This is a genomic window from Microbulbifer marinus, assembly GCF_900107725.1.
GTDB classification, from domain to species: Bacteria; Pseudomonadota; Gammaproteobacteria; order Pseudomonadales; family Cellvibrionaceae; genus Microbulbifer; species Microbulbifer marinus.
On the sequence record NZ_FNQO01000001.1, the window covers coordinates 674,458 to 732,128 of the forward strand.

The 57,671-nt window shown below is 59.3% G+C and carries 43 protein-coding genes and 1 pseudogene (1 of these 44 running past the window's edge); 31 read left to right on the top strand and 13 right to left on the bottom strand.

Annotation, left to right across the window (positions count from 1 at the left end; translation table 11 throughout):
* Positions 1-504: 504 nt before the first annotated feature.
* Entirely contained in the window at positions 505-2,571 is a 2,067-nt protein-coding gene (gene betT / locus BLW36_RS03005; protein ID WP_091386909.1) for a choline BCCT transporter BetT, read from the top strand.
* 9 nt (positions 2,572-2,580) lie between these two features.
* On the top strand, positions 2,581-4,296 hold the full coding sequence (betA, locus tag BLW36_RS03010; protein WP_091384998.1) for a choline dehydrogenase: 1,716 nt from the start codon (positions 2,581-2,583) through the stop codon (positions 4,294-4,296).
* 36 nt (positions 4,297-4,332) lie between these two features.
* Here betA and betB read toward each other — a convergent pair whose 3' ends face one another.
* Both betB and BLW36_RS03020 read right to left on the bottom strand, forming a co-directional pair.
* Entirely contained in the window at positions 4,333-5,796 is a 1,464-nt protein-coding gene (gene betB / locus BLW36_RS03015) for a betaine-aldehyde dehydrogenase (protein WP_091385000.1), read from the bottom strand.
* Between the two features lie 173 nt (positions 5,797-5,969).
* The gene (locus BLW36_RS03020; protein WP_091385003.1) at positions 5,970-6,722 is read right to left on the bottom strand and encodes a TorF family putative porin; all 753 of its coding nucleotides are present in this window, start codon (positions 6,720-6,722) and stop codon (positions 5,970-5,972) included.
* 534 nt (positions 6,723-7,256) lie between these two features.
* On the opposite strand from BLW36_RS03020, the gene BLW36_RS03030 reads away from it, so the two are divergent.
* Together BLW36_RS03030 and BLW36_RS03035 are read left to right on the top strand one after the other, a co-directional pair.
* Positions 7,257-7,490 carry a TFIIB-type zinc ribbon-containing protein gene (locus BLW36_RS03030; RefSeq protein WP_091385007.1) on the top strand — a complete coding sequence of 78 codons (234 nt, stop codon included), beginning with the start codon at positions 7,257-7,259 and terminating at the stop codon, positions 7,488-7,490.
* Positions 7,491-7,561: 71 nt separating this feature from the next.
* Complete coding sequence (locus tag BLW36_RS03035; protein WP_091385008.1) at positions 7,562-7,876, top strand: hypothetical protein; 315 nt, start codon at positions 7,562-7,564, stop codon at positions 7,874-7,876.
* Between the two features lie 855 nt (positions 7,877-8,731).
* Here the strand turns inward: BLW36_RS03035 and BLW36_RS17075 are convergent.
* Positions 8,732-8,962 carry a hypothetical protein gene (locus tag BLW36_RS17075; protein WP_139304800.1) on the bottom strand — a complete coding sequence of 77 codons (231 nt, stop codon included), beginning with the start codon at positions 8,960-8,962 and terminating at the stop codon, positions 8,732-8,734.
* 276 nt (positions 8,963-9,238) lie between these two features.
* On the opposite strand from BLW36_RS17075, the gene BLW36_RS03040 reads away from it, so the two are divergent.
* Positions 9,239-10,882, top strand: coding sequence for a cytochrome-c peroxidase (locus tag BLW36_RS03040; RefSeq protein ID WP_170833098.1), 1,644 nt, complete (start codon positions 9,239-9,241; stop codon positions 10,880-10,882).
* A 254-nt stretch (positions 10,883-11,136) separates the two neighbouring features.
* Here BLW36_RS03040 and BLW36_RS03045 read toward each other — a convergent pair whose 3' ends face one another.
* Positions 11,137-11,415 carry a hypothetical protein gene (locus BLW36_RS03045; RefSeq protein ID WP_091385012.1) on the bottom strand — a complete coding sequence of 93 codons (279 nt, stop codon included), beginning with the start codon at positions 11,413-11,415 and terminating at the stop codon, positions 11,137-11,139.
* Positions 11,416-11,726: 311 nt separating this feature from the next.
* Here BLW36_RS03045 and BLW36_RS03050 point away from each other — a divergent pair, with 311 nt between their 5' ends.
* The 9 genes from BLW36_RS03050 to BLW36_RS03090 all read left to right on the top strand — a co-directional run bounded on the left by BLW36_RS03050 (position 11,727) and on the right by BLW36_RS03090 (position 20,715).
* On the top strand, positions 11,727-12,434 hold the full coding sequence (locus BLW36_RS03050; protein ID WP_091385014.1) for a TVP38/TMEM64 family protein: 708 nt from the start codon (positions 11,727-11,729) through the stop codon (positions 12,432-12,434).
* The gene (locus BLW36_RS03055) at positions 12,434-14,674 is read left to right on the top strand and encodes a glucosidase family protein (RefSeq protein ID WP_091385015.1); all 2,241 of its coding nucleotides are present in this window, start codon (positions 12,434-12,436) and stop codon (positions 14,672-14,674) included. The genes BLW36_RS03050 and BLW36_RS03055 overlap by 1 nt, the downstream gene beginning before the upstream one ends.
* Positions 14,674-15,948, top strand: coding sequence for a glycosyltransferase (locus BLW36_RS03060; RefSeq protein WP_091385017.1), 1,275 nt, complete (start codon positions 14,674-14,676; stop codon positions 15,946-15,948). The genes BLW36_RS03055 and BLW36_RS03060 overlap by 1 nt, the downstream gene beginning before the upstream one ends.
* Positions 15,949-15,961: 13 nt before the next feature.
* Positions 15,962-18,397, top strand: coding sequence for an endonuclease/exonuclease/phosphatase family protein (locus tag BLW36_RS03065; protein WP_091385020.1), 2,436 nt, complete (start codon positions 15,962-15,964; stop codon positions 18,395-18,397).
* 196 nt (positions 18,398-18,593) lie between these two features.
* Entirely contained in the window at positions 18,594-19,271 is a 678-nt protein-coding gene (locus BLW36_RS03070) for a Bax inhibitor-1/YccA family protein (RefSeq protein WP_091385021.1), read from the top strand.
* Between the two features lie 67 nt (positions 19,272-19,338).
* Positions 19,339-19,731 carry a sulfurtransferase complex subunit TusD gene (gene tusD, locus BLW36_RS03075; protein ID WP_091385023.1) on the top strand — a complete coding sequence of 131 codons (393 nt, stop codon included), beginning with the start codon at positions 19,339-19,341 and terminating at the stop codon, positions 19,729-19,731.
* 2 nt (positions 19,732-19,733) lie between these two features.
* A complete protein-coding gene (gene tusC, locus BLW36_RS03080) occupies positions 19,734-20,096 on the top strand; it encodes a sulfurtransferase complex subunit TusC (RefSeq protein WP_091385025.1) in 363 nt (120 codons plus the stop codon).
* 2 nt (positions 20,097-20,098) lie between these two features.
* Positions 20,099-20,380: a sulfurtransferase complex subunit TusB gene (gene tusB, locus BLW36_RS03085; RefSeq protein WP_091385028.1), complete on the top strand. Its 282-nt coding sequence runs from the start codon at positions 20,099-20,101 to the stop codon at positions 20,378-20,380.
* The gene (locus BLW36_RS03090; RefSeq protein WP_091385030.1) at positions 20,380-20,715 is read left to right on the top strand and encodes a TusE/DsrC/DsvC family sulfur relay protein; all 336 of its coding nucleotides are present in this window, start codon (positions 20,380-20,382) and stop codon (positions 20,713-20,715) included. The genes tusB and BLW36_RS03090 overlap by 1 nt, the downstream gene beginning before the upstream one ends.
* 7 nt (positions 20,716-20,722) lie before the next feature.
* Here BLW36_RS03090 and BLW36_RS03095 read toward each other — a convergent pair whose 3' ends face one another.
* The gene (locus tag BLW36_RS03095; RefSeq protein WP_091385032.1) at positions 20,723-21,127 is read right to left on the bottom strand and encodes a secondary thiamine-phosphate synthase enzyme YjbQ; all 405 of its coding nucleotides are present in this window, start codon (positions 21,125-21,127) and stop codon (positions 20,723-20,725) included.
* Positions 21,128-21,191: 64 nt separating this feature from the next.
* Here BLW36_RS03095 and trmA point away from each other — a divergent pair, with 64 nt between their 5' ends.
* Positions 21,192-22,280, top strand: coding sequence for a tRNA (uridine(54)-C5)-methyltransferase TrmA (gene trmA, locus BLW36_RS03100; RefSeq protein ID WP_091385034.1), 1,089 nt, complete (start codon positions 21,192-21,194; stop codon positions 22,278-22,280).
* 39 nt (positions 22,281-22,319) lie between these two features.
* Here trmA and BLW36_RS03105 read toward each other — a convergent pair whose 3' ends face one another.
* Genes BLW36_RS03105 through BLW36_RS03115 form a run of 3 tightly spaced genes read right to left on the bottom strand, consistent with a single transcriptional unit; the run spans position 22,320 to position 25,114 of the window.
* The gene (locus BLW36_RS03105) at positions 22,320-22,784 is read right to left on the bottom strand and encodes a DUF2489 domain-containing protein (protein WP_091385036.1); all 465 of its coding nucleotides are present in this window, start codon (positions 22,782-22,784) and stop codon (positions 22,320-22,322) included.
* Positions 22,781-23,713 carry an AEC family transporter gene (locus BLW36_RS03110; protein ID WP_091385038.1) on the bottom strand — a complete coding sequence of 311 codons (933 nt, stop codon included), beginning with the start codon at positions 23,711-23,713 and terminating at the stop codon, positions 22,781-22,783. Before BLW36_RS03110 ends, BLW36_RS03105 begins: the two co-directional genes overlap by 4 nt.
* A 6-nt stretch (positions 23,714-23,719) precedes the next feature.
* Positions 23,720-25,114: a DNA recombination protein RmuC gene (locus BLW36_RS03115; RefSeq protein WP_091385040.1), complete on the bottom strand. Its 1,395-nt coding sequence runs from the start codon at positions 25,112-25,114 to the stop codon at positions 23,720-23,722.
* Positions 25,115-25,189: 75 nt separating this feature from the next.
* Between BLW36_RS03115 and murI the strand changes: the two genes are divergently transcribed.
* The 6 genes from murI to BLW36_RS03145 all read left to right on the top strand — a co-directional run bounded on the left by murI (position 25,190) and on the right by BLW36_RS03145 (position 37,283).
* On the top strand, positions 25,190-26,017 hold the full coding sequence (murI, locus tag BLW36_RS03120) for a glutamate racemase (RefSeq protein ID WP_091385042.1): 828 nt from the start codon (positions 25,190-25,192) through the stop codon (positions 26,015-26,017).
* A 90-nt stretch (positions 26,018-26,107) separates the two neighbouring features.
* Complete coding sequence (locus BLW36_RS03125; RefSeq protein ID WP_091385044.1) at positions 26,108-28,807, top strand: PD-(D/E)XK nuclease family protein; 2,700 nt, start codon at positions 26,108-26,110, stop codon at positions 28,805-28,807.
* On the top strand, positions 28,804-32,256 hold the full coding sequence (locus tag BLW36_RS03130; protein ID WP_091385046.1) for a UvrD-helicase domain-containing protein: 3,453 nt from the start codon (positions 28,804-28,806) through the stop codon (positions 32,254-32,256). The genes BLW36_RS03125 and BLW36_RS03130 overlap by 4 nt, the downstream gene beginning before the upstream one ends.
* Positions 32,257-32,447: 191 nt before the next feature.
* Positions 32,448-33,521, top strand: coding sequence for a 3-deoxy-7-phosphoheptulonate synthase (locus tag BLW36_RS03135; protein ID WP_091385048.1), 1,074 nt, complete (start codon positions 32,448-32,450; stop codon positions 33,519-33,521).
* Positions 33,522-33,967: 446 nt separating this feature from the next.
* Positions 33,968-36,262, top strand: coding sequence for a catalase/peroxidase HPI (gene katG / locus BLW36_RS03140; RefSeq protein ID WP_091385050.1), 2,295 nt, complete (start codon positions 33,968-33,970; stop codon positions 36,260-36,262).
* Positions 36,263-36,812: 550 nt separating this feature from the next.
* Entirely contained in the window at positions 36,813-37,283 is a 471-nt protein-coding gene (locus BLW36_RS03145; RefSeq protein ID WP_091385053.1) for a DUF6942 family protein, read from the top strand.
* Between the two features lie 59 nt (positions 37,284-37,342).
* On the opposite strand, the gene BLW36_RS03150 is transcribed toward BLW36_RS03145, so the two are convergent.
* Positions 37,343-38,281, bottom strand: a complete 939-nt coding sequence (locus tag BLW36_RS03150) for a GlxA family transcriptional regulator (RefSeq protein WP_170833099.1) — start codon at positions 38,279-38,281, stop codon at positions 37,343-37,345.
* A 92-nt stretch (positions 38,282-38,373) separates the two neighbouring features.
* Between BLW36_RS03150 and BLW36_RS03155 the strand changes: the two genes are divergently transcribed.
* Positions 38,374-39,156: an MBL fold metallo-hydrolase gene (locus BLW36_RS03155; protein ID WP_091385059.1), complete on the top strand. Its 783-nt coding sequence runs from the start codon at positions 38,374-38,376 to the stop codon at positions 39,154-39,156.
* Between the two features lie 193 nt (positions 39,157-39,349).
* Here BLW36_RS03155 and BLW36_RS03160 read toward each other — a convergent pair whose 3' ends face one another.
* Positions 39,350-40,414, bottom strand: a complete 1,065-nt coding sequence (locus BLW36_RS03160; protein WP_091385061.1) for a hypothetical protein — start codon at positions 40,412-40,414, stop codon at positions 39,350-39,352.
* Positions 40,415-41,143: 729 nt separating this feature from the next.
* On the opposite strand from BLW36_RS03160, the pseudogene BLW36_RS17675 reads away from it, so the two are divergent.
* The 8 genes and pseudogenes from BLW36_RS17675 to BLW36_RS03195 all read left to right on the top strand — a co-directional run.
* A pseudogene (locus BLW36_RS17675) lies at positions 41,144-41,263 on the top strand (pyroglutamyl-peptidase I family protein); the annotation flags it as partial.
* Positions 41,264-41,492: 229 nt separating this feature from the next.
* Positions 41,493-43,592, top strand: a complete 2,100-nt coding sequence (locus tag BLW36_RS03165; RefSeq protein ID WP_091385063.1) for a prolyl oligopeptidase family serine peptidase — start codon at positions 41,493-41,495, stop codon at positions 43,590-43,592.
* A gap of 702 nt (positions 43,593-44,294) precedes the next feature.
* On the top strand, positions 44,295-45,383 hold the full coding sequence (locus BLW36_RS03170; RefSeq protein WP_091385065.1) for an alpha/beta hydrolase: 1,089 nt from the start codon (positions 44,295-44,297) through the stop codon (positions 45,381-45,383).
* A gap of 78 nt (positions 45,384-45,461) precedes the next feature.
* On the top strand, positions 45,462-45,914 hold the full coding sequence (trxC, locus tag BLW36_RS03175; RefSeq protein WP_091385067.1) for a thioredoxin TrxC: 453 nt from the start codon (positions 45,462-45,464) through the stop codon (positions 45,912-45,914).
* Positions 45,915-45,993: 79 nt separating this feature from the next.
* A complete protein-coding gene (locus BLW36_RS03180) occupies positions 45,994-46,380 on the top strand; it encodes a hypothetical protein (protein WP_139304801.1) in 387 nt (128 codons plus the stop codon).
* Positions 46,381-46,526: 146 nt separating this feature from the next.
* Complete coding sequence (locus tag BLW36_RS03185; RefSeq protein WP_091385071.1) at positions 46,527-47,789, top strand: APC family permease; 1,263 nt, start codon at positions 46,527-46,529, stop codon at positions 47,787-47,789.
* 75 nt (positions 47,790-47,864) lie between these two features.
* Positions 47,865-50,435: an ATP-dependent helicase HrpB gene (hrpB, locus tag BLW36_RS03190; protein ID WP_244506111.1), complete on the top strand. Its 2,571-nt coding sequence runs from the start codon at positions 47,865-47,867 to the stop codon at positions 50,433-50,435.
* Positions 50,436-50,731: 296 nt separating this feature from the next.
* Entirely contained in the window at positions 50,732-51,724 is a 993-nt protein-coding gene (locus tag BLW36_RS03195) for an endo alpha-1,4 polygalactosaminidase (protein WP_091385073.1), read from the top strand.
* Between the two features lie 110 nt (positions 51,725-51,834).
* Here BLW36_RS03195 and nfuA read toward each other — a convergent pair whose 3' ends face one another.
* The 3 genes from nfuA to BLW36_RS03210 all read right to left on the bottom strand — a co-directional run bounded on the left by nfuA (position 51,835) and on the right by BLW36_RS03210 (position 54,309).
* A complete protein-coding gene (gene nfuA / locus BLW36_RS03200; protein ID WP_091385077.1) occupies positions 51,835-52,425 on the bottom strand; it encodes a Fe-S biogenesis protein NfuA in 591 nt (196 codons plus the stop codon).
* A gap of 121 nt (positions 52,426-52,546) precedes the next feature.
* Positions 52,547-53,236 carry a type 1 glutamine amidotransferase domain-containing protein gene (locus tag BLW36_RS03205; protein ID WP_091385079.1) on the bottom strand — a complete coding sequence of 230 codons (690 nt, stop codon included), beginning with the start codon at positions 53,234-53,236 and terminating at the stop codon, positions 52,547-52,549.
* A gap of 38 nt (positions 53,237-53,274) precedes the next feature.
* Entirely contained in the window at positions 53,275-54,309 is a 1,035-nt protein-coding gene (locus BLW36_RS03210; protein ID WP_091385081.1) for an NADP-dependent oxidoreductase, read from the bottom strand.
* Between the two features lie 330 nt (positions 54,310-54,639).
* Between BLW36_RS03210 and metH the strand changes: the two genes are divergently transcribed.
* Positions 54,640-57,671: the 5' portion of a methionine synthase gene (gene metH / locus BLW36_RS03215; protein WP_091385083.1), read on the top strand. Its footprint extends 664 nt past the window's final position; 3,032 of the gene's 3,696 nt are visible here — the first part of the coding sequence; its start codon is at positions 54,640-54,642; its stop codon lies off the right edge, out of view.

A 57,671-nucleotide genomic window follows, 5' to 3' on the forward strand; every position in this document is an offset into this window, starting at 1 on the left:
TTTATATGCGTTGGGGTGGATTTGGATAAGAACCCACGTTCGAGCCGAAGCTGGCGAAGCCAGCGGAGACCAGCGAGTGCAGCGAGCTAATCCCTGCCCCACCACCGGACCATGAAGCCATGGAATTGTGCCACTTGGCATCCCTTCTACAAGTTCCACCTCAAGCTCTTCCGCCACAAGAACAGGCGTAATACGGATTTCGGCATCTACCGCTGCAAAGAGAAGCTCGCCATATCACATCAGTTTGACCTGATCCGCGTCATCAAACACAAACAGTTAAGAGTCGCATCCAGTTTTCTCCACAGTTTTTGACTCAGAAGGCAGCAAGATAAATTCCGTTTCGGCGACAGGTCCGTCCACCAGCGTTTCATTTTAGGAAATTAATACGCCCACCTCTCAGCCGCATATGTCCCGGCCTGGCACGCGAGATCACACGGAAACACCGCGACCAGGCATTTCCGGATGGTCTACGCTTTAGTCACCGAAAAACTCTGGGTGACTCCCATGCACGAATCAAAGCCCTCGCTGGAGAGCTCCAAAGCGACTCCCGAGGAAGCCAAGATCAAGTGGGTCGTCTTTGCCAGCTCGGGCATCGGTATCGTTGTTTTTTCGCTGTGGGCGATGATTTTCACCGAGCAAGCCGGGACATATCTCAACGGGGTGCTCGGATGGATATCCGGCAGCTTCGGTTGGTTTTATTTTATCGCGGTGGTCGTCTACCTCGTTTTCGTTATTTTTATCGCTGCGTCCAAGTACGGCGATATCAAGCTGGGGCCCGCCCACTCCGAGCCAGAATTCCCCCTAATCACCTGGGCTGCGATGCTGTTTGCGGCGGGTATCGGCATCGACCTGATTTTCTACTGCATCGTCGAGCCGGTAACCCAGTTCATGGAACCGCCAGTGGGGGAAGGCCTGACGGAAGAGGCCGCCCGCCAAGCCATGGCGCTTACCCTACTGCACTGGGGGCTTTCCGGGTGGGGCGTCTACACGCTGGTGGGCATGTCGCTGGCATACTTCAGTTTCCGTCACGGCCTGCCACTGACGATTCGCTCGTCGCTCTATCCCCTCTTTGGCAAGCGTATCTACGGCCCGATCGGCCACACGGTGGATATTGCCGCGGTCCTCGGCACTGTATTTGGCGTCGCAACCAGTCTCGGCATCGGTATTATCCAGCTGAATTTTGGCCTCAGTTACATGTTCGGGATCCCTGAGGGAACCCTGACCCAGGCGGCGCTGGCAATCGTCATTGTGATATTTGCCGCAATCTCTGCGGCAACCGGCGTAGAGAAAGGTATTCGCCGGCTCTCCGAGTTCAACATGTTGCTGGCAGTGCTGCTGTTACTGTTCGTATTGTTCACCGGTGAAACGCGTTTCCTCCTGAACGCTTTCGTCACCAACATGGGCGACTACCTACAGAATTTTGTCGATCTGTCGTTCAACACTTACGCCTTTAATCCTCCCACCGAATGGCTCAATGCCTGGACCATCTTCTTCTGGGCCTGGTGGATCGCGTGGGGCCCGTTTGTTGGCCTGTTCCTGGCGCGGATTTCACGAGGTCGGACGATCCGGGCCTTCGTATCAGGCACCCTCATATTGCCGTTCCTGTTTATGGCTGCCTGGATGGCGATCATGGGTAATTCCGCGATCGACCTGGTTCTGGGCGGGGCCACGGACTTCGCCAAGCAGGCGGTAGACCAGCCAGGTTCTGCCATCTACCTGTTCCTTGAGCAGATGGCCTGGCCCGTGGCCACCACCATCGTGGTCACGGTCCTCGCCATTGTATTTTTCACCACGTCCGGGGACTCCGGCTCACTGGTGCTGTCCAACCTGACTACTCGCCTCAGCGACCCGAATCACGATGCGCCACCCTGGATGCGCATCCTCTGGGCAGCCATTATCGGCGTGGTGACACTCGCGCTGCTGATGACCGGTGGCCTGTCGGCGCTGCAGAGTGCCGTGGTCATCATGGGGCTGCCGTTCGCTTTCGTGCTTGTCCTGATGATGTTCGGCCTTTCCAAGGCGCTGCACCTCGAGGGCCTCAAAGCCACCAGTGTGCAGGCCGCACTGTCCGGCCAACTCTCCGGGCGTACCCTAGGGGGCGAGGGGCGCGCCAGCTGGGCCCAACGGCTGTCCCGTGCGGTCAGCTTCCCCAGCAAGAAGCAGGTGGAAGAATTTATTGAGGAGACCATCCGGCCCGCATTTGAAGCAGTGAAGGAGAAGCTGGAACAGGAAAGCTACCCTGTAGAAATTTCCGGCGACACAGGTGGCAACCTCCACCTGCGCCTGGACGTCGGCCTGGAGGAGGAAGTGAACTTTACCTATCAGGTGTGGCCCCGAGAGTGCACGATGCCCAGTTTTACCGTGCGCGCGGAAAAGCCCCGCTCGAGCTATTTCCGACTGGAACCGCACCTGCGCGAGGGCGGACTGACGTACGACCTGATGGGTTATACGCGCGACCAGGTGATCGGCGACATTATTGACCACTTCGAGGCCCACCTACATTACCTGTACCAGCGAAGGGAACTTGGCAGCGCCTCGCCCGGCGACCAGGACGAACCGGGTCCATCGTAGGGAGTTCCGATGAGCACGCAATCATTTGACCAGACGTTTGACTACATCGTGGTAGGTGCCGGCTCCGCCGGTGCCGTAGTGGCCAGCCGTCTGACCGAAGACAGCGAAACCAGCCTGCTGTTGCTGGAGTACGGCGGCAAGGACAACTCCATCTACATCCAGATGCCATCCGCGTTCTCGATACCGCTGGGTATGTCCAAGTTCGATTGGGAGTTTTATACCGAGCCGGAACCGGGGCTGCACGGGCGACGGATACATCAGGCCCGGGGCAAGGTAATCGGTGGCTCTTCCTCTATCAACGGCATGGCCTATGTGCGCGGCTGCAAGGGCGATTACGACGACTGGGTTGAAAAAGGTGCGGAAGGATGGGGCTACGCCGATGTGCTGCCCTATTTCAAGCGCTCCGAAAACTGTGTCTATGGCGGCGACCAATATCGCGGCGACAAGGGCCCGGTGACCACCTGTAACGGCAACAACATGAAGAACCCCCTCTATCGTGCATTTATCGAGGCGGGCAAGCAGGCGGGCTACGGCTATACGGAGGATTACAACGGCTTCCGGCAGGAAGGCTTCGGCCGCATGGATATGACCGTGCGCGACGGTGTGCGCTGCTCTACGGCCCTCGCCTATCTCAAGCCGTCCCTGAGCCGCAGTAACCTGGAACTGAAGATGCACGCGCTGACCACCCGCGTGATCATGGAGGGCAAGAAGGCGATCGGGGTTGAGTATGAACAGGGCGGCAAGACCTTCCGCGCGCGGGCGAAGCGGGAAGTGATCCTATCCGCCAGCGCATTCAACTCACCCAAACTGCTAATGCTCTCGGGGATCGGCCCGGCGGAACACCTGAAGGAGCATGGTATCGAGGTGGTACACGACCTGCCCGGCGTGGGCCAGAACCTGCACGATCACCTGGAGGTTTGGGTACAGCAGAGGTGCAAACAGGACATCACCCTGAACGGCTGGCTGGGGCCACTGGGGAAAGCATGGATCGGCATCAACTGGCTGCTGTTCAAGCGCGGCCTGGGCGCATCCAACCACTTCGAATCCAACGGCTATATCCGTAGCCAGGCTGGCCTCAAGTGGCCCGATATCCAGTACCACTTCCTCGCCGGCGCCATCGCCTATGACGGCTCAAGCGCGGTGGAGGGACATGGATTCCAGGTGCACCTGGGCTGCAACAAGCCCCTGAGCCGCGGCTGGGTGAAACTGAAGTCCGCCGACCCCAGGCAAGCGCCGGAGATGGTCTTCAATTACTTTTCCCGTCAAGAAGACAAGCAGGCCTTTCGCTCGGGACTGCACTTCACCCGGGAGATCTTCGCGCAGGCCGCCATGGACCCCTACCGTGGCGAGGAAGTTTCGCCCGGCCCTGATGTCCAGAGTGATGACGAGATCGACAACTGGCTGGCGGAAACTGCAGAAACTGCCTATCACCCCGCGGGCAGTTGCCGGATGGGCACCGATGAAATGGCGGTGGTCGACCCGGAATGCCGCGTTCACGGCATCGAGAACCTGAGGGTGGTGGATTCGTCGATCATGCCGACAGTGACCAACGGCAACCTGAATGGACCGACCATCATGATCGGCGAGAAGGGTGCCGACCATATTCGCGGCAAGGGAATGCTGGAGCCCTCCACGGCCGACAGCTACGTGGCCCAGAACTGGAAGGAGAGCCAGCGCGAGGGAAGCCCCGACCGGCCGGCGGAGGAGCGAGAGCCTCCGGCCTAGACTGGTACCAGCCCCTGATTGCGCTCCCGCGCGGATTCAGTAAGGTGCGTCCACGTCGCCTTCGGCAACGTAGACCGTCTTCAGGCGAGTGTAATGCTCGAAGGCCCGACGGCTGTTTTCCTTCCCGATACCCGACTGCTTGAAACCGCCAAACGGCATTTCCACCGGGGTCAGGTTGTAGTGGTTGACCCAGACAATGCCGGCATCGAGATTCGCAGCAACCCGGTGGGCGCGCTGCACATCCTTCGTAAACACCCCTCCGGCCAGGCCGAAGGGCGTACTGTTCGCCCTCTTCAGGACCTCGTCCTCGTTGTCAAAGCCCAGTAGCGACAGCACCGGCCCGAAAATCTCCTCGCGCACGATGGTCATATCATCGGACAGTCCGTCAAAGATCGTTGGCTGGACGAAATTGCCTTTCTCGAAGCCTTCCACCCTCGCCCGCTTGCCCCCGGTCAACAACTGGCCGCCCTCCTGCCCGCCCTTCTCGATATAGTCCAGCACCCCCTGCATGTGCTCGCGACTGATCATGGGGCCGAGATCCGTATCCGGATCGAGCGGATCACCAAGCTTGAGTTTTTCCGTTCGCGCCACCAGCTTCTCGACAAACTTTTCCCTGACTGACTCTTGCACGAACACCCGGGTGCCATTGGTGCAGATCTGGCCCTGGGTATAAAAATTACCTAGCATCGCAGCGCCAACGGCATTGTCCAGGTCGGCGTCGTCAAAGACGATCAGGGGGGATTTGCCGCCCAACTCAAGTGTGACCAGCTTCAGAGTGTCAGCAGCGGCTCGCATTACGGCCTTGCCGGTCCCCACCTCGCCGGTGAGTGAGACCTTGGCGATACCCGGGTGGCCGGTAAGGGCCTTACCCGCCTCGGCATGCCCCTGCACCACATTAAACACCCCATCGGGAAGGCCGGCCTCCTTGAACAGCTCCGCGAGTCGCAACGCGGAAAGCGGCGTGAGTTCCGCTGGCTTGAAGATCATTGCATTGCCGGCAGCGAGTGCCGGAGCGGACTTCCAGGCAGCAATCTGTACCGGGTAGTTCCAGGCACCAATCCCGGCACATACACCCAGCGGTTCAGGCCTTGTATAGAAGAACCCACCGGGGACTTCCTGGTATTCCCCATGCACCGAAGCCGCCTGGCCACCAAAGAATTCCAGGCAGTCGGCCGCGGAGCCCACATCGGCTTCCGGGGTCTCCGCGATCGGCTTGCCGCCGTCGACTGACTCAAGCCGTGCAAGCTCATCGCAGTTCTCCCGCAACAACTGTGCCGTGCGCACGAGTATGCGCCCACGCTCGGCACCGCTCATGGCTGCCCAACTGGCCTGTCCTTTTGTTGCTGACTCCACCGCCCGGTCTACATCCACCTTCTCCGCCTGTGCAACCTTGCAGATAACTTCACCAGTGGCGGGGTTATAATTTTCGAAATATTTCCCGTCTTCGGGAGCAACGTACTCGCCGTGAATCCAGAGAAGCCGGTCGTTTGAGTCGGACATAGCATTCACCTGTGGAATAAAGGTCGTTGTGAGCAGAGTGTAGGCAAGCTGCGCAGGGGTGGGATCAACCGGCCTGAAAGCTACGGTGCCCTGCCCGGGACTTCCTGACCGCAGCCTGGGGCCATCAGGCTTCTATTGCCCAACGGCCAGGCGGGTATTTGGAGGGCATTTCATTAAAAGCTGCGGTCGATGCTGAACACCACTTCACCGTCGGTAAGCTTGGGCCTCGCAAGAAACGGGTCAACGCCGTCGGTGTCATACTTGCGCAGGTCGAACGTCCAGTCCTCGATCGAGTAATCGATGCCGAGGTCGTAGTAGACGAAGTTCAGAAAGTCAGATGAGCCTTCAAAAGTCTGCTCCCCCACCCGCATCGAAACGGAAAAACCGTCGGGTAGCTCGTAGACCAGGGTTACCTCGTAGGCCAGCGCGGACACGTCGTCGAGAAAGTCCTCACCGAAGTAATTGTCGGCATACCAGACGCTCGGAGAGATAGAGAACTTGTCTTTGGTCCAGGTGACATATCCGTAGATCTCACCGTAATCGAGGCTAAATGGCGACTTCGGATAGTTGTAAGACCAGTAACCCACATCGAAGCTGAAATTACTCTCACCAAAATTGCCGGCAAAGCCTATATACGGGTCCAGTTCCATGCTGTTGCCGGGGCCCCCGAAATCTGTGTTGGAGGCCCAGAGCCCGACATAGAAGCCTTTATCGTGGGACCAATTCATGTCTCCCTGGACCTGGGGCCCCAGGTTGGAATTGGAGATGCTACGGAACATGTAGTCGGTGGCAAACATCAGGTTGCCACCGAAGGTGCCGAATGAATCGTCGTCGCTCTCCTCCTCCTGTGCCAGGGAACCCACCGAGACCAAGGCTGCCGCGATAAGGGTGACAGCTACAGGCACGCGTGCAAAAGAACGTTTCATCGGATCTTCCTTGACCTCCCCGGGGTGGGAAAGCTTTCTCCGTTAACTAGGCTAGATATAGGCAAGTTCGACGGGTTTGCAAAAATCTGGCGACAGCATCCTCTTTTATCTGCCAACCCGGGAACCCGGCGATCACCAAGAAAGCCGTCACTTGGCTGGGCCTAATGGAAGACATGCGGGCGAGTATTTTCGATTCCCCGCATGGTGTAAGCCAAAGGTCCAAGAGCCCCCCTAGCGGGACCTTCATCACCCTTTTGTTGTGGCAGCGATTGCCCGACTTGATTCGGGAATGACAAGTCCACTCATCGCCTATAGGCGGACCGGTCACGAAGAATTGGCCGCAAGCGACACAGACTTGCAGCAATGTCAGCTAAGACCGACAGAGTTCGCCTTCACCTCCGCCTTTTATGTCGGAATTCAGGACGCCTGACCGTTCCTCGCGCCCGCCTTTCCCGCTCTTGGTATAACCTTGCAAGGGGCGAAATTCTTAATCGATGATCCGTCGCCCCCTATCCTATCGACAAGGAGTTCGCCATGAAATGTCCATCCTGCAGCGAAGTAGAACTGTTACAGAAAGATCGCAACGGTATTGAAGTCGATTACTGCCCCAATTGTCGTGGCGTCTGGCTGGACCGCGGAGAGCTGGACAAGATCATCGAGCGCTCGACAATGGATTCCCCCCCTGACAGCAGCGATGTGAAGCAGCCCGAAAAACCGGTTGTGCACAGGCAGAAACGCAACCTGATAACCGAGCTGTTCGATTTCTGAAAGTTAGCCATCGTGCATGGACTGAAAAACGAGCATAATATTTACCAGACCAATAAAAACACGGAGTGGCCATGCAGATCGACCGAGTACATTTTCTGACAGAAGTGGATGCGCGGTTGGCGCGGATGTTTTCTGCCAATAGATGCGGCTATCGCACACCGGCCGTTGAGCGCCATCGTTTGGAGGGATTTATGCAGGCCGGGGTCTTCCTCGGACTGAGCAATAATCTCGAACTGGCAGAGCTGATGGAAGAGTCCCATCAGGCCATCTTCGGCAAAAGTATCCGCGACAGGCGGCAGGAAAATACCCTCAACTGGCGGTATGAGCAGGTGGATTACAGCGCCTTCGAAGAACCGACTTACACGCGCAAAACCCGGTCCCGTTGAGTGTTGTTGCCGTTCCCGACAAACAAAAGCCTCGCGATGCGGGGCCTTGCAGGGAAATCGTCTGGTGCGGGAGCGCTACTCGAAGCGGGGGAAGTCTGCGGGACACTTCTCGATAAATGCCGTAGCCGCCTCGTAGGTTACACACAACCAAAGCGGCAGTTAAAAGATGCTTCTGAAGCTCCGCCAAATTCAGCGTCGGGGTTATCCAAGTCTCCGCGTTATTTTGAATAAGAAAATAGCCTCTCGCGGCTCTTGCTCGGGCTGGCCGCTCCGACCGATCGAAGCGGACGCGTTTCCCCACATCTTTGCGGATTAGCTCGGCTATCTGGGGCGCATGATCATACTGACACGCTTCGCGCCTTGTTCCCTTTCAAACTGCCTAACTAATTCTTTGGACTGACGCCGCTACGGTGGGCGTTATACGGTATCGGCTTCTTACTGGTGGTTGGTGCAGTGATCGGTCTGACACGCATGACGCACCATGCGCTGAAGAAAAAATATAAAGCGAGGATTGGTGACGGCCTGGATGAAATGGCTCCTCTGGCGTTTCGTCATAAGCAGGTTTGCCATCACGCATGGCTTCCTTGACTCGCTCACGCTGATGACAAGACTGCAGCGTTATTTTTAATGTGGTGCTGAAGTGAATCTGGATGAGAACCCCGTTCGAGCCGGAAGGCGCAAGCCCGAAGACCAGCGAGGGAGGCGATCTAATCCCTGCCCACCCCTAGGCTAAATTAAAGTGACGCCAATTTCGCTTAGCGCACGCATGAGGCTTTCTCAGCGTCTCACGAGTGGGTTGCTTCTTCAGAGTCAATGTCTTTGCGAACAATTACAAATTATTCCACCCGCCTCTTATTAAGATTCGCTGTAAGCCGCTCTAAAGAAAACCCGAAAGGTCGATTTGGCTTGGTCGTTTCTTTTCACGCCAAGAGATCTTCCAGCATTAACAACTGCAACATGCTTGCTGGCTTTTTGAGACAGGCGGGTTTCGTTACGAAACTTTGCAACGAATGGATTCCTCAATTCACCGTTCAGAGTCATTTTTTGGCGCACATCTGATTCTAGGGGCAAAATTTCACTGTTCACTTTTTAACCATTACCTACCATTTTGATATGGCTATATTTTGACCACCCTCTAGGTCGACACTGGCCATAACCAAAAACCACGCCGCATCGGTAGCGCCTTAATTTGTGCGCGCGGGGACTTATTGTCCCAAAAAGCTGAGCGACGGGTTATTGGTGTGCATAGCGCACACGCGGTTTGTTGTTAATGAGGTTCATTGCAACTTAATGATTTACAGCGGCGATATGACGAGGAGTCCACCGATGGTAAGGTCGGAGCAACATAGACGGAAACTATTATTGCCAGCATCAGCGGCTCTGCTGACCATGGCAATTGGGGTAAATGCATTAGCGGAGGAGGAAGCCGTTCTCAGAGACCAGGCCCTGAAAGTACTGGGCAAGCACGTATTCTTTGATACAGCTCTATCAATGCCCAAGGGCAATCAGGCTTGTGTTTCCTGTCACGAGCCTTTCGCCGGTGGTACCAGCGGCTTTTCGGATGTTAACGAAACCACAGTCGCTGTTCCGGGAGCTACCGGGGGTATCGGCAACCGCAAGCCCCCCACTAACACCTATGCCAGCTTCTCGCCGCCATTCCAGCCTACGCCTAGCACGGAATGCGGCAGCGCTACTTCATTCTGTGGCGGCAACTTCTGGGATGGCCGCTCGCAAGGACACCCCCCGGTAACCGACGGCACCCAGCCGACGGCCACGGCTGCACCGCACCTTGGTGCTGAAGTTTTTTACGATATTGAAAACGCGGCCATTCTTGCGTTCGATCAATATCGAGGACCCACTTCAGACCAAGCCTTGAACCCGATGCCCAATCCTGTCGAGCAGAACATCTCGCGCGAAGACGTCTGCAAGACAGTGCAAGCATCGACCTACAGCCAGCTGTATGAGCTCGCCTGGGGACAGGAAATCAACTGCAGCTGGGAAACCGCGTACGGCACCGAATCCTATTTTGACATCAGTTTCAAGCGGCTGATGCTGGCAGTCGGGGCATACCAACACTCCGACGATATCAACTCATTTACTTCCAAACGGGATATCGCGCTTAGGTCGGAATTGGCCTGCGATGGCGAGAGCTTTCCGGAGCATTACAACTCGTCATTTTGTAAGAAGCTTGAGAAGTCCGGCAAGGAGCCGGGTACATTCCCGTTGCTGCAACTCACAGACGAAGAAAATTTTGGTCATGACCTATTCTATGGTCTGAGCTTTACGCCCGGTCCGGGCGCTAACTGTTTTATCTGTCACAGCAATGGCGGCTTTGGAGATGATGGAACGGAGCTCCTGCAGACATACAGTGACCACGGTTACCACAACATCGGTACGCCATTAAACCCGCAAATCCCCAACGGACCAGACACTGGCCTCAATCGGCACACATCTACCCTTGATAGCGCCGACGGGTTTTTCAAAACACCGCCGATACGCAATGTTGCCAAGGGAGCTAAATCTAACTTCACCAAGGCCTATACGCACAACGGCTACTTCAAGAGTGTGGAGACTATCGTCCACTTCTACAATACGCGGGACGCCAAGGTTCGGTGTGAAACGATACCGGAACTCGAAGGTGTCGAGCTTACAGCGGAAGTCGCTCTGGCCAATGACTGCTGGCCGGCACCCGAGTTTCCGGATACGGCTGCACCATTCATCATTGGCAACCTGGGATTGACTCAGGAAGAGGAAGCCGCGCTGGTAGCTTACATCAAGACATTGGAAGACCAGCACACGGCCAAAACGCCTGTTTTGGTAAAAGCCAAGTCGTTCAATGCAAGCCCCATCGTATATCTCTTCGCCTCTGAAAATTGGAGCAATGAGATCTGTGAACTGGGCGCCTCGGCCGATGGTGTACAGCCAGTCAGCGTAACGACACCAAAGAACTGTATCCAATTCAACGATTTGTTGGATGTGCTGGGTGAAAGTTACTGGCTTAAGTAACGATAACCGGCCCGGCTCAAACCAGCCGTTTATCTAACCGAGGAGCTTCCCCCCGTGCCAAGCTGGGGGAAGCTTTTTTGTAGCTAACTATCGATTAAGTTTTGTCACCCAAAATACGAGAATACCGTAGACGCGCTCCCCGCCGTACGCTTACATAGACACACGAGAGTGTTGGCAGTGATCATCAGCGTGGGGTGTGTGCGTTTATCCACGGTGATGATCACCTTTTCCGGGAGGGAATCAAAGATTTTCGATTACAGATGCTTCTGTAACTCGGCCAGGTTCAGCGTCGGAGTTATCCAAATCTCCGCGTTTAGTGTCGAAAAGAACGCCTCATTGTATTCCACCAACTTGTCTTGCTTCATCTCCTCAAAGACGAATATCGCGGCCCGCTTGCCCTCGCGCAGGTGGAAAAAGGCGGCCTCCGGCTTGGCGGCATCAATAAACCTATTCAGCGCGGCAGACATAGACTTGTCGACAACACTGGCATTACCTTTCTCGACAGGAATCAGGACTTCCATAAACAGGCGCACAGGTATTTCCCCTCAGAAATTGGAGTTCGTGTCTCAAACCATAGGCCTCCGTATATTTTTCGGTGCAGAGTTTTCCGACAATTACCAAGCAGTTCCGCGGCACGCCAGCTCTGAAGGCTAAATGATGCGGTTCTCACGGACTTTCTGGTTAGCACAATTTGTAATTAGAAAGTGTGTCTTGTGGATCCAGGCGGCGATGATGCGGTCGGCAGGTCTAAGCGGACGCATTTCCCCACATCCGTGGTGATTGGCTAGTCTATAGAGTGGCGGCGGAGAAAACTCGTGGCACAGCGGTGCTCCAGAGCGAATCTATGGCGGTAAGGTATTCCCCTGTTCTGTTCCTTGTCGGATGCATCCTGGTTGTATCTGTCGCCGTCGGCCTGCTGTTCTATTTCGACCTGGATGAACGGATCATCGAGTTATTGCAGTGGATGGAAGCGCGTGGTTGGAAAGCCACGCTGTGGTTTATTCTGGTTATTGCGCTCGCCATAGTGGTACTGGCACCGGGGGTGATATTCACCATGGGTGCCGGATTCGTATTTGGCGTCGTCAAGGGCACGCTACTGGTGGTCGCCGGCACGGTACTTGGCGCCACAATCGCCTTCCTGATCGCTCGATACCTGTTTGGCGAGCGGCCGTCGCGCTGGATCATGTCACATATCAAGCCGCCCACAATAGGCGAAGTCATCCGCAAGGAGGGCTGGCGCATGATCATGCTGACACGTCTCGTGCCGCTGTTCCCGTTCAAGCTGTCGAACTATTTCTTTGGACTGACGCCGGTCCGTCTGCGAGACTTCGTTATCGGCAACGCAATAGGGATTGTTCCAATAACGTTGCACAACGTCTATATAGGTTCCATTGCCGCAGATCTCACTACCCTCGGCCAACTCGACGAGCGCACGCCGGTACAGTGGACGTTTTACGGTATAGGCTTCGTGCTGGCGGTTATTGCGGTGATCGGGCTGACACGCATGGCGCGCCGAGCGCTGAAGAAAAAAATAGAGAGCGAGGATTTGTGATGCCCTGGATGAAATGGCTCCCCTGGCGTTTCTTCGTACGCAGGTTTGCCACCGCGCACGGCTTCCTCGACCCGTTGACGCTGATGGCGAGGCTGCAACGTTTCGCGGAGCCCTCGGAGGTCAGCGAACCGATCGAGTTGTTGCGCGCAGGCGCGCTCTTCCACGCGCGTGCACTCATCAACAGTAAAGTGATCCAGCACAACCTGGACTGGGTCTGGCCCTACTGGATCGATCGTCAGTTCGATCCGCGCGATGAATCCTTTATTCCCCGCGCATTTTCCATCACCCACTGCAACCTGAGCCATCGCAACTGGACCGCGGTAGGCCTGCCGGACTGCGAGGAGATGCCGGTGGTGGATCCGCGCGGTCTACTGACGCCGCACTACGACGGCTGGTCTATTGACGCCTGGGTGGTGAATGACAGCGGTGAACAACTACTGCCATCAAAGTTGCCGAACTGTGAGCAGCGACTCGAACTTGATGAAAATATTGCCGTTGTAACCGAGTCCTCACAGATCGGACTCAAGCTGCATAATTGCGCGCGGGTAGAAATAGACAGCGGCGGCGCACACTGCCTGCTCGATTTAAAGGCGGAAAGCACTGAGGGCGGCTGGCTGGTGGTTGCCTTACGGCCGTGTAATCCGGAGGGAGTCAGTTTTGTACACAAGGTGCGCCTGGACGAAAACCGCCGCCGTTGGGTGATCGAAGACAAACTGACGGTGGATTTCGAGCAACCGGTGGACAAGCATCTGGCCTCGGATTATCGCCACGGAGATATCTATTTACATTTGCAGGACGAAGGCGGCCGCACCCATGGCGAGTGCGAGGTGGGCATGGCCTCGGCGGCAGCGCTGTTTCGGATTGAAAACGGACAACCGCTACATGTCGGCGTCAGGATTCCACTGCACGCAGACAAGCACAAGAGCAAGCACGTCCAGACCTGGCCCGACAGCCTGCAGCACCACTGTGCCATGTCGGTACCGGACAAGCAGTTCCAGTTTCTCTACGACGCTGCCATCCGCACACTGGTGTTGCACTCCCCCAAGGATGTCTACCCCGGCCCCTACACCTACAAGCGCTTCTGGTTCCGCGACGCCGCCTTTATGATCCAATCGCTGCTGCAGGCGGGCCTGGTCGATCGCGCCGAGCGCGCCCTGGATCAGTTCCCGCACCGGCAGAAACGCAATGGATTCTTTCATTCACAGGACGGCGAGTGGGACTCCAATGGCGAGGCACTGTGGATATTCGATCTCTACTGCCAGCTGACAAATCGGCCGCTCAAAGCCGCATGGCGCGAGCCGGTATTAAAAGGTGCCAGTTGGATTTCCGACAAGCGCCTGCCGAAGGACGGCAGCCGCTGTGGCGGCCTGCTGCCAGCGGGCTTCAGCGCCGAGCACCTGGGCCCGAATGACTGCTACTACTGGGATGATTTCTGGGGTGTCGCAGGATTGCATGCTGCCACCGCCATCTGCGAGCGGGAGGGATTGGAGAACGACGCCCACCTGTTCAACGCCCAGGCCCGGGATTTCCAGCAAACCATCGACGAGAGCTTGGCCGCGGCGATGGAACGACTGGGCAGGCCGGCAATGCCCGCGTCACCGAACCGGCGCCTGGATGCCGGAGCCATCGGCTCTATCGCCGCCGGCTACCCGCTGCAACTGTACCCGCCTAACGATGCGCGCCTGACGGATCTCGCCAATTTCCTGATCGACAACTGCTTCGTCAGCGGCGGCTTCTTCCAGGACATGATCCACTCGGGTATCAACGCCTACCTGACGCTGCACATTGCGCAGGTATTGCTGCGCGCCGGCGATCCACGCTGTGTGGACCTGATGCGCTGTGTCGCCCGACTCGCTTCACCCACCGGCCAGTGGCCCGAGGCCATTCACCCGCACTCGCTTGGCGGCTGTATGGGCGACGGCCAACACGCCTGGGCCGCTGCCGAGTGGGTGACCATGCAGCGCAATTGCTTCGTGCGTGAGGAAGACGATACGCTGGTGCTGGCGTCGGGGCTGCCACCGGAATGGCTGACCAACGAGGCGGCGGAGGAGCCAATCCGTTTCGGCCCGGCCCTGACGCGCTTCGGCAAGATCACGTTGGAAATCCACCCCGGCGCCAGCCCGCGTATCTCATGGGTAGCGGAGTGGTATCGGGGCGCGCCGCCGATCGAAGTTCGCGCACTCGGCTTTAAAGCGGTCAGTGCAGCACCGGAAGTCAATCATGTGGAGCTCAACGCCTAGTGAACATCGTCATGCTCACCAACACTTACCTGCCGCACGTTGGTGGCGTGGCGCGCTCGGTCTCCGCCTTCTGTGAGGAATACCGCAAGCGCGGACACAACGTTCTTGTCGTCGCGCCGGAATTTGCCGAGAAGGTGGCCGATGAAAAGGACGTGGTGCGCATTCACGCGATCCAGAACTTCAATGGCAGCGACTTTTCTGTGGCCCTGCCCTTTTCCGGGGACCTGAGCGAACGCCTGGACACGTTCCGGCCTGATATAGTCCATGCGCACCATCCCTTCCTACTCGGCATGACCGCACTGCGTGTGGCGCGCGAACGCGAGCTGCCGCTGGTCTTCACGCATCACACGCTGTACGAGCGTTACACCCACTATGTTCCGGCAGATTCCCAGGCGCTGAAACGCTTCGTGATCGAGCTGGCCACCCGCTACGCGAACCTGGCAAGCCTGGTGTTTGCGCCCAGCCAGAGCATCGCCGAGTTGCTGCGCGAGCGCGGCGTCAAATCGCCGATCGCCGAGGTGCCAACAGGCGTGCAGCTGGAACAATTCAGTGGCGGCGACGGCGGCAAGATGCGCGAACAACTCGGCATACCTAAAGATGCCTATGTTGTCGGGCACCTTGGCAGACTCGCGCTGGAAAAAAACCTGAACTTCCTCGCCGCGGCAGTGGCAGAATTTATGCTGGCGCACAGCGACGTGCATTTCCTACTGGTGGGCAGTGGTCCGCTCACGGAACAACTGCAACAGCTGTTTGCCAGCCGCGGGCTGGCCGAGCGCCTGCATATGCCCGGCACCATGCAAGGCGAAGCGCAGCGCGATGCCTACACGGCGATGGATGCCTTCGCATTCGCTTCCACCAGCGAAACCCAGGGCATGGTACTGACTGAAGCGATGGCCGCCGGTGTGCCGGTCATCGCGCTGGATGCCAACGGCAGCCGCGAAGTAGTGCGCGACGGCATTAACGGCCGGCTGATCATGCATGAGGATCAGGGTGAATTTATCGCCGCAATGAAATCACTGTACGCGCTTTCCGCAGAACAGCGCCATAAATTGTCGCGAGCCGCCCTGGACACCGCGCAGGACTTTTCCATGGAAAACTGCGCCAAACGCGCGCTGGACCTGTATGCCCCACTGCTGAAGCAAAACTGGCCGCTGGATGATTCCCTGTACGCCCAATGGATGCGCCTGCGCAACCTGATCGGCGCACAATGGGAAATCCTCGAAGGTGTCACCGGCGCCGCCGGAGCCGCCCTGACACCTCCTCCGCAACGATAAAAGGCTCACCGCGATGCTGAGCCGAATTGGATCGACACTGCGCCGCTGGCGCCGCCGCTTCAGCCGAAGCGAATGGATGGCGCACCTGCTCGGCCTCTCCACCAGCGAGAGCACTCCCAGCGATCCGGGTCTGATCCTGATTCAGGTGGATGGCCTCGCCTACCCGGAATTCAAGCGGGCCATGGCCAAAGGGCGCCTGCCGTTCATGAAACGGCTGATGAAGAAGGAGCACTACCATCTCGAGCGTCTCTACCCGGGAATACCCACCACCACCCCGGCGGTGCAGGCGGAACTCTTCTACGGCGAGCGCCAGATAGTGCCGGCGTTCGGCTTTATGCTGCACGAAACCGGTGAGCTGGGCCGCATGTACGACCCGGGCGTGGCGGCCCTGGTGGAAAAGCGCCTGCAGAAGAAAAACCGCAATCCGCTACTCAAGGGCGGAAGCTGCTATCTCAGCCTGTTCCGCGCCGGCACCGAACACGGCGAAGCGCACTTCTGTCCCGCCGATCAGGGCTGGGGGCCGGCACTGCGTGAAGCGAGCCCGTGGACGGTTTTCCTGCTGCTGCTGACCAACGCCTGGAGCCTGGTGCGCACCGGAGCTCTGGTGGTGGTGGAATTCGTGCTCGCACTGGTGGACTGTATTCGCGGGGTCATTCAGGGGCAGGACCTGATGCGCGAGCTGATGTTCGTGCCGACTCGCGTCGCCGTCACTATCTTGATGCGTGAGCTCTGTACAATCGGTGTCAAGATCGATATCGCGCGCGGGCTGCCGATCATCTACGTCAATATGCTCGGCTACGATGAACAGTCGCACCGCCGTGGGCCGCGTTCGGCGTTCGCGCACTGGGTGCTGAAGGGCATCGATGACGCCATCGGTCGCATCTGGCGCGCCGCCCACGCGTCAGACCGCCGCCACTACGACGTATGGATTTTTTCCGATCACGGCCAGGAACAGACCATACCTTACGAGGATCACTACGGCCGCAGCCTCGGCGATGCCCTGTCCGACGCGCTGTCGGAGCTGTCGGCGACGCCGAGTGTTCACCGCCGCAAGAGCGGCCATGGCGTGCAACTGGAGCGCGCGCGCCTGTTCGGCAGTGAGTGGATCGAGAAGATGATCCCGGAAGACGAGTCAGTCACGGGAGACCGCAACTCGCCGCTGGCACTGGCGGCCCTCGGCCCCCTGGCCATGCTCTATAACGTGGAACTGAACAGCCACAGTCGGGCAGACGTTGCGCGGCTGATCGTCGAGAAAGCCAAGGTGCCCCTGGTTCTCTACCGCGCCAATCCCGACGAGCGCGACTCTCCGGTCCACGGCTGGTGGAGACACGGCCCCGTGCGACTGCCGGAAGACGGGCCGAAACTGCTGGGCAGTGCCCATCAGTTTCCGCAACAGTCCATCGCCGACATGATCCGGCTCTGCAGTCATCCGGACGCCGGCGATTTCATGATGTACGGCTGGTGCGATGGCCAGGAACCGCCCCTCACCTTCGCGATGGAAAACGGCAGTCACGGCGGCGCCGGCCCCAACGAGACACAGGCGTTTGCGTTGATGCCGGAGGATATTCCGCCTCCGGATCCGAAGCGGGGTTACTGGCGCCCGGGAGAACTGCGCCGCACGGCACGCGCCTACCTGCGCGGGGTCAAACCCATGGCGGTCAAACAGCGCCCGCAGCGCCTCAAGACGCTGCGCGTCATGACCTACAACGTTCACAGCTGCCGCGGCCTGGACGGCAAGCTGTCGCCCCAGCGCATCGCGCGGGTCATCGCCCGCTACCAGCCGGATGTCGTCGCGCTGCAGGAACTGGACGTGATGCGCGAGCGCAGCGGAAGCCTGGATCAGGCCGAGCGCCTGGCGCGACTGCTGGCCATGGATGTCCATTTCCAGCCGGCCTTACACATGGAAGAGGAGCGCTACGGCGATGCCATCCTGACCCACCTCCCGGTGCGGCTGGTAAAAAAGGGCATCCTGCCGGGGCCGCCGCCCGGGCAGAGCACACTGTTCAATCCCGCCGCTGATGAGCCCCGCGGCGCGGTCTGGGTCGAGGTGCAACACAACGGGCAGAAACTGCATATCTTCAACACCCACCTGGGGCTGTCCAAAGGCGAACGCCTGCGCCAGGTGGATGCCCTGCTGGGACCAGAATGGCTCGGCCACCCGAACTGCGACGGCGCCAAGATACTGCTCGGGGATTTCAATACCCTGCCCAACTCGGCCGAGTGCAGGCGACTGGCCGGACACCTCCGCGACGCCCAGGTGCAGGCGCCCAACCACAGCCCACAGGGCACCTTCTTCAGCCGCATGCCGACGTTGCGCATCGATCACGTCTACGTCAGCCCGAATATCGATGTCAAAGGGGTATTGGTCCCGCAGACGGAACTGACCCGTCAGGCCTCCGACCACCTGCCGCTGATCGTCGACATAGAGCTGCCGGGCGGCGAAAGTTGAGGGGCGATGAGGTTGAATTCCGGCGCCAGTGCCCCAATCTATGGGCTTGAGTGTGCGGTACAAACCCGCATCGAAAACAGGGTTTTTACCGAATGGTGACGAATCGGCAGCCTGACGTGGCGAACTGTCAGGTCGACTTGATGGTCCAAACCACTGTCTATATGATTCTCGTATCTTTCAATAGCAGGAGTAGCTAATGCAGCCGCAAGTCTATACCCAAACCCGCGCAGTGGATCGCTCGGAAACGGCCAAGGTACTGCGTAATACCTATGCCCTTCTGGCCATGACCGTGCTGTTCAGCGCCTTTACCGCCGGTATCGCCATGGCGGTGGGCATGAGCCGCGGCGTTGGCATCATCTGTTCCCTGGCAGCTCTGGGCCTGATCTGGTTCGTACTGCCACGCACCGCCAACTCCGGTAAAGGTATCGGGGTTGTATTCGCGTTTACCGGCCTGCTCGGCGCATCGCTGGGCCCGATCCTGAACTACTACGTATCGGCCGGTGCCGGTCAGGTCATCACCCAGGCGCTAGGCACCACCGCGCTGATTTTCTTTGCGCTGTCCGCCTACGTGCTGACCACCCGCAAGGATTTCAGCTTCATGGGCGGTTTCCTGTTCGTCGGCCTGATCGCGGTGCTGGTCTGCGCGCTCGGCATGATGATTGCCAGCTTCTTCGGCGTGCACATGCCGCTGGCCAGCGTGGCTCTGAGTGGCGTGATCGCCCTGCTGTTCTCCGGCTTCATCCTGTATGACACAAGCCGCATCGTGAACGGTGGCGAGACCAACTACATCATGGCGACCACGTCCCTGTACATCTCGATTCTGAACCTGTTCACCAGCCTGCTGCACATCTTCGGCTTCGCATCCGACGATTAAGTCTCCGCAGCGATCTGTGTCAGAATCAATGCCCCGCACTGCGGGGCATTTTACTATTCGGCCCCGTATGAAATTTTCACTCGCCGTCTACTCAGCCCCCCACTCCGCACAAGCCGCCGCCAGCGCGCTGCGCTTCGCCCGCGCGCTGCTGCACGAAGGACACGAGTTGTACCGGGTCTTTTTCTACTGCGACGGCGTGCACATCGGCAGCAGTCTCAGCACGCCGCCGCAGGATGAGTTGGATCTGCTGGCCGGCTGGCAGGCACTGCAGCAACAGCACCAGCTGGATCTCGTGGTCTGTATCGCCGCCGCCCAGCGCCGCGGCGTCCTCAGTGACAGCGAGGCAAACCGGCTGGAAAAACCCGCCGCCAACCTCGCACCGGGATTCGAGCTGGCCGGGCTCGGGCAGCTGGCCGATGCGGTGGCGCAGTCGGACCGACTGATAACTTTCGGAGGCTGATTGTGACAAAACGCCTACTCGCCCTGTGCCGTCAGGCACCCTACGGTAACGCCTTGGCCCGCGAAGGTCTGGAAGCCATTCTGGCGGCCGCCGCCATGGAACAGGTTGCCGATATACTGTTTTGCGGCGATGGCGTCTTCCAGTTGCTGCCGGAACAGCTCCCGGCCGACATCGAGCAGAAGAGCCTGCAGCGCAACCTGCAGGCGCTGCCCGTGTTCGGTGTCGAGCAGGCCTTCATCTGTAGCAAGAGCCTGGCGCAGCGCGGCCTCGACATCGACACGTTGGTCCAGGGCGAATTGGTACTGGTGCCCGTCGATGACAGCGCTGCGTTGATCGCCAGTTACGATTCAGTCCTGAGTTTCTGAACATGACCCTGCATATTGTCAGCAAGTCCCCCTTCTCCAGCACCGCGCTCAGTGACTGCCTCGACGCCTTTGGTGACGGTGACGCACTGCTGCTGATCGAAGACGGTGTCTACGCGCTCAGCGGGCGCATGGCCGAGCAGCCGGCTGTGAAGCCGGTATACTGTCTCGCAGCCGATGCGGCCGCCCGCGGACTGCAGATACCCGCCTCGGTAACCGCCGTCGATGACGCCGGCTGGGTGGCGCTGTGCACCGAACACAATCCTATTGTCAGCTGGTTTAAGTGATGCGAAGTATTCTGATAGATGACCGGGAAATCCCTCTGGACAAGGAGGGATTTCTGCGCGAACTGGACGACTGGACGCCCGTCGTGGCGGAGCAGCTGGCCCGCGCCGAAGGTATCGAACTGACTGACGCCCACTGGGAAATCATCGAGCTGTTGCAGCAGTTTTACCGCGAATTCGAGCTGTCACCGGCGATGCGCCCGCTGGTCAAATATATCGGCCAGCATCTCGGTGCTGAAAAGGGGCGCAGCATCTACCTGATGCAGCTGTTCCCGCCGAGTCCGGCGAAAATCGGCAGCAAGATTGCCGGCCTACCCAAACCGACCAACTGCCTGTAACAGCCCATCACACGTGCAGTATCACACGGCGCTTGCCGCGGTGATGGCGGTGTTCCCACAGGTAGATCCCCTGCCAGGTTCCCAACATCAACCGGCCACTCTGTACCGGAATTGACAGGCTGGTGGCCGTCAACGCGGCCTTGATGTGTGCCGGCATATCGTCCGGGCCTTCCAGCGTGTGCGTATAGAGGCTATCGTTTTCGGGTACCAGCCGGCTTAACCAGTTCTCCAGGTCTACCCGCGCGCTGGGATCGGCGTTCTCCTGGATCAGCAGGCTCGCGGAGGTGTGCTGGATAAACAGCGTGCAGAGGCCCTCATCAACGCCCTGCCCGGCCAGCCAGTCGGATACCTGCTCGGTAAACTCGTGTAGCCCCTGGCCCCGAACTACTATTCCTATCTCACCAATTGCCATGTGGTTTCCTATACACTTTCCTTTACAATGCGCGCCCGCTCGTAGATTCAGACTGCATTCTAATATGGCGATACACCGCGTAAATACCGACGACTACCCGGAGCAGCTTCAGCACAAAGCCACGCGCCTGCGCGAGGCCTTCAGTGCATTTACGGATCTGCAACCGGAGGTATTCCCGTCACCGCCCGAACACTACCGGCTGCGCGCCGAGTTCAAGGTGTGGCAGGAAAAAGGCCGGGCGCATTACGCCATGTATCGCCAGGGCGAATACAAGCAGCCGTTTATCATCGACGAATTCACCGTCGGCTCCGAGCTGATGAATCGGTTGATGCCGCAAGTACTCGAAGCAGTCAACGACAGCGAAGTACTGCGCAAGCGGCTGTTCTCGGCGGAATTCCTGACCACCCTGAGCGGCGACGCGCTGATCACGCTGATCTACCACAAGCAGCTGGACGAAGAATGGGAAGCCGCGGCCCGCGCGCTGCAGCAGAAAATCGGTTATCCGATTATCGGGCGCTCGCGCAAACAGAAAGTCGTGCTGGAGCGCGACTATGTCACCGAACGGTTACAGATTGGCGACAAAACCTATCAGTACAAGCAGGTGGAAGGGAGCTTCACTCAGCCGAATGGCGAGATCTGCCGCGCGATGATTGGCTGGGCCAAGGATGCCTGCAGGGACAGCGAGGGCGACTTGCTGGAACTCTACTGCGGCAATGGCAACTTCACTATTCCGCTGTGCGAGCACTTCGACAAGGTGCTGGCGACGGAAATCTCCAAAGTCTCGGTCAATTCTGCCCAGGAAAATATCCGTGCAAATGGCGTGACCAATCTGGACATAGTGCGGTTATCGAGTGAGGAATTCACCCAGGCGATCGACAAGGTGCGCCCCTTCCGACGCCTGAAAGATATCGATCTGGACAGCTACGATTTCTCCACCGTACTGGTGGATCCGCCGCGCGCTGGGCTGGATAACGACACCTGCGCGATGGTGGCCCGTTTCCCGCGTATCCTGTATATCTCCTGCAACCCGGAGACACAGCTGGAGAACCTGCGGGAACTGAGCAAGACCCACCGGGTCGAGCGCTTCGCGCTGTTCGATCAGTTTCCCTATACCGACCACACCGAGTCGGGCCTGTTGCTGGTGCGCAAATAGTGCGAACGTCGTCGTGCCGGCGCAGGCCGGCATGACAAATCAGAAAGACCGGCCGAGAATCCGGCGCGCCGCGTCCAGCGCAAAATCCTTGTATTCTTCCTCGATCTTTGCCATTTCCATCTCGTACTGAAACTGCTTCTTGCGCGGCAGTTTTTTCCAGTCATTCAGAATCGGAATATGGTTGGTCTTCTCGGCAACCTGATAAAAGGCCACGAACTCGTCCCGCACGCCCTGCTCCACTTGCAGCGCGTCCAGCAGTACCCGAATACGAATCGAGGCCTCGGTCAGGCCGACGCCGTCGTCCAGCAGGGTACGGGCGATAATCTGGATACTGTCATTCACGCGCTGGCGCTGATCGGCCGCAGCCTGTTCCAGCTCCGCCAGCTGTTGCGCCTGGGTCTTCTGCGCAACCTTCAGCCGGCGCAGGTAATGTCCTGCCACTACGGCGAGAGCGAAAATAATCAGCGCGGCCACGATCAGCAGCCAGGTCGGAAATGCACTCATCTGTAAATTACCTCTAGCAGTGCCAGCCCCAGGCTGGCGGTGACGATGGAAAGCAGCGTGCTCAGCGCGACAATATTGGCCGCGAGCTGACTGTTGCCCCCCATTGCGCGCGCCATGATAAACGAAACGGTGGCGCTAGGCGCGGCCGCAAGCAGCAGCAACACGCCCATGGCCTGCGGATCCAGCCGCAACAGCCAGCCAAAGGCCAGCAGCACTGCCGGTACCGCCAGCAGCTTGAACGCCACGGCCCCGAAGGCAGTCAACGAGCTGCGCCGCAGCAGGCTGAAATCCAGGCTGGCGCCGATGCACAGCAGTGCCAGCGGCAGCGTAACGGAAGCCAGGTAATTGCCGGTCTGCAGCAGGATTTCCGGAAACTGCAGGCCGAGCTGCCGACAGAACAGCGCCAGCACTATGGCAATGATCAGTGGGTTCTGGGCGATATCGCGCCCGAGCCTGCGCCAGCTGAATTTGACTTCCTGGCTGTACACCGCAAAAAGCGTGACCGCGGTCAGGTTGTACACAATCGTCACCACCGCCATCACCAGCGCCGCCTGGGCCAGACCGCTGCTGCCGTAGGCATTGGCCGCCCAGGCGAGGCCGATAATGCCCAGGTTGCCGCGGAAGGCGCCCTGAATAAAGGCGCTGCGGTCACCAATCGCCAGCGGCCGCGCCGCCAACCAGGCCAGCGGAATGGTGATCAGGGTACCAAGGAATCCCGCCGCCAACAGCGGCAACTGCTCGCCCAGCTCCGCTTCCGCGGTGAAGATCTTGATAAATAGCAGTACCGGCAGCGTGACCATAAACACCAGCCGCGAGGCGTCGTCGACAAACGCCTCGCGCAACAGGCCGATATTGGCCAGCCAGTAGCCGATCAGCAGCGTCAGGAAGATAGGCCCGGTGACCGACAGGGCGGAGGAGAGGGTCTCCATCGAGAGTTATGCGCCTTCCACTTCGGATTCGGCCTCGCCCTCCAACTCGGGTTCCGGCAGGGATTTGAACTCGGTGGAATCGGCCTGCTCGCGCAGGTCCGCAGCGATTTGCTTGCGGGTCTTGGCGCCGAGCTTGCGCAGGCTGTCGATCCGCTTCACCGCGTTGCCGCGGCCGGTGGCCAGGCGTTTGTACGTCTGCTGGTAGGCCTCTTCCGCCTGACGCAGGCGGCCGCCGAGATCGTCAAGGGATTCCAATACCATCGCGAACTGATCGTGCAGCTTGCCGGCCTCGTCGGCAATCTTCTCGGCGTTCTTGTTCTGTTTCTCGTAACGCCAGATATTTTCCACCGTGCGCAGCGTTGCCATCAGGCTGGTGGGGCTGACCAGCACGATCTGTTTTTCGTAGGCGAAGCGGAACAGTTCCGGATCGGCCTGCATCGCCAGCATGTAGGCGGCCTCGATGGGCACGAAGATGAATACGAAATCCAGTGTGCGGACGCCCTCGAGCTGCTCGTAGGCCTTCTTGTTCAGACCGGTGATGTGCGCGCGCAGGGAATTCACGTGCTGTTTCAGCGCCTGGGTCCGTTCCTCGTCCGTTTCGGCGGAGCTGTAGCGCTCGTAGTCCACCAGCGACACTTTCGAGTCGATGATCAGATCCTTGTTTTCCGGCAGCCGCACGATCACGTCCGGCTGGCGGCGGCGACCGTCGCTGGTGATGGTCACTTGCGTCTCGTACTCGCGGCCCTTCTGCAGACCGGACTCCTCGAGCAACCTTTCCAACACCACCTCGCCCCAGTTGCCCTGGATCTTGCGGTCGCCCTTCAGCGCCGACGTCAGGTTCAGGGCCTCGTCACTGATGCGCTGGGTCTGCTCGCGCAGCGCCTTGATCTGGCCGAGCAGGCTGTTGCGCTCGGCGTTCTCGCGGTCGTAGACATGCTCCACCCGCTTGCGGAAATCCCCCAGCTGGCGCTCCAGCGGATCGAGGCTCTTGCGCAGACTGTCCTCACTGCGGCGCACGAACGCCTGCTGCTTCTCCTCGAAGATACGGTTGGCCAGGTTCTCGAACTGTTCCGCCATCGCCTTGCGGGTCTGCTCGAGCAGCTGGCGCTGCTCCGCCAGAGCCGCCTCACTTTTCTCCACCAGCACCTGGCTGCGGGTCAGCCGCTGCAGCTTGTCTTCCAGCTCGGTGCGCAGGGTCTGCACCTCGTGGGACAACTCCGCCTCGCGCTCGCGGCTGCCGTCCAGGCGGGCCTGGGCCACCTGCAGTTCCGCTGCCGTCTGCGCCAGCTTGCGCCGCGCACCGGATCCGGCGAGCCAGAACACCAGCCCCAGTAAGAACGCCAGGGCAATACCCGCAAGGATCGCGTGTTCGAGGCTCAGCTGCAGTGGAAAGGTTGGCATTGGTTCGCTAATACTCCCTGTAAATTGAGGTATTCTTCCGGGACGGATTTTGTCGTCGGGAAATCGAAGTTATCTATGCAGACACAAAGCGCCCATTCTAACAGCTTGCCCCCCAGCGCGCTGATCTTCGACTCGGGCGTGGGCGCCATCAGTATTGCGCGGGAAATCCGCCACCTGCTGCCGGGGCTGACCCTGCACTTCGGCATCGATAACGGCTTCTATCCATACGGCACCAAAAGCGAAGCGGAGCTGCGGCCGCGTATCGTCGAGCAGGCCAGCGCCATGATGGCGCGCAGCCAGGCCGACATTCTCGTGGTGGGCTGCAACACCGCCAGCACTCTCGCCCTGCCCCAATTGCGCGAAACGCTCGACCAACCGGTAGTGGGCGTGGTACCGGCGGTAAAACCCGCCGCCGCGGCCACCCGCACCCGCACCATCGCCCTGATCGCCACCGAGGGCACCGTCAACCGGAACTACACCCGCGACCTGATTGAACAGTTCGCCAACGGCAACCGCGTGATCAATGTACCGGCGCCGGAGCTGGTGCACCTGGCGGAAGCCAAGCTCCGCGGCGAAACGGTCACCGAAGCCGACCTGGAGCCGGTCCTGCACCGGATCTTCCACACCGCCGGCGGCGACCGGGTGGACATCGCCGTACTGGCCTGCACCCACTTCCCGCTGCTGCGGGACGAACTGGATCGCTACGCCCCCCGCAGCATCCAATGGCTGGACTCCGGCGCGGCCATCGCCCGGCGGGTGCAGTGGTGGCTGGGTGAGCTGAACCTGGACCTCCCCGCCAGCCCCGGGCAGAGCTTGCTGCTGACCAGCACTGCGGACAGCGACGGCCGCATCGCCGGGGCCTTCGCCGAGTTTGCGCCCCGCATCGAATCCCTTGCCAGCTGACGATCGACTGCCAAATCCCGGTTGACAGCTCCGCCACAAACCGCGACCGTTAATCTCACAATCACAAGCCCGAACTGGTGCCCCGACTCCATGCTGCAACCGGCATTCCCCGTCCTGGAAATCCTCGCACAACTCCCCCCGGGAGGCCTGCTGCTGACCCCGAACAACCGCCTGCGCAACCGCTGCCGGCAGGTCTACGCCACCCGGCAGGAGCCCGGTAGCTGCTGGGCACCGCCACCGGTGGAATCCCTGCAGGGCTGGCTCGACAAGCTGTGGTTCGAGCTGCAGCGGCGCGGCTGGACCCCGGCCATGAAACAGGTGCTGAACCGGGAACAGCGCCAGCTGCTGTGGCAGCGCGCCTTGGACCAGGCCCTCGAGCGCGAGCTGCTGAACAGCCAGCAACTGTGCCGCGATGCCGACGGCGCGCTGGCGCAGTTGCTGCAGTGGCAGCTGGTCACGGATATCGACCGGATCGACACCGCACTGGAGCCGCTGCTGGAACAGTTCGCACTGACGCTGAACCGGGATCAGCTGCCGCTGATTGCGCTGATCAAGGCCTTCGCCCACCAGCTCCACACCCACAATGCGATCACGCCGGACCAGCGCGACCAGCTGATTCTGCGCGCACTGCACGAAGGCGTGATTTCCAAGCTGCCGCAGATAGATACGGCCGGCTTCGCACAGATATCACCGCTGGCCGACGCCATCATTCAGGCCGCCGCGGACACGGTAAACTCGCGCCCATCCATGGAGCGCAAAGCGGAAGTCCGTAAAGCCCCCTGCCAGGACCTGCAGGACGAGCTGTACCAGGCCGCCCGCTGGGCCGCCGGCAAACTCGACGGCAATCCGCACGCCAGCGTCGGTATCGTCGTCAACAACCTCGGTCAGTGTCGCGCGCAGGTAGAGGCCATCTTCACCCGCGTACTCGAACCGCAATATCTGGATCCGCGCCAGCCGCGTTACACGCTGCCGTTCAACTTCTCCGCCGGTACACCACTGGCGCAGACACCGATTGGTAGCGGCGCCCTGCAGTTGCTGGAACTGTTGCGGGACGAATGGGACTACTCGCAGCTGCGTAATCTGCTGTTCAGCCCCTTCTGGGGCGACGAAGACGAAATACAGTTGCGCGCCGCCCTGTTCCGCCGCCTGCAGAAGCTCGAGTTGCGCCGTATCGACGGCGCAACCCTGCGCTACTGGGCCGAGCGCGTAGCACAGGGTCTGCAGCTGGAGTCACCACAGCTGCCGCGCCAGCTGGAGAAGCTGGGTGACTGGCAACGCCGCTGGCAACGTGCACCGACGGAAATCTGGGCCGCGCGTTTCTCCGACGCTCTCGCCGCCCTCGGCTGGCCCGGCCCGCGCAACCCGGACAGCCAGGAATACCAGCAACTGATGCACTGGGAGAGCGCACTCGAAGACCTGGCCGCATTGTCCGCCTACGGCGGCAGCCTGACCCTGACCCAGGCACTGCAGCAGCTGCGCCAGATCGCCAGTCGTACGCCGTTCCAGGCCCAGACCCATGACGGACCGCTGCAGATTCTCGGCGTGCTCGAGGCCGGCGGCCTCGCCTTCGACCACCTGCGCCTGGTGGGCTTCGGCCAGCAGCAGTGGCCGCCGGCGCCGGCGCCCAATCCGCTGCTGCCGGTGCAGTGGCAGAAGCACTGGAAAATGCCGCGTGCCAGCGCCGAACGCGAACTGGAGCTGGCACGCGAACTGAGTGACGACCTACTCAACGCCAGCACCGATATCGTCATCAGCTACGCCGCCGAGCAAGACGGTGTACACCAGGGATTGAGCAGCCTGTTCGGCAGCCCGGCAGCCACTGCCCCGATCGAATCCGATGCGCTACGCGATCACTGCACGCAGCTGGACGGCGCCACCGCACTGGACAGGGTCGCCGACGACCGGCTGCCGCCACTGACGCCCGCAGACTGCGAGCGCGTGCGCGGCGGTGCCTCGGTGCTGAAGGCCCAGGCGCTGTGCCCGCTGAATGCACAGCTGCGCTACCGCCTCGGCGCGAACGGGTTTATGCAACCGAATATCGGCCTCAATCCGGCGGAGCGCGGCAATATCGTCCACCAGGTACTGGCGGAGTTCTGGCAGCAGTGCGGCGACGTCGCCCACCTGCAGTCCCAGAGCGAAGAAAACCGGCGCGAACAGACCGAACACGCGATCGAGAATTCTCTGCGCAACGTGCGTAAGAAGCACACCCACCTGCCCGCAGGCTTCTGGGCCATGGAACAGCAGCGCTTGCGGCGGCTGCTGGAGCAGTGGCTGCAACTGGAGGCCAACCGCCCGGCGTTTGCGGTGGAAAAGATCGAATGGGAGCAGCAGGTGGAAATCGGCGGACTGCAGTTCAACTTGCGCCTCGACCGGCTCGACCAGCTCGCCAGCGGGGAACAGCTGGTGATCGACTACAAGACCGGCACACCGAGCATCAGGGACTGGCTGGGTGAGCGTATCCGCGAACCGCAGCTGCCGCTGTACGCGCTTTTTCAGCCCAGCGCCCGCGCCATCGCCTTCGGCCAGGTGCGCAATGGCGACTGCAAGTGGAGCGGTTGCGGCGAACTGGAACAGCCCATCGACGGCGTCAAGGCGGTCGCCGATACGCAAAAAGATTCACCCTATGCGACATGGGACGAACTGATCCAGCACTGGCAGCACGGCCTGCAATTGCTGGCCGACGAATTCCGCAACGGCGTGGCGAACCTGACATTCGACCGCCCAGCGGATAATGACAGCGAACTATGGCCCCTGAACCGCTGGCCGGAACGGGAGCAGCAAGCAGAATGACAGAAGCAGTGATTCCAAATCCGATCCGCCAGCCCGTGGATGCCGACGCACGCAGCCGCGCGCTGGATATTACCCGGAGTTTCGCCGTGTCCGCCCCGGCCGGCTCCGGCAAGACCGGCCTGTTGACCCAACGGGTGCTGAAACTGCTCGCCAGCTGCCAACAGCCCGAAGAAGTATTGGCGATCACCTTTACCCGCAAGGCCGCCGGCGAAATGCGCGAGCGTTTGATCGAGGCATTGCAGCAAGCGCGCGACACCGAGCGCCCGGACAACCCCCACGACGCCATCACCTGGGATCTGGCCAGCCAGCTGCTCGCCCGCGATGCGGAACTGAACTGGCAGTTGTTGCAGATGCCGCAGCGCCTGCGTATCCAGACCATCGACGGTCTGTGCCGCAGCCTCGCCAGCCAGCTGCCGATCGAGAGCGGCTTAGGGGCACCGGGTGAGCCGCTGGAGCAGACGCAGATCGCGTTCGAGATGGCGGTGGTGAACCTGCTTAGGCACCTCGACGGCGAGACACCGGACAGTGACCTGCAGCAGTTATTGTTGCACCTGGACAACGACCTCGGCCAGTTGAACAAACTGCTGCAGATACTGCTGGAAAAGCGCGAACAATGGCTCGGGCCGCTGCTCAATGTCGGTCGGGAAGGCGCGCAGGATTATTTCCATTTCGCCATTGACGAACTGGTGGCGGAGAATCTCGGCGACCTCGCCAGCGCGCTGCGCGGCTATGCCGGCGAGCTGATTGAACTGGCCAGTTATGCCGGCCAGAACCTGCAGCGGGACAACCCCGGCCACCCGTTGTCTGCCTGCGCGGAGCTGGACGCCCTGCCGGAGGCGGACAACGGCGCCCTGCCCGTTTGGCTGGCGCTGACTGAACTGCTGGTGACCGGCAAGGGAGACATCCGCAAGGCGGTCGACAAGCGTGTGGGTTTTCCTGCAGTTGACAAGAAAAACCCAGAAACGGCGCTTGCCAATGAATACAAGGCACGGATCAAGGATCTGCTGGCGGAACTCAGCGGTAACCAACCCCTACTCGACGCCATCAACGAAGTGCGCAAGCTGCCTTCGGGCCTGCAGGAAAGCCAGTGGCAACTGCTGCAGGCGCTGGCACAGGTGCTGCCCAAACTGGTCGCAGAACTGAAACTGGTCTTCCAGCAGCTGGGCGCCACCGATTACACGGAAGTTGCGCAGGCCGCGCTGATCGCGCTCGGCCACAGCGACGAGCCCACCGACCTGGCGCTGAAGCTGGATGTACAGACCAAGCATATCCTCGTCGACGAGTTCCAGGACACCTCGCAGACACAGCTGCAGCTGCTGGAAAAACTCACCGCCGGCTGGGAGCCGAATGACGGCCGCACGCTGTTTATCGTCGGCGATGGCATGCAGTCTTGTTACGGCTTCCGCAACGCCAACGTGGGGATTTTCCTCGATGCGCGCGCCCGTGGTATCGGCGAGGTCCAACTGGAGCCATTGGACCTGCAGGTGAATTTCCGCTCCGAGGGTGCGGTGGTGGAATGGGTCAACAGCACATTCCAGCGGGCGTTCCCGGCCGAGGACAATATCAGCCGTGGCGCCGTGCGCTACCTCAACTCCCACGCGTTCAAGGACACGAAGTGGCCGGCACCGGCGGTGAATTTCTACGGCTGCATCGATGATGACGAGCGCAGCCGCGAGGCACAGCAGGTCGTGGAGCTGGTGCAACGGCTGCAGGCAGAAGATCGCGGCGGGCGTATCGCGATCCTGGTGCGCAAGAAAAGGCACCTCGGCCGTGTACTGCCCGCCCTGAGCGCCGCCGGTATCAGCTACCAGGCACCGGACCTGGCGCCGCTGGCGAGTAAGATGGTGGTATTGGATCTGCTCAGCCTGACTCGCGCCCTGCTCGATCCCAGCGACCGCATCAGCTGGCTGGCGCTGCTGCGCGCCCCCTGGTGCGGGCTGCAACTGCCGGACCTGTACACGCTGGCCAACTGGAACAACGGCGATCTGGCACCGACCGATACCAGCGCGCGCCCGCTACTGCTGGCGCTGCGGGAAATCGATGATATCCAGCTGCTAAGCGACGACGGCCGCGCTCTCCTCCAGCGCGCGGCCGGCCCGATACTGCAGGCCTGGCAGCAGCGTGGCCGCAAGCCGCTGCGCACCTGGATCGAGGGACTGTGGCTGGCGCTCGGTGGACCCGCCACCGTCACGCAAAAGAGTGATCTGGATAACGTACAGGACTTCTTCCAGTTGCTGGAGAAGTTCGACAGCGGCGGCGCCATCGCCGACTGGCAGCAGTTCTACAACGCACTGGAAAAGCTCTTCGCCCGCCCCGGCCAGGATGCGTCGGTGCAGGTGATGACGATCCACAAGTCCAAGGGCCTGGAATTCGAGCACGTGCTGATTCCCGGCCTGGACCAGGGTGGCAAGCCCGGCGGCGACCAGCTGCTGCGCTGGGCCGAATGGCTGAACCGCGACGGCGACAGCCGCTTCCTGCTCGCACCGAAGAGCGCCCGCGGCGACAGCGATCCGCTGTTCGACTACCTGCGCTACGACAACAGCGAGCGCGAGCGCCTGGAGGGAACGCGCCTCTTGTACGTTGGCTGCACCCGCGCCATCCGTTCACTGCACCTGCTCGCCTGCGTCAATCGTGACGAAAAGAAAGGCGACCTGAAAGCGCCGGGGGCCGCCGCGCTGCTCGCCAGCATCTGGCCGACGATCCGCGCCGACGAGGACAGCGCCTGGTGCCAATGGCTGGAAACACCGGAAGACGCCCAACAAGCGGAGCGCGCAGCCGGTAATCGCGACTATCTGCTGCGCCTGCCGCAGCAGTGGCAGGTGCCGGCCATGCCAAAGCAGGACTGGCTGGCGCAGTACCGCATGCCGGACTATCTGCCAGCTGAAACTGGCGAAGCCAACATCCCTGAACTCGGCCAGGTGGCGCTGCGCTGGCTGCGCCATGCGGGCACGGTCGCCCACGAGACGCTGGCCAATATCGCCGAAACGGACCTGCAGGACTGGAATGTCGAACGCGTGCAACAGCAGCGCCCGCTTTGGCAGTTGCGCCTCGGCCAGCTCGGCCTCTACGGCAGCGGGCTGGAGAAGGCCAGGGACAAGGTCGAGCAGGCCGTAGTCAAAGCGCTCGACTGCGACACCGGCCGCTGGCTGCTCGACGGCAGTCACCGGGACTCCGCCTGCGAGCTGGAACTGCACAGCGGCGGCCGCCAGCTGCGCCGTGCCATCGTCGACCGCACCTTTATCGACAAAGACGGCGTGCGCTGGATTGTCGATTACAAGACCGCCGAGCCGGCTGCCGACGAGGACGAGCAGGACTTCATCGCCACCCAGCTGGAGCGCTACCGCGGCCAGCTCGACGCCTATCGCAAGCTGTTCTACGCCCGCGGCGAACGCCATATCCGCTGCGCCCTCTACTTTCCGCTACTGCAAAAACTGGCGGAACTGTCCTGATCCGCCAGCAAGCGGACTCCTACAAACTGCCACGCTGTAGGAGTCCCTTTGCCGGCGCAAGCCCTGGCGCGCAATAAGCCATTTGGTTACAAATGAAACCCTCGCCCTGCCCCGGGTGGCTGAGTAGGATGGGTGGCCCGTTTTGCGCGCCGCGCCTAGCGGTAGATGGACCAGAGTAATTAGTGAACGCCATGACCACACAGCAGTTCGACGACTTAAATGTCGTCTCCCAGGAAGTACTGATCAGCCCGGAGCAGCTGAAGGAAGAACTCCCGATCAGCGATGCTGCCGAGGCCAGCGTGGCCGCAGGCCGCGCCGCAGTACGCGATATCCTCGATCGCAAGGATCACCGCCTGATGGTAGTGATCGGCCCCTGCTCCGTACACGACGTGGACGCCGCCATCGACTATGCGCAGCGCCTGAAGAAGGTTGCGGACCAGGTGTCCGACACCCTGCTGATTGTCATGCGCGTCTATTTTGAGAAGCCGCGCACTACCGTCGGCTGGAAGGGCCTGATCAACGACCCATTCCTGAACGACTCCTTCAAGATTCAGGACGGCCTGCATATCGGCCGCAAGCTGCTGCTGGATATCGCCGAACTGGGCCTACCCACCGCCACCGAGGCGCTGGATCCGATCTCGCCGCAGTACCTGCAGGACCTGATCTCCTGGTCCGCCATCGGCGCGCGCACCACCGAATCCCAGACCCACCGCGAGATGGCCAGCGGCCTGTCCTCAGCCGTGGGCTTCAAGAACGGCACCGACGGCAGCCTGGACGTGGCCATCAATGCACTGCAGTCCACCGCCAACCCGCACCGCTTCCTCGGTATCAACAAGGAAGGACAGGTGGCGATCATCCACACCGCCGGCAATAAATACGGCCACGTGGTGCTGCGCGGCGGTAACGACAAGCCGAACTACGACTCTGTCAGCGTCGCCGTGTGCGAGCAAGAGCTGCGCAGCGCTGGCCTGACGCCAAACATCATGGTCGACTGCAGCCACGCCAACTCCAACAAAAACCACGAGCTACAGCCGCTGGTAGTCGACAACGTCACCCACCAGATCCTGGACGGCAACCAGTCCATTATCGGCATCATGGTGGAGAGCAACCTGAAGGCCGGCAACCAGAAAATCCTGGATGACCACAGCCAGATGGAATACGGCGTATCGGTGACGGACAAGTGTATCGACTGGGAGACCACTGAATCGCTGCTGCTGAAGATGGCGGAGCAGTTGCGGGAGCCGCTGAAGGCTCGCAGCAGCTAATCATTCCCATTTGCTATCAACGAAAAAGGGTCGGCATTGCCGACCTTTTTTTTGCTCTTGTAACTATCCAGTGAACAACGTCAACGAAAATCGCCACCACCGGCGCATACGGAGCCATCTAGTCGTGCGAGCAATGCGCGGTAATGACAGTTGAGAGTAACCACTGCTGCTGTCGGGCAAATACACAGGGCGAGTGTATTGTCACGGCTCCCTCCCCCAAATCGCCGTCGCGCGCATAGCGAGCTAACTGCTCTCCTTACTGCACCATACAAATGGCCGCGCTATAACTTTCCGCTCAATAAATATTCAATTAGCCGGAATAGCCAAAATTTGGCGCATTTCGAATCGGAGACGGCGCGTTTCCAATCCTGTGTGCGACTAGGGCCTATCAATCTCAATTATCTTAATGGCTGCACTGCACTTGTTATTCACGGGAGGCGACTTCAATGCTGAAAAGAATCTTAGCCCTTTGGCCCGTAACGGCAATTGTCGTGGCGACACTGGCAACATCCGGGCTAGCAACTGCTCAGGAGGAGCCCCCACTCGCGGGTATGGACAACCCGGAGGGCCCACACGCGCTAACCCAGAATCAGCCGAAGTCAAACCAGTTCTGGTGGCCAAACCAACTGGATCTGTCGCCATTGCGCGATCACGGCGCCGACTCCAATCCACTGGGTGACGACTTCAACTACGCCGAGGCTTTCAAGAGTCTCGACTACAACGCATTGAAGAAGGATATCGAGAACGTTTTAAAGACCTCCCAGGATTGGTGGCCAGCCGATTATGGCCACTACGGTCCACTGATGATCCGCATGGCCTGGCACAGTGCCGGAACCTATCGCATTGGTGATGGCCGGGGCGGCGCCGGAGGGGGGCAGCAACGCTTCGATCCCCTGAACAGCTGGCCGGATAATGCGAGCCTCGACAAAGCCCGGCGCCTCCTCTGGCCGATCAAGAAGAAATATGGCGATGCAATCTCCTGGGCCGACCTGATGATCCTGACGGGCAATGTGGCACTGGAGTCTATGGGCTTCGAAACATTTGGCTTCGGCGGCGGTCGCGTGGATGACTGGGAACCGGACCTCGTCTACTGGGGGCCAGAGACCAAAATGCTGAGCGCGGATAAGCGTTTTAAAGGAGACAAGCTGGACAATCCGCTGGCCGCCACGGTAATGGGCCTGATCTATGTCAATCCGGAAGGGCCGAACGCCAGTGGCGATCCGATGGCCGCCGCGGAAAGGATTCGTACCTCTTTCGGGCGCATGGCCATGAATGACGAAGAGACCGTGGCGTTGATCGCCGGAGGCCACGCATTTGGCAAGAACCACGGCGCCGTCAAGGCCGATTGTATAGGGCCCGAGCCCGCCGCCGCCCCCCTGGAGGAGCAGGGATTTGGCTGGAAAAACAAGTGCGGTGAGGGCAAGGGGTCCGATGCATTTACCAGCGGCCTGGAGGGCGCATGGACCGTGACTCCGGTTCAGTGGAGCAATAACTACCTGCAGAACCTGTATAACTTTGAATGGAAGAAAACCAAGAGCCCGGCTGGTGCAATACAGTGGATTCCCAAAGAGCCGAGTGCGGCGAACCTGGTACCAGATGCGTTCGACCCCAACAAACGCCACGCGCCGGTCATGTTGACCACCGACCTTTCCCTGAAAATGGACCCGGCTTATCGCAAGATTTCCGAGCGGTTCAAGGACAATCCGAAAGAGTTGGACGATGCATTCGCCAGGGCCTGGTTCAAACTGACCCACCGCGATATGGGGCCAAAATCACGTTATCTCGGTCCGGAAGTGCCCAAGGAGGATCTCATCTGGCAGGATCCCGTTCCCGCCGTTGATCACAAACTGATTGGCGACGGCGATGCCGACCAGCTTAAGTCCAAGATCCTTGCATCCGGGTTGACCGTGCCGCAGCTGGTCAGGACTGCCTGGGCCTCTGCCTCCACCTTCCGCGGTAGCGATCTGCGCGGGGGCGCAAACGGTGCGCGCATTCGTCTCTTACCGCAGAAAAACTGGCCGGTGAACGAGCCCAAGGAGCTGGCAACTGTCCTCAGCAAATTGGAATCCGTCCAACAGGATTTCAATAAGTCCCTGTCTGGCGGCAAGAAGGTCTCGCTCGCCGATGTCATCGTATTGGGTGGCTCCGCAGCTATCGAGCAAGCCGCACAAAAGGCCGGGCACAATGTGAAGGTTCCCTTCAACCCGGGCCGGACTGATGCAACACCAGAGATGACGGATGCTGCATCGTTTACCTATATGACACCGAAAGCAGACGGCTTCCGCAACTACTATGGCGAAGGTAATACCATGCCTCCCGCACAGGCGTTGGTGGACAGGGCCGACCTTCTTACTTTGAGCGTACCTGAAATGACCGTTCTGGTCGGCGGCATGCGTGCTCTGGGTGCCAACACGGGCGACTCAAAACATGGTGTGTTTACCGACAGGCCGGGCACCCTGACCAACGATTTCTTCGTCAATCTACTGGATATGTCCACTGACTGGCAGAAGTCCTCAAAAGATGCAGGCATCTACGAGGGCCGCGACCGTAAGTCCGGCAAGCAGAAGTGGACAGCCACACCTGTGGACCTCATTTTTGGCTCCAACTCGGAGCTCCGTGCGGTGGCCGAAGCCTATGCAATGAAGGGCGGTGAAGAAAGGTTCGTCAATGACTTCGTGAATGCCTGGGTCAAGGTAATGAATCTGGATCGCTTTGACACACCCGAGGTACGGGGCAGATAGACGCCAACCAGTGAATTACACTCGCGCCAGGAGCCACAGAAGCTGGTTCCTGGCGGACGTCGCTAGTGACTGCAATCGGCCGAATTACATTAAACACCATCGTTAACAAAGATTGTTAACAGCCGCCCCATCACCTTCCCCTCACCAAATCTGCGTCCACACCTTCGCTAACACGATGGAGAGAAAAGCTATGCAGCAACCGAACATCGATGTATCAGTAGTAGTTTACTCAAAGGTAATCCGGTCCGCGGTACATTAGTAAACCGGGCTGCGAGGGAGGTGGCCGGCTCGAATGATGGCCCCCGGCGCAGTTATCGGACCAACACGGCAAGGAGCGAAACAGCGCGGACTGCTGCCGCTGTCAATCATTGAAGTCGAGGAGAGATCGGCGCAGAGGCATCTAAAAGATTGTGCCAGCCCGAAGATTTACTGACCACACTTTGCCTGGGCGCTACAAAAACCACATTGCAACTGCCCATTGCGTCGATGGTTGCAATGGAGCGCAGGCAATGGAAAATGCGTCCGGATCTTCTAACCGGTAGTCGACAACATGCCTCCACCTGAATGCCTGGGCGCCGCCCATCCGCGGCTGGTGCTTTACCTGCCCCATCGCCCGAATGGTCTGGCGCAGCTCATAGTAGACCCCAGTGCCCAGGCTCTGGTCGCCGCCAACTCCAATCACTGGCGTAAGATCGTGACCCTGCTGGCCAAGATCGCGAGCCCAATTGCTGACGACTGGCGCCGCTTCAGGGATGAAGAGCTATTCCGACAGACCGCGCTCTACTTTGAACCAACGCTGAGCAACAGTGCCCGCTGGCACTGGATCGGTGGAAAGGACAACCTACAGCGTTTCGAGAATTTACACCACAATGCGCAGCCTTTGCCCAAAACTCCCGAGGTCTCAATCGATGCGGAAAAACAGCTACTGCTAACACCCTACCCTGATTATCGGCAGCTCAGTAATACATTAGTGAGCAAAATCCGCGCTGCCCTGGGCGACGAGGGCTTTTACGATGATTAAATCGTCCAGAATGCAGCTGCTGGAGCCGCAAGGAACCAGGTGGGCGGCGCTAATTTCACTCAGCCAAATCTGCGCCGATATTCACCGGGCGTCATACCGGTGATCTGTTTAAAGCTTCTGCGCAGGCTGGTGTCATCGGCGAACCCGAGTTCGTCGCTGATCGCATAAATTGATTTGCCTGAGCTGATCAGAAGGTCGCTGACCTGATTGAGCTTCACCAAACGCAGTAATCGGGAACAACTATACCCTGTCATATCGGCGATTTTGCGGCTCAGAGTGCGGGGAGTTGTTTTTAAGTGCTCCGCCAGTGCCGCAGCCGTCATCTCGGTGTAGGAAACCTGCTCCACCCAATAGAAAACGTCACGAAGGAATGTGTTCTGTTGCATCAACTGGGGCAACTCCCGAAACGGCGTATTCCGCTCGACCGGGCGCGGCAACACCATGTATTGCTGGATGTCGGTGGCGATATGCCTTCCGCAATGCTTTTCTATCAGCGACAAGGCTATCGGCAGATAGCCAGTAACACCTGCCGCAGTCGAGTTGCGCCGACTGTCCACGAAGGTGCTGTTGACTTGCCAGCGAACCTTCGGAAAGCGTTCACGAATTGTCTTCAGCAACCACCAGGTTGTTGTCGCGACCTGGCCATCCAGCCGGCCCGCCCTGGCCGCAAGGTAGACACCGGTGCAGTAGCTCATTATTGGGGTACTTCTGTCCAGTCGGGCAATTGACTGAACCAGACCGCTATCCTTGTCGGCGTGGATATTGGAGCTGTCGCGCCAGCCACCAGGTATGAGCAGCGCATCGATTTCCTCAGTACCTAACCTGACTGAGGGCAGCTCCACCCCGTTGGCGCAGGAGACCGGTGCTCCCTGCTCACTTAGCCAGCAGAATTCAAACTCCTTTTTCCCAATTCTGGCATTTGCAGCCAAAAGCATATCCGAGAAAGCAAACAGCCCCGACGGAATGCAGTCAGGATACAAAAGCAGGCCTATTTTCATACAGGTCAAAACTGTCTGTTTAATGTCAAATATTGACATGCTAGCAACTGCGCTGAATTCCTACAATGCGCGCCACCAATTAGGAGAGCGCCATGAGAATTACGCAGCTGCGAAATGCCACTGTTGTTATAGAAGCCGGTGAAAGGGTAATACTCGTTGATCCGATGTTGGCCCCCAAGGGAGCCATTCCGCCCCTGAAATATCTAACGGCTCGCCGGCGGCGGAATCCGCTCGTTGAATTACCAGATAATGCTGCAGAGTTGCTGAACCGCGTTACTCACTGCCTGATTACGCACTGCCAGAAAGGACATTTCGACCATCTGGATCGAGCGGGAACCAAGTGGCTGAGAGAGCGGAACATCCCGGTATTCTGCATGGCGGGGGATGCGGCATTCCTGGCGAAGAAAGGTCTGAATGTCTTGCCACTGAAACAACAAAATAGAGAACAGGCCTTCCTGGATGGAACCATCATCCCCATTCCCTGCCGCCACGGCAGAGGAATCGTTGGCAGCCTTATGGCACACGGCTATGGCTACTTCATCAATCTGCCTGAAGAGCCTTCTTTGTACATCGCCGGCGACACCATCCTGACTTCCGCAGTGGAATCCTGCCTGCGGAATCACCGGCCAGCCATCTCGGTAATGCCTGCGGGTGGCGCCAGATTCGATGTGGGCGGTGACATCATTATGGGAGCCGACGACGTTGTGAAAGCGAGTCGAATCAGTCCGGGAATCGTCATCGCCAATCACCTGGAAGCTCTGGATCACTGCCCAGTGACTCGAAATGAGCTGGCAAAAGTGTGCGATAAAGAAAATCAGGCTCACAAATTAGTGATTCCTGATGATGGGGAGACTCTGGAGTTTTCCGCAGGCTAAATAACCCTAGGACTCACCCCAACTAACATACCAGGGATGCCACCGACTATCGCAGCCACGTAGGATACGGTTGCGGTTGGGTGGCTACCATTCCTCGACTTCACAGCACTCGACAGTGTCCGAAAGGCAAATATTGCAGGGTCGATCACGGGTAAAAGCAGGACTGCCAATAACGCGAATGCCCACCGGCGCCCTAAAAGTTCAGCATGCGCGAGCGGCGCTGGGTCTGCGCCCTGAGACTATCGGGCAGGTCCCACGTCATAAAGTCTCTGATCGCATTGCTCAACTGATCGGGATTAACGTGCACCTCCTCGAAATAGCGGTTATAGACCGCATTGGGGCGATTCTCATCCAGGAACAATTGAGCAAAACGCCTAAACTGTGCCTTTATTTCCGGTGTTATATCGACGTTTACATAAGCACCATAGGTTGTTTCATTCGGCCTTTGCGCCAGAGCCGAAAGTTTTTCCCGTACCTCGCGGTTTGTCTTGCTGCTCCATTCACCATTTCGACTCATGGTCAGCACATTCAACATATCCCTTACCGTACAGGTAGCCTTCGCACTCCGAACGGCTTTCAGACTGCTGCCGGTGGTGCAGCCGTCGCTGCGCTTTGTTCCCAGGTCTTTCAGGAAGGCCATATAGGCATTACTGAAGTTTTCAGCTCCACGGGCAATGATCGGGGTGTGGTTACTGTTCGCAAGCCTATTGAGGTCGGCATTGGCCTGCAGGCCGGCGCCGGTCTTGCGCTTGTGATTCCAGCTTTTCAAGTGCGGATAGAGGCTGCCCAAACCAGTGGTGTGACCCTCGGCCTTGAGCATCAGATAAGTGCGATCACTGGTCTCCTGCCACTGGACGAGCAACTCCTCGTAACCTGCCAGGAACTTCCAGCCGCTGTGCGCCGAGCGACCGGACTTGCTTAAATGGCTGCTTTTGCGCGTCTTCAGCTTTTTGAAACCGGTTCCTACACTGGCCGCTTCGCTTGAGGTCATACGCACGAAATAGGTGCCTTTCTCCATCGGCTTATAAATCCAGCAGGCGACATACAACGCCTGAAAATCCGCCTCGGACCAGGCGTCTTTATTCTGACCCTTAGCTTTCCAGACGCTGTGAATATCCTGCTGCTGCGGGAAATGCTTTTCAAAATAGCTGCAAAAATCGCCGTAGCTCTGAAAGTCCGGACCGAAAATTCGGCGGCTAAAGTCGCTTTCTATCAGCTGGTAAAGAAACTGACTAATATCCGAAGGAGTGTGGGGCATAGCTCTCATCCTTGGTTGAACCGTTGCCTAAGTTGATTTTTGTGTCGCCAAACACCAGATACAGACAGTACCAACTGGTTTCACGCGCTGTGTGCAGGTCGCTTGTCAAAATAGCCGCGAAGTATTTTGGTGTCTACTGAAAAAGCCTGTATTTAATCCAATAAAAATTGGATAACCAATATTACAAGCAATCTCACACCCGCAAATGTAGGTCGAATCAACTTGGTACGCTTACATCTATTCATAGGTACCAGTTAAGACAGGCACAACACATTGATATCTTCGCTGGCGATCTGAACTCTCTGCTCCGCTCTTAATCAACCACCTAGAAAGACTACATTGTTCGAAAACCAAAACGCGCTGTGTCACTCGACCTGCCGGCGCACTCAATACAACCGGGCAGCCTGTCTATGTATAGCTCTGAATTATTAAAGAGACGGCTCAATTAAATGAACAGGATCCTGGTCACTGGAATCGAAGCCTTCGGCTGTACACCGATCAATCCCGCCGAGTCGGTAACGCGCGAAACTTTAATGATTCGAAGCGCGACCACCAGTTACAGACCAACGGGGGCATGGCAGTGCGGGGCCAGCGATCGGCACCCTCCCCTGCGCACGACCTTCAACGCGATGCGCACCGCGGCTGTGGTCGCCAACATATCCGATACCGGGGACACCTCCTGCCCCATCAACTGATGTACGCCCTCCTGCGCTAAACCCCAGCAGCGCACTGGAAGTCCGTCCCGGCTGGATCCGCCTGCCCTATTTACCGGAGGTTGCTGCCCCGTCGGAAAACCTCGGGGCGCCAAGCCTGACCAGTGAAACTGCTGGGCGTGGTATCCGGGCAGCACTGGAACGCGCCCTGTTGCACCCGGAGCATATTGAGGAAGCCGGCCTGTCGCAGCTGCCGGTTGATCGGGCGTCCGCTTTGCGCCGCTGCTGCCCGGCCTCCACTCGACGCAGCCATCACACCGGTGATCGATCAATCTTTGATCTCTGCTGGCGCATCTCATATCCTGTCCGGCGGAACTTTCGCGACTTCAGGCTCGCGATTAAAAATTTCTACAGGTTACATAACTATGAGAACAAAGTTTCAAGGCTTTGCCATCGCGGCGCTGGCCCTGCTCTCCGCGCCCGCGGTATGGGCACTGGAAGACCCCTATCTGTGGCTCGAGGACGTGGACGGCGAGCGCGCCATCGAGTGGGTCAAGGAGCAGAACGCCAAGACCAGTGCCCGTCTGGAAAAGGGCACCCTGTACAAGTCACTCTACAGCGATGCCCTCGCGGCGCTGAATGCGGAAGACCGACTGCCGGAAATCACTCAGAAAGGCGACTGGCTGTACGAAAACCACCACAGCAAGGAAAATCCCCGCGGCCTCTACCGCCGCATCCTCGCGGACGAGTTCAACCGCGGCAGCGAGCAGTGGGAGACGGTACTGGATATCGATGCGCTGTCCCGCACTGAAAACAAGAAATGGGTCTTCAAGGGTATGGATTGCGAAGACGAGGCCCAGACCCGCTGCCTGATGGCACTTTCCGCCGGTGGTGGCGACGCCGTCGAACTGCGTGAATTCAACGCGCGCGACAAGAAATTCGTGAAGGACGGTTTCTTTTCCCCGCTTGCCAAGCAGTCCGCAATATGGCTCGATGCCGATCGCCTGCTGATCGCCAGCGCACTGGGCGAGAACGCTGCCACCAGCTCTGGCTATGCCCGCAGCACCAAGCTGTGGCAGCGCGGCAAACCACTGGCCGAGGCCAAACCCGTGATGGAAGTACCGGTGGACTCCGTATGGCTGCGCCCGATCGTGATCGGCAGCGGCGACCAGAGCTCGGTCATCCTCAGCGAGGCGCTGGATTTCTGGAACACCCGTGTGTTCGCCTACCGTAATGGCAAGGTACTGCCACTGCAGCTGCCGGAAAGCGCGGTGATCGAGGGCGCGCAGGGCGATTCCCTGGTGGTGAAACTGAACAAGGACTGGGAAGTTGGCGGCAAGAACTGGCCGCTGGGCAGCCTGGTACTGGTCTCCCAGGACTCCCTGCTACAAGGCGCGGCTGAGGTTTCCGCGCTGGTAACGCCGAGCAAGACCGAAGTGGTCAACTCCGTTGTCGTGTCTGAAGCCGGTGTACTGGTGACTATGCTGGATGACGTCAAGGGCCGGGCCTATTTCTACCGCCGCGGCGACAATGGCTTTACCCGGACACCACTTGCGTTCCCGGACAACGGCCAGCTCGCCATCGCCACCTACGACGACGAGAGCGGCAATGCCTACCTGACGTGGGAAAACTTTGTCACCCCGCCGACCCTGTACCGTTTCGATACCAAGGCAGACAAGCTCGACCGCCTGCTGGTGCAGTCACCGACCTTTGACGGCAGCAAGTTCAAAATCGAGCAGTTCTTCGCCGAGTCCCGGGACGGTACCAAGGTGCCGTATTTCGCGGTGATGGCCAAGAACGTCAAGTTTGACGGCAACAACCCGACCCACATCTTCTCCTACGGCGGCTTCCGCAACGCCCTGCTGCCCTCCTACTCCGGTTCCTACGAGCCGCTGAACGGCGCCTACGGCAAGCTGTGGCTCGAGCGCGGTGGTGTCTACGTGCTGGCCAATATCCGCGGTGGCAGTGAATACGGCCCGGCCTGGCACGCGGCAGCATTGCGGGAGAACCGGGTGAAATCCTTTGAGGACTTTGCCGCGGTGGCGGAGGACCTGATCGCACGCAAGATCACCAAACCCGAACGCCTCAGCATCGAGGGGCGCAGCAACGGCGGTCTGCTGGTCGGCGCGAGCATGACCCGTCGCCCGGACCTGTTCAACGCCGTGATCTGCGGTGTACCACTGCTGGATATGAAGCGCTATCACAAGCTGCTGGCCGGCGCTTCCTGGATGGGCGAGTACGGCAACCCCGATACGGCCGACTGGGATTTCATCAAGGAATACTCCCCGTACCAGAACCTCGAAAAGGATACCGACTACCCGTCCGTGTTCTTCTTCACCTCCACCCGCGACGACCGCGTACACCCGGGCCACGCCCGCAAGATGGCGGCGCGTTTAAAGGAAATGGGCCAGAATGTGGAGTACTTCGAGAATCTCGAGGGCGGCCACAAGGGCAGCGCAACCAACGAACAACTCGCGCACCGGGTTGCACTGATGTACACCCACCTGTGGACTGCGCTTAACTAAAGCGTAACTCAACGTAAGCCGGCGGAGCCGAACCTGTGTTCCCTCCGCCAGTTTACCTTCCGTTCAAATTCCAGCGCTGCTCTAAAGGGCCTATTGCGTTAATTCCGGGCGCTGGAAGGCAGCCTGTAGACCTCGATTTCCCCCAGTCCCTGTGCATCTCATAAGCGGGTAGTGTCCTGACCTGCCCCTGCTCATCCAGCCACTGATAGCATTCGAGATACGTCTGGTGCGAACGCGCCTGGCGGTTTTCTATTACCCAGGATTCCAGCACTTCACAGATCGTCTGGGTCGCACCGCCGACGAGATCGGACATCGCATCGATAGGCACACTCGAGGATAGCGAGATCGCGTCGCTGATTGCGGCTCAGCCTGATCTGTGAGATGCCGAAGAAGATCCCCGACACGATGGTGGGAAGACTCAGAATTTCGACGATATTGGCCGATTTCGGATAGAGTAATTTTCCTGTTACTCTGCTTATTGTTATTAATCCGGGAGCCGCTTGTTTATCGGCGCCTTGAGGCCGGGGCCTGCGAACCGTGGTTGGGCCAATAGCCTCAGTTGTCCAGATTAGAACACCGGTATTGGAAACGACCAGTGCTCATCTGACAAAAACTGGACGAAAAGCCCTTGCGAGCTACATTGGATAGATATCCATTTGTACGACACAAGCGCAACCTGACCCGACAATAAGGATAATAATCATGAAATGGATTTTGACTCTGGTTGCGATGTTTCTTTCCGGAATTTGTCATGCAGCGACACTGGACTATGCCGACGGCGTGACGATTGAATCCGACGCGCTATCCGAGCGGCGTGACTTCTATATCAAACTCCCCGACTCCTACGCGGAAAATCTGCAGCGGACTTATCCCGTGATTTATGTCCTGCACGGCCAGTGGGACATGCTGCCAGCAGTGGCCACACTCAGGCTACTGGACAATGAGATTCCCGAATTTATTGTGGTCGGTGTGCAGAGCCGCGGCCCGGAATTGCGACCGGCCTCCGACGATGTAACGAGCCGCAAAACGCCGTTTGCCCGTTTCCTGGAGAAGGAACTGGTACCCTATATCGAGAAGCACTACCGGGTGGCGCCATACAAGATCCTGTCCGGGCACTCCAATTCCGGCCGCTTCGTAATGAACAGCTGGCTGGATGACGGCAAGGATTTTTCGGCGTATTACGCCTTCAGCCCGTCCATGGAAGACGGAGCGATCAACAGGCGCGTGAAGGCAATCCCGAACCAGATACTGAGAAAACGCGCCCCGCTGACAGTCACCATCGCCAACGAGGGCGATCATATGCAGGCACCGTTTACCGAACTGTCCGAAAAACTGCTGCCCCCCAGCCTCGGCAACACCACCTTCAAGCGTTTCCCGGAACAGTCCCACAGTACCAGCCGCCACGCATCGCTGATGTTCGCTCTGCAGCACACCTTCACCGGCTGGGAGCCTTCGTACGCAGTAAAGACCAGCGGCTTCGCCGGACTGAAACAGCACTACGCCGAGCTCAGCGAGCGGTTCGGCATCGCGACAGAAATTCCGTTGGAGACGCTGCAGAGGCTCAGCGCCCACTACAGCATGTCCGACGCAGCGGGCGCCGACGACAACCTCGCGCAGGTGGTCGGCTACGGCCTTGAGCGCAAGGCCGGCAACGTCGATGCATTTATCGAAGTGGTGGAATATATGAATAGCAATGATCTCGACGCGGGGGGCGCCAAGGTGCTGAAACAGGTCTGTACACTGGTTCCGTCCAATCAAGCCTGTCAGCTGGCGAGCAGGTCCGGTCAGTAACAGCCTGTGCTGCGATAGCTTGAAATCCGGCACCGGCACACCTACAAACTGGATTGGTGACTCTGACGAGAACTCCAGATGAATAACGCGTCGACTATACAGCTGGTCTGCCCCGATTGCGCGGCAATCAATCGTGTACCCGCACAGAAGCTGGGCGACCGGCCGCTGTGTGGTAAGTGTCGCAGTGCGCTGCTCGAAGGAGAACCCATCAGTGCGACCGACCAGAACTTCCAACGTTTCATTGACAATACCGGCCTGCCGGTGGTGGTGGATTTCTGGGCGCCCTGGTGCGGGCCCTGCCAGCAGTTTGCGCCGGTCTTCAGTCAAGTGGCCGCAGAGATGTCGACCAGTGCGGCTTTTCTCAAGCTGGACACCCAGGCCAATCAGCAGAGCGCGGCTAATTATCAGATCCGCTCCATCCCGACTCTGGCGCTATTCTACAAGGGCCGCGAAATCAATCGTCTGTCGGGAGCACTGCCCAAGGCCCAGTTTCAGCAATGGCTATATCAACAACTGGCTTCGCTGCGGTGACGACTAGCCAGCCTCGCTAACAGCGCTTAAACAGGAAGTGGCAGCGCGGAGCAAGTAACCAATCAGGGACCATATGGATGTGAACTTCGTAAGACTTGTCCTCGATCGGTCATTTGGGTTTCCAGTGACCATCAGCCTCAACCTGGATACGAATGAGCTCTGCGTTGAGTCGCTGTCGCTGGTGCAGACCCAGGGCTACCGGCAAGGCGATTCCCGTATGAAAGTGCTCGTCGATGACCAATTTGCCACTCGCGTGCGCGAAGAGGTGTCTGCGTTTTTGCTAGCACCCAAACAGCCACCGGCCCGATTCGGTCTGGATGGCACAACATGGAAGCTCGAGATTCAGTGGCACGGCCATCACCATACGAGCGAACAATGGTGTCCAGAATCCGGTGGCGAATTTGACATAGGCACGCTGCTGCTCGAAAGAGCCAACAAATACACCCAGCTGGGTTCGATCTGTTAAAGCTCGGCACAGCGTCCAGTCAGAGGTCCACACCGAATAGATAGACCTCCCTGCCCCAGCGCCACACCATTCCACCAGGGCCACACAGCTCCCGCCTCGCTCCTCCATCACCTAGTATTGTGGTGTTCTTTTCTGCAATTATGTCCATGAGCAAATCCGCGTCCAAACTCGGCTTTCAAGCGACCTGGTCGATGGCCGTCGGCGGCATGATCGGTGGCGGAATTTTCTCCACGTTGGGGGTAGTGATCCATATTGCCGGCGCCTGGGCCTGGCTGAGTTTCCTGACTGCCGGCCTGATCGCGCTGGCCACCGGTTACAGCTATGTCCGCCTCGCCGAGCACTATGGCGAAGGCGGCGGCGCTTTCACCTACCTTCGCAAGATAAACGCCCATCATTTCGCGGGAAGCCTGTCCTGGATCCTGATCGTCGGCTATGTACTAACGAACTCAGTCTATGCATTCACTTTCGGCCAGTATCTCGCCTATGTGGTGGATATGGGGCCGATTTTCGCCCGAGCGTCGGCACTGGCGATCATGGCGTTTTTTATCGCGCTCAATCTGCGTGGCGTCGCCGAGGCCGGTTGGGTTGAGGTTTTCCTGGTCTGGTTCAAGCTGATCGTGCTACTGGGGCTCGCAGCCTGGGGTATCGCCAAATGGCAGCCGGAAATGCTGTCTAGGGGGATCGAGGATAAAGGCCTGGCCGCTGCGCTCTTCGGCGCGGCATCGGTGTTCATGGCCTATGAAGGTTTCCAGCTGCTGGCTTACGACTACGACGATATCAAGGATCCGAGCTCAACATTGCCCAAAGCCGTGCTCTCGGCAATCACGATCGTTATCGTGGTTTACGTATTAGTGGCAATCGGTACCGCAATGCTGATCGGGGCAGATCAGGTGGTGAAGCACGAGGAAGTAGCTCTGGCGATTGCCGGCAAGGAGGCACTCGGTACCACGGGGCTCGTGATCGTCACGATTGCCGCCGCCTTTTCCACCGGCTCGGCCATTAATTCTACCCTGTTCGCCACCGCGCGACTGGCACTGACAGTTGCCAAAGCCGGGGAGCTGCCAAAAGCGCTGACGCATCGCGATTCCGCCGGTATTCCCGACCGCGCTGTACTGATACTCGGAATCGCCGGCGCGCTGCTTGCCGCCATCGGCACGCTGGAAATGCTGGTCGAGGCCGCAAGCCTGGCGTTCCTGCTGACATTCTCCGTCGTCTGCGCACTCGCCTTCCACCAGAAAACCGGCCTGCGCCTGTTCACCGGATTCGGTGCCCTGAGCGCCGCCGCTGCAGCCGTGGCATTGATAGTGCGGCTGGTGCGGGAAGATCCCCTGCCGCTCGTGGTGCTCGGTATATTTATTCTGTTTGCGGTTTTCGGCCGCCCCTTGCTGCTACGTCACAAGAAGGATTAACAAGCGGGCGGCGGCTATCTGTCTATCCCACCAGGCCGTTTTCCGCTGGTCTCCGGCATCCGGCAAACCGTTATAATGCCGTCCATGTCAGAATTGCCCATTCACGCCGCCCTACCGGAACTGCTCTCGACCCTGAGCCAGCACAATAATGTCGTCCTGCAGGCGCCTCCCGGCGCCGGCAAGACCACGATGGTGCCACTGGCGCTACTGGACTGCGACTGGCTCGGCGATCGAAACATTATCATGCTGGAGCCCCGGCGGCTGGCCGCGCGCAGCGCAGCCGCGCGGATGGCGGAACTGCTCGGCGAGCCGGTCGGCCACACGGTCGGCTACCAGATCCGTGCCGAGCGCAAAGCAGGTAAACAGACCCGCATCCTGGTGGTCACCGAAGGCATACTGACCCGCCTGCTGCAATCCGATCCGGAGCTCGCCAAGACCGCGCTGGTGATCTTCGACGAGTTCCACGAGCGCAACCTGCAGGGAGACCTGTCCCTGGCCCTGTGCCTGCAATCGCAGGAGTACCTGCGCGAGGATCTGAAACTGCTGGTGATGTCCGCCACCCTGGAGACCGAGACCGTCGCCAGCCTGCTCGGCTGCGCACCAGTGGTCACCAGCGAGGGGCGCAGCTATCCGGTGCATGTGCACTATCTGCCGCATCAACAGATGCCGGACGACAGTCGCCAACTGCCGGCACTGATGGCGCGTAAAATCGTCGAGTTGACGGCCGCTGAGAGCGGCAGCCTGCTCGCCTTCCTGCCCGGTGTCGGCGAAATCAAACAGTTAGAGGCACTACTGCGCGAAGAGCTCACCGACCGCGGGGAAATCGATATTGCCCCTCTGTACGGCGATCTGAGCAAGCAACAACAGGACACTGCCATAGCTCCCTCCCCATCCGGCCGGCGTAAGATCGTGCTGGCCACCAATGTGGCGGAGACCAGCCTCACCATTGAGGGTATCCGCATGGTGGTAGATTCCGGCCTGATGCGTGAATCCCGCTTTGACCCGAATACCGGTATGAACCGCCTGGTGACCACGGCCATTTCCCAGGCTTCCGCGATCCAGCGCTGCGGCCGCGCCGGGCGGCTGAGCGAAGGCTTGTGCCTGCGCCTGTGGAGTGAGTCCCGTCAGGACGGACTGGCTGCGAAAAATACGCCGGAGATACTGCTCAGCGACCTGGCGCCACTGACTCTGGAATTGGCGCAGTGGGGCGTCAGCGACGTCACCGAACTGCGCTGGCTGGATACCCCGCCCCCCGGTCCGGTGGCCCAGGCGCAGGAACTGTTGCAGCAGCTGGGCGCCTTGGATGATCAGCGGCGCATTACCGCGCACGGCACCACTATGCTGACACTGGGTACCCATCCGCGGCTGGCCCATATGATGATCCGCAGTCTGGACCTGGGGCTGGCGAACGAGGGCTGCCTGCTGGCGGCGCTGTTATCGGAGCGAGACATCTTCCGCGGCGAGGCGCGCTGGGACCGGGACATTCACAAACGCATGGAAGTGCTGCTGGGCCAAGCAAAGAATCCCAGCGCCGACCGGGGTGCGATACAGCGTGTTCGCCAGCAGGCACGGATCTGGCAGGCACAACTGGAAAAATCACTCAACAAAGATGCATCGAGCCGTCCGCCGGCGGATATCGATGAACTCGATCGCGTCGGCATATTGCTGGGCCTCGCCTACCCGGACCGCATTGCCCAGAGCCGTCGCGATCGCGAGCGCCGCTTCCTGCTTGCCAGTGGTCGCGGAGCGCACTTTTCCCACGACGATGAACTTGCACTCACAGATTACCTGGTAATCGCCGAATTGGATGGCCAGGGCCGGGACGCGCGTATCCAGCTGGCCGCACGTATTTCCGAGCGCGCCCTGCGTGAGCACTTCGACGACCAGATCGAGCAGAATGAATCGGTGCGATGGGATGACAAGGCTGGCCGCGCTGTTGCCAGCGTGCGCACCACTCTCGGTCGCATTGTGCTGGAAGAGCAGCCAGCGAAAAATATTTCCCCCGAGTTGTTGAGCCGCGCATTGCTGGATGCCGTGCGCCAGAAAGGCCTACAGGCATTGCCCCGGAGCAAAGAGGCCACCGGCCTGCGCGCACGGGTGCAATTCCTTGCCAACACTGCCAAGGATTTTCCGGATCTGCTCGCGCAGCTGTCTCTGCCGGACTGGAGCGATGCGGCGCTGAAGGAAACCCTGGAGGACTGGCTACTGCCGCACCTGCACGGTCTCAGCAAGCTGGATCAGCTCAAGCAGCTGAACCTGCACAGCATTCTGCAAAGCCAGCTCGACTGGCCTGTACAGCAGCGGATTGACGAGCTGGCACCCAGCCATTTCACCGCGCCGAGCGGTTCGCGCATCCCGATCGACTATGCTGAGTCCCCACCGGTGCTGGCGGTGCGCCTGCAGGAAATGTTCGGCCTTGAACAGACACCGGCAATCCTAAATGGCCGCTACCCGCTGATGATCCACCTACTCTCGCCCGCCCAGCGACCTGTGCAGGTCACCCGGGATCTGACCAGCTTCTGGGCCAATACGTACCAGGAAGTGAAGAAGGAGCTGCGTATCAAGTACCAGAAACACTACTGGCCGGATGATCCGCTTACCGCACGGGCAACCAGTAAAACCAAGAAACGCATGGGGGCGCCATAACCTTCGGCCACAGAGCCTGGGAACGGCCCGACAGCAAGATAATCGCGAACATGGCCGCTGCGCTCGGTGGCTATGCTGGAAGTCGTCCGCGGTGCCGGCCACTGTCGCAGGCGCGGTTCATAACTTCCACGGAAGGCAACTTAGGAATCCGCGCCAGCAGTAATCGCCTGCCAGACCACCAGCGCAACCGCCGGGGGAATCCTCGACATTGCATTGGCTGACTTTTCTGCCAGTTGCTGGGGCCCCACATCCCTGCTAACGTGGTTCAGTTCGGGTTTAGTTACTGGAGATGGATTTTGAAACGGACCCTCGCCGTCATCCTGTTGCCGCTGCTGATTATCGGCTGCGACTTCGACGAACTGCCGGAATTCCCCACCGTACGCGCCATCAATTACAAGCAGGAGATGCGCGACTTCGTCGGATCTATCAGCCGCTATGCCAAAGGCATCGATCCGGAATTTGTCATCATCCCGCAGAATGGCGTCGAACTGGTCACCGACAACGGCAGGGAGAGTGGCTCGATCGATATCGACTACGTCAATGCGGTCGATGGCCTCGGGCAAGAATCCCTGTTCTTCGGCCTGAACGGTATCGATCAGCCGACCCCGCTGGCAGAGCGCCGCCGCCTGCAAACCTTTCTCGATCTGGCCAGAGATAATGGTAAGGCCATTCTGGTGACCGACTTTGCCGTCAGCCAGAACAATATTGATGACTCCTATCTGGACAATGAAGAGGCCGGCTATATTTCCTTCGCCGCCGATCACGCGGAATTGGACAATATTCCCTTGTATCCGCCGGAAATCCACAACCGCAACTTTAGCGATATAGACGGAATACGCCAGGCCAGAAATTTTCTCAATCTGATCAATCCCCGCCTCTTTTCCACCCGCCAGGAACTGGTCGATGAGATTAGCGAGACGGATTACGATATTGTCATCATCGATTTTTTCTTCAACGGGCTGGAGTTTACCGAGGAACAGGTCGAACAGCTCAAGGTGAAGACCAATGGCAGCCGACGATTACTGATCGCTTACATGAGTATCGGTCTGGCACAGGACAACCGTTTCTACTGGCAATCTTTCTGGCTCAGCAACCCGCCGGTATGGCTGGGCGAAGAAGTACCAGGTCTGCCCGGCAATTACCACGTCGACTACTGGCGGCAAGGCTGGCAGGAGCTTATCTTCGGCAACGATGAGTCCTATGTTTTCCGAATTCTGGATGCGGGATTCGATGGTGTATTTCTGGATAACGTCGACGTATTTGAGTTCTTCGAAGAACGCGATGATTGACCGGGAAGAAACGCTGCGCTCCCCCTTTCCCGTTAACAATTTTTACAGGTACAAAAAAGGCGAATCGAACGATTCGCCTTTTTAAGTTCGACTACCGATTTGGCAGAGATTTAATAGTAAGCTTGGGACTTGTCCGAGTGGTCGGTGATGTCCTTCACCCCCGCCAGTTCCGGCACCTTCTCCTTCAGGGTTTTTTCCACCCCCTCTTTCAGGGTCATGTCCACCATACCGCAGCCCTGGCAGCCGCCACCGAATTTCAGAACCGCATACATGTCTTCGGTGACCTCCACCAGGCTCACCTGACCACCGTGGGCAGCGAGACCCGGGTTGACCTCGTTGTAGAGCACGTAATTGATGCGGTCCTCGATCGGACTGTCGTCAGTGATCTTCGGCATGCGCGAGTTGGGTGCCCGGATGGTCAGCTGACCGCCCATCTTGTCCGACGAGTAGTCGACCCGCGCCTCGTCCAGGTAGGGGACGCTGCGGCCTTCGAAATAGGCCTTGAAGCCGTTCATCTCCATTACCACATCGTCCTCCTGCTCCTCACCGGGGCGGCAGTAGGCGATGCAGGTTTCCGCATTGGGGGTACCGGGATTGGAGACGAACATGCGAATGGCGATGCCTTCGCAGTCCTGCTTCTCCAGCAAATCGCGCAGGTACTCCTGGGCGGATTCGGTAATGGTGACATTCAATTCAGACATAAGACTTCTCAATAACCGAGTTCCTTTGTCGGGTATTTTACTCCCTGTCGCGGTCAAGTTAAACCAGGTATTGCCCCATGGGGCGATACGGATGCATATGCGCCCCAAAATGGCTCAGTGGTCAGCCGTCTTTCGGCTCCTTCACGAATCCCAGCAGCGTCTCGGCGGTCTCCTCGGATGAGGCCGGGTTCTGCCCGGTGACCAGTTTGCCGTCGACGACCACATAGCTCTGCCAGTCGTCTGCCTTGGAAAAGTTCGCCCCGTTGGACTTCAGCATGTCCTCCACCAGGAAGGGCACCACGTCCGTCAGCTCGACCGCGGCCTCCTCGGAGTTGGTGAAACAGGTGACGCTCTTGCCGTGTACCAGCGAGCGGCCGTGGGCCTTGGTATGGCGGAACACCGCCGGACCATGGCAAACGGCGCCGATGGGCTTGTCAGCGGCGTAGAAGGCCTCGATCAGCGCAATCGAATCTTTGTCCTCGGCCAGATCCCACAGCGGGCCATGGCCACCGGGATAGAAAATCGCATCGAAATCCTCCTCTTTGACGTCGCCGAGCTTCACGGTGTTCGCCAGCGCCTGTTTCGCGTCCTCATCCTTGTGGAAGCGCTCAGTGGCGGCGGTCTGCGCATCCGGGTCGTCGCTCTTCGGGTCCAGCGGCGGCTGGCCACCCTTCGGCGAGGCCAGCGTGACATCGGCGCCCGCATCCTTGAAGGTGTAATAAGGCGCGGCGAACTCCTCAAGCCAGAAACCGGTTTTCTTGCCGGTGTCACCCAGCTCGTCGTGGGAGGTGAGAACCATCAAAACGTTCATTGCTTGCTCTCCTGCTGTGAGTACATGTAAAAATTTATTCAGTGATCGTCGCCAACGCGCACGACCAGCTTGCCGAAATTCTTGCCTTCCAGCATGCCCATAAATGCCTGCGGCGCCTGCTCCAGGCCATCGACGATTTCTTCCCGGTATTTTACTTTGCCGCTGGCCACCCACTCGGACATCTGCGGGAAGAATTCACCGAAGCGGTCCTGGTAGTCGAAGATAATGAACCCCTGGATTTTCAGGCGCTTGACCAGTGCCTGCCCCATCAGCAGACCCATGCGGTCGGGGCCTTCCGGCAGCGACTCCGCGTTGTACTGGGAAACCAGGCCGCATACGGGGATGCGCGCAAAGGTATTCAGCAGTGGTAGAACCGCATCCAGCACCTTGCCACCCACGTTTTCGTAGTAGACGTCTATGCCATCGGGACAGGCAGCGGCGAGCTGCTCGTCGAAATCATCCGCGTAGTGGTCGATACAGGCATCGAAGCCCAGCTCCTCCACTCCGTAGCGGCATTTGTCCGGCCCTCCGGCGACGCCCACTACGCGACAACCCTTGATCTTGCCGATCTGACCAACGGTAGCCCCCACAGGACCAGTCGCAGCGGCGACCACGAGGGTTTCACCGGCCTTCGGCTGACCAATATCGAGCAGCCCCATATACGCGGTGAAACCGGGCATTCCCAGTACCCCCAGAGTGTAGGAGGGATGCTCGGGGTTGGCGCCAAGATTAGTCAGCCCGGTGCCGTCAGATAGCGCGTAATCCTGCCAGCCGCTGTAGGCCAGCACCCAGTCACCCTCGGCGAAATCCGCATGACACGATTTCACTACGCGGCTCACCGTGCCGCCGACCATCACCTCGTCGAGTTGCACCGGTTCGGCGTAGGACGGTGCATCGCTCATGCGCCCGCGCATATACGGATCGAGAGAAAGATAGACGGTGCGCAGCAACACTTCCCCTTCGCCGGGTTGCGGCAGTTCTGTCTCCTCCAGGCGAAAGTTCTCGTCAGTAGGTGCCCCCTCGGGGCGGGAGGCCAGTACTATGCGACGGTTCTTATCGGTAGGTTGCTTCATTGTGCTCTCCTGATTGGTCTATCGCAGATTAGTCGGGATAGGCCGCGCCGCAAGGCGCGCTATTGCAGCGGTCGCCTAGAACGTTTAGTTACAAACTTATGCTTATATTTTGCTCCACTGGTACAAGTCTTTCACTGTAACAGGGATAACAGTGATGATCCTTGCCGCTTCCGCCAGATACCGACCGCGGAGGCGAGTATTAGCGACGTAATCCCCGGTGCACAGACCCCGGGAACGGTCGCGCGCTAACGAGTCAGAGCACCGGGAACAGCGCTTGATTGTGCTAAGATTGCCGCCCCCTCGCCTCCGGCAATTAAATAGGAAGTGTCCATGTCCCAGCAGTCCCGCAGTCAACGCCTTCAACAGCTTCAAGCCGCGCTGGCCAAGCGCATCCTGATTCTGGATGGGGCCATGGGGACCATGATTCAACGGGAGAAGCTGGAGGAAGCGGACTACCGGGGTGCGCGCTTCACCGACTTTCACCAGGACCTGAAGGGCAATAACGACCTGCTGAGTGTTACCCGGCCGGACCTGATCGAGCGTCTCCACCGGGAGTACCTCGAAGCCGGTGCCGACATCATCGAGACCAATACCTTCAACGCGACGCGATTGTCCCAGTCCGACTACGACCTCGAAGACCTGGTGCCGGAATTGAACCGGGTATCCGCCGAAGTCGCCCGCCGCGCCGCCGATGCCCTTTCCACTCCGGACAAACCCCGCTGGGTCGCCGGTGTTATCGGCCCGACCTCGCGCACCGCCAGCATCTCACCGGACGTCAACGACCCGGGCGCGCGCAACGTGACCTTCGAACAGCTGGTGGAGAACTACGTCGAAGCCGGCCGCGGCCTGATCGAGGGCGGCAGTGACATTATCCTGATCGAGACCATCTTCGATACGCTGAATGCCAAGGCGGCCATCTACGCGCTGCAGCAGCTGTTCGAGGACATCGGCTTTGAATTGCCGATCATGATTTCCGGCACCATTACCGATGCATCCGGACGCACCCTGTCCGGTCAGACGACCGAGGCGTTTTATTATTCGGTGGCCCATGCCAAACCGCTGTCCGTGGGCCTGAACTGCGCCCTCGGCGCCACCGAGCTGCGTCCCTATATCGAAGCACTGTCCGGTGTCTGTGCCCAGCACGTGTCCGCGCACCCGAATGCAGGACTGCCGAACGAGTTTGGTGAGTACGACGAGACGCCGGACGAGACAGCGGCGATCGTGGCCGAGTTCGCGCGCAGCGGCTTTATCAATATTCTCGGCGGCTGCTGTGGTACCACCCCGGAGCATATCCGCGCGATTGCCAACGCAGTCGCCGACGTTGCGCCGCGCCAACTGCCGCAGATCAAACCGGCGCTGCGCCTGTCCGGCCTCGAGCCCTTTGTCGCCGACGAAAGCGCGCTGTTCGTCAACGTTGGTGAGCGCTGCAACGTCACCGGCTCGGCGCGCTTCAAGCGCCTGATCCTGGACGAGGACTACGATACCGCACTGCAGGTCGCCTCCGCCCAGGTTGAGGATGGGGCCCAGGTCATCGACTTCAATATGGACGAGGCGATGCTGGATTCCGTCGCCGCCATGCGCCGTTTCCTGAACCTGGCCGCGACCGAGCCGGATATCGCCAAAGTGCCGTTTATGGTGGACTCCTCCAAGTGGGAGGTGATTGAGGCGGGTCTGCAGTGTATTCAGGGCAAGCCCATCGTGAACTCCATCAGCCTCAAGGAAGGCGAGGCAGATTTTGTCGAGAAGGCACGCCTGTGCCTGCGCTATGGCGCCGCTGTAGTGGTAATGGCGTTCGACGAAGACGGCCAGGCGGACACCTTCGCGCGCAAGACCGAGATCTGCAAACGCAGTTACGACATTCTGGTCGACAAAGTCGGATTTGCACCGACGGATATTATTTTCGACCCGAACATCTTCGCCGTCGCGACGGGTATCGAAGAGCACAACAATTACGCGGTGGACTTTATCGAAGCCACGCGCTGGATTCGTGAGAACCTGCCCGGTGCGAATGTGTCCGGGGGCGTTTCCAATGTGTCCTTCTCCTTCCGCGGCAACAACCCGGTGCGCGAGGCCATTCACTCGGTATTCCTGTTCCACGCGATCAAGGCCGGCCTGAATATGGGCATCGTCAACGCCGGCATGCTCGAGGTGTACGACGAGCTCCCGCAGGAACTGCGTGACAAAGTCGAGGATGTGATTCTGAACCGCAGCCCGGATGCCACCGAGGCGCTGCTGGATATCGCGGAGAAATACCGCGGCGACGGCAGCGGCCAATCGCGCAAGGAGGATCTGAGCTGGCGCGAGCTGCCGGTAAACAAACGCCTGGAGCACGCTCTCGTTAAGGGTATCAATAACTATATCGTGGAAGACACCGAAGCCGCCCGTGCGGCGGCCACACGCCCGCTGGACGTGATCGAGGGCCCGCTGATGGACGGCATGAACGTGGTCGGCGACCTGTTCGGCGAGGGCAAGATGTTCCTGCCACAGGTGGTGAAATCGGCGCGCGTGATGAAACAGGCGGTCGCCTACCTCCAGCCGTATATCGAGGCGGAGAAAACCGCAGACAGCAAGCCGAACGGCCGCATCCTGATGGCGACGGTCAAAGGCGACGTGCACGATATCGGTAAGAATATCGTCGGCGTGGTATTGGCCTGTAACAACTACGAAGTGATCGACCTGGGCGTAATGGTGCCCTGCGAAACGATTCTGCAAACGGCCAAAGAAAAGCAGTGCGACATCATCGGTCTGTCCGGCCTGATTACGCCCTCTCTGGATGAGATGGTGCACGTGGCCGCGGAAATGGAGCGTCAGGGCTTCGATATTCCACTGCTAATCGGCGGCGCCACGACTTCCAAGGCGCACACCGCGGTAAAAATCGATCCCCAGTTCAGCCGCAACCAGACAGTCTATGTGGCGGATGCCTCCCGTGCGGTGGGTGTGGCCAGTAACCTGATCTCCGACGAATTGCGCCCGGCATTCGTGCAGGGTATCCGCGAGGAATACGAAAAGGTGCGCACCCGCACCGCCAATCGCAAGCGCAACGATACCCGCCTCACTTATGAGCAGGCTCTTGCCGCGGCGCCGCAGTTTGACTGGCAGAATTACACGGCGGCGACGCCGAAGAAAGCCGGTGTTACCGTGATCGAGGATTTCCCGCTGGAAAAACTCGTCGACACCATCGACTGGACGCCCTTTTTCATTTCCTGGGATCTGGCCGGTAAATTCCCGGCAATCCTGAACGACGAGGTGGTCGGCGAAGCCGCCACTGATCTGTACAAGAATGCGCAGCTGATGCTGCAGCAGATTATCGATAAGAAACTGCTGCGCGCCCGCGCCGTGTTCGGCCTGTGGCCGGCCAACAG

Excerpts from the sequence above, each read along its gene's own strand:
- BLW36_RS03065 (WP_091385020.1), top strand. The coding sequence starts at position 15,962 with ATGCTGAGCCGAATTGGATCGACACTGCGCCGCTGGCGCCGCCGCTTC.
- BLW36_RS03210 (WP_091385081.1), bottom strand. The coding sequence starts at position 54,309 with ATGAAGCAACCTACCGATAAGAACCGTCGCATAGTACTGGCCTCCCGC.
- BLW36_RS03095 (WP_091385032.1), bottom strand. The coding sequence starts at position 21,127 with ATGGCAATTGGTGAGATAGGAATAGTAGTTCGGGGCCAGGGGCTACAC.
- BLW36_RS03160 (WP_091385061.1), bottom strand. The coding sequence starts at position 40,414 with ATGCCCCACACTCCTTCGGATATTAGTCAGTTTCTTTACCAGCTGATA.
- nfuA (WP_091385077.1), bottom strand. The coding sequence starts at position 52,425 with ATGTCTGAATTGAATGTCACCATTACCGAATCCGCCCAGGAGTACCTG.
- BLW36_RS03035 (WP_091385008.1), top strand. The coding sequence starts at position 7,562 with ATGCAGATCGACCGAGTACATTTTCTGACAGAAGTGGATGCGCGGTTG.
- betT (WP_091386909.1), top strand. The coding sequence starts at position 505 with ATGCACGAATCAAAGCCCTCGCTGGAGAGCTCCAAAGCGACTCCCGAG.
- trxC (WP_091385067.1), top strand. The coding sequence starts at position 45,462 with ATGAATAACGCGTCGACTATACAGCTGGTCTGCCCCGATTGCGCGGCA.
- BLW36_RS03150 (WP_170833099.1), bottom strand. The coding sequence starts at position 38,281 with ATGAAAATAGGCCTGCTTTTGTATCCTGACTGCATTCCGTCGGGGCTG.
- betB (WP_091385000.1), bottom strand. The coding sequence starts at position 5,796 with ATGTCCGACTCAAACGACCGGCTTCTCTGGATTCACGGCGAGTACGTT.
- BLW36_RS03155 (WP_091385059.1), top strand. The coding sequence starts at position 38,374 with ATGAGAATTACGCAGCTGCGAAATGCCACTGTTGTTATAGAAGCCGGT.
- BLW36_RS03020 (WP_091385003.1), bottom strand. The coding sequence starts at position 6,722 with ATGAAACGTTCTTTTGCACGCGTGCCTGTAGCTGTCACCCTTATCGCG.
- betA (WP_091384998.1), top strand. The coding sequence starts at position 2,581 with ATGAGCACGCAATCATTTGACCAGACGTTTGACTACATCGTGGTAGGT.
- BLW36_RS03030 (WP_091385007.1), top strand. The coding sequence starts at position 7,257 with ATGAAATGTCCATCCTGCAGCGAAGTAGAACTGTTACAGAAAGATCGC.
- trmA (WP_091385034.1), top strand. The coding sequence starts at position 21,192 with ATGGCGATACACCGCGTAAATACCGACGACTACCCGGAGCAGCTTCAG.
- hrpB (WP_244506111.1), top strand. The coding sequence starts at position 47,865 with ATGCCGTCCATGTCAGAATTGCCCATTCACGCCGCCCTACCGGAACTG.
- BLW36_RS03130 (WP_091385046.1), top strand. The coding sequence starts at position 28,804 with ATGACAGAAGCAGTGATTCCAAATCCGATCCGCCAGCCCGTGGATGCC.
- tusD (WP_091385023.1), top strand. The coding sequence starts at position 19,339 with ATGAAATTTTCACTCGCCGTCTACTCAGCCCCCCACTCCGCACAAGCC.
- tusB (WP_091385028.1), top strand. The coding sequence starts at position 20,099 with ATGACCCTGCATATTGTCAGCAAGTCCCCCTTCTCCAGCACCGCGCTC.
- BLW36_RS03070 (WP_091385021.1), top strand. The coding sequence starts at position 18,594 with ATGCAGCCGCAAGTCTATACCCAAACCCGCGCAGTGGATCGCTCGGAA.
- BLW36_RS03105 (WP_091385036.1), bottom strand. The coding sequence starts at position 22,784 with ATGAGTGCATTTCCGACCTGGCTGCTGATCGTGGCCGCGCTGATTATT.
- BLW36_RS03115 (WP_091385040.1), bottom strand. The coding sequence starts at position 25,114 with ATGCCAACCTTTCCACTGCAGCTGAGCCTCGAACACGCGATCCTTGCG.
- BLW36_RS03165 (WP_091385063.1), top strand. The coding sequence starts at position 41,493 with ATGAGAACAAAGTTTCAAGGCTTTGCCATCGCGGCGCTGGCCCTGCTC.
- BLW36_RS03135 (WP_091385048.1), top strand. The coding sequence starts at position 32,448 with ATGACCACACAGCAGTTCGACGACTTAAATGTCGTCTCCCAGGAAGTA.
- BLW36_RS03110 (WP_091385038.1), bottom strand. The coding sequence starts at position 23,713 with ATGGAGACCCTCTCCTCCGCCCTGTCGGTCACCGGGCCTATCTTCCTG.
- BLW36_RS03090 (WP_091385030.1), top strand. The coding sequence starts at position 20,380 with ATGCGAAGTATTCTGATAGATGACCGGGAAATCCCTCTGGACAAGGAG.
- BLW36_RS03050 (WP_091385014.1), top strand. The coding sequence starts at position 11,727 with ATGGCGGTAAGGTATTCCCCTGTTCTGTTCCTTGTCGGATGCATCCTG.
- BLW36_RS03185 (WP_091385071.1), top strand. The coding sequence starts at position 46,527 with ATGAGCAAATCCGCGTCCAAACTCGGCTTTCAAGCGACCTGGTCGATG.
- murI (WP_091385042.1), top strand. The coding sequence starts at position 25,190 with ATGCAGACACAAAGCGCCCATTCTAACAGCTTGCCCCCCAGCGCGCTG.
- BLW36_RS03170 (WP_091385065.1), top strand. The coding sequence starts at position 44,295 with ATGAAATGGATTTTGACTCTGGTTGCGATGTTTCTTTCCGGAATTTGT.
- BLW36_RS03055 (WP_091385015.1), top strand. The coding sequence starts at position 12,434 with ATGCCCTGGATGAAATGGCTCCCCTGGCGTTTCTTCGTACGCAGGTTT.
- BLW36_RS03205 (WP_091385079.1), bottom strand. The coding sequence starts at position 53,236 with ATGAACGTTTTGATGGTTCTCACCTCCCACGACGAGCTGGGTGACACC.
- katG (WP_091385050.1), top strand. The coding sequence starts at position 33,968 with ATGCTGAAAAGAATCTTAGCCCTTTGGCCCGTAACGGCAATTGTCGTG.
- BLW36_RS03145 (WP_091385053.1), top strand. The coding sequence starts at position 36,813 with ATGCCTCCACCTGAATGCCTGGGCGCCGCCCATCCGCGGCTGGTGCTT.
- BLW36_RS03125 (WP_091385044.1), top strand. The coding sequence starts at position 26,108 with ATGCTGCAACCGGCATTCCCCGTCCTGGAAATCCTCGCACAACTCCCC.